This is a genomic window from Arthrobacter silviterrae, assembly GCF_011045165.1.
In the GTDB taxonomy this organism is placed as follows: domain Bacteria; phylum Actinomycetota; class Actinomycetes; order Actinomycetales; family Micrococcaceae; genus Specibacter; species Specibacter silviterrae.
This window is the reverse complement of the sequence record NZ_JAAKZI010000013.1, coordinates 57672-106621: the sequence shown is the minus strand read 5'-3', so window position 1 is coordinate 106621 and position 48950 is coordinate 57672. Positions and strand designations below refer to the sequence as shown.

Genomic DNA, 48950 nt, shown 5'->3' with positions numbered 1-48950 from the left:
CCGCCGTCGTACTTTTAGGTGGTTATCTCGAATCTCAACGGGGGAGGAGGCTGGTTACTGCGGCGGGCGGGTCATGGCCAGCACGTCGAGCCCGGAATCCAGCTGCTCCAGCGTGATTTCGCCGCGGTCCACGAAGCCCAGGGCCAGCACGGCCTCGCGGATGGTCAGGCCCTCCTTGATGGCGTGCTTGGCGATCTTGGAGCCGTTTTCGTAGCCGATGTACTTGTTCAGCGGCGTCACGATGGAGGGGGAGGCCTCGGCCAGGAAGCGGGCGCGCTCCACGTTGGCGATGATGCCGTCCACCATCTTCTCCGCCATCACGTGGGAGGTGTTGGTGAGCAGGCGGATGGACTGGAGCAGGTTTGCGGCCATGACGGGGATGCCCACGTTCAGCTCAAACGCACCGTTCGTTGAGGACAGCGCAATGGTGGTGTCGTTGCCGATGACCTGGGCGGCAACCATGATGGCGGCCTCGCAGATGACGGGGTTGACCTTGCCGGGCATGATCGAGGAGCCGGGCTGCAGGTCCGGGATGGAGATTTCGCCCAGGCCCGTGTTGGGGCCGGAGCCGAGCCAGCGCAGGTCGTTGGCGATCTTCATGATGGAGTACGCAATGTTGCGAAGCTGGCCGGACGCCTCGATCAGGCCGTCGCGGTTGGCCTGCGCCTCGAAGTGGTTGCGGGCCTCGGTCAGCGGCAGCCCGGTGTCCTGGGCCAGCAGGGCGATGACGCGCTGCGGGAAGCCGGCCGGCGTGTTGATGCCCGTGCCCACGGCCGTGCCGCCCAGCGGAACCTCGGCGACGCGGGGCAGTGACGCCTCAATGCGCTCAATGCCGTAGCGGACCTGCGCCGCGTAGCCGCCAAATTCCTGGCCCAGGGTGACGGGCGTGGCGTCCATGAGGTGCGTACGGCCGGACTTCACCACGGTGGCAAATTCCTCGGCCTTGCGCTCCAGCGACTCGGCCAGGTGCGCCAGCGCGGGGGTGAGGTCGTTGATCAGCGCGGACGTTGCGGCCACATGGACCGAGGTGGGGAACACGTCGTTGGAGGACTGCGAGGCGTTGACGTGGTCGTTCGGGTGGACCGTCTTCGCGGAGCCGGCGGCAGCCAGCGCCCGGTTCGCCAGCGAAGCCAGGACCTCGTTCATGTTCATGTTGGAGGACGTGCCGGAGCCGGTCTGGAACACGTCGATCGGGAAGTCGCCGTCGAAGTTGCCTGCTGCGACCAGGTCGGCGGCGGCTTCAATGGCGCGCGCCAGTTCCTCGTCCAGCACGCCCAGCTCGGCGTTGGTGGTGGCGGCGGCCTTCTTGATCCGGGCCAGTGCCTCGATGTGCGCCCGCTCCAGCGTCATGCCGGAAATCGGGAAATTCTCCACGGCGCGCTGTGTCTGGGCGCTGTACAGGGCGTTGGCCGGAACCCGGACCTCGCCCATCGTGTCATGTTCAATGCGGAACTCTTGTGCGGTGGCCGCGGCAGTGTCAGTCATGCTTCCACCATATCGCCGCCGCCCGCACGCCCCCAAAACCCTTCCCCCTCTTTAACGCAAGCACGACGCCGAAACCCGGGTTCCGCCGTCGTGCTTGGGTTTGGGGGTGGCTGGCTTAAAGGCCGATGGGGCCATTGCTGTAGACGAGGTCTGCCCGGCCCTCGTTGAGGCGGTAGGTCAGGCCGACGACGGCGGTTTTTTGGCGTGCGACGGCGCCGGCGATGATGGGGGAGTTTTCCACCAGGCGGGCGGCGGTCTGCTTGACGTGCTCCTCCACCATGGCGTTGACGTCGCTGTCCTTGTTCTTGCGCAGGGAGGTTAGCACGGACGGGGTGATGCGCTCCACCAGGTCGCGGATGAAGCCGGCCGGCATGGCGCCCGTTTCCACGGAGGCCTTCGTGGCGGTGACGGCGCCGCAGCTGTCGTGGCCCAGGACCACGATCAGGGGCACGCCCAGGTATTCCACGCCGTATTCGAGCGAGCCCAGCGCGGTGTTGTCGATGACGTGGCCGGCGGTGCGGACCACAAAGGCGTCGCCGAGCCCCAGGTCAAAGATGATTTCCGCGGCCAGCCGGGAGTCCGAGCAGCCGAAGATCATGACGAAGGGGTGCTGGGTGGACATCAGCGAGGTGCGCCGGGCCGAATCCTGGTTGGGGTGGGAGGCGCTGCTGGCGACGAATCGCTGGTTGCCCTCCATGAGGGTGGTCCAGGCCCCCGCGGGGGTGTGAGGGTGGGTGGTTACTGCGTTGATGTTGCCGTCTTCTCCGCCATTCATCATGGTGCGCCCTTCGTAGCTGTCGGTGCGGGGGCGGAATCCAGTGACGTGGCGGCTGCGGTAGCAAGCGCATCAAATTCCTTGAATTCGGCCTGCCCGGTGAGGATGATGGTGACCTTGCCGCTGACCAAGATCAGGCTGCGATCCCCCTTAGGTTTATCACGGAGCTCCCAGGTGCGGCCAGCTATGTTGCGCGTGCCCGTCACGGGAGCGTCCCCCGCCTGCGAGGCCAGCCACGTGGGGTTGGCGGACGTAGTCTGCCGCAGTGCGATGAAAGTGTTGGCCGAGGTGACAAAGCCCACATCCCAGAAGGCGACGCCGTCGGCCCCGGCACCGTTCCAGCGCGCATAGTTGGCATACCAGCCCGCCGGCAGCTTCGGGGCGGCCGGGGTGAAGCCCGCCGTCTGCGCGGCGTTCGCGGAAATTGCGGCAACGTCCACCGGCTGACGGTAAACCTCCGCTTTCTGGTGCGGGTTGAGCCACACAATGGTCAGCACAATGGCCACTGTGGCCAGCATGGCCAGGAGCATGCCGATCACGGACGCATTGGCGCGCTTGGCGGCCGCTGCGGCAATGACCGGCTTGACGGGGGCGTTCTGGGGGGATTCACTCACGCCCCCATTGTCCCAGAAATGGCGGGTGCCTGTGCCTCCGGCCGCACTCCGGGGGCCGTGGGGCGGCCGTGCGGGGGCCGTGCACCGGCCCCCGGCACAGGTCATGGAAGGTTAAACTCGCAGGCCCGCGGCAAGCGCCCACTATGATTGCAGGTGTAGGTGACCATACGGGAGGGGCGTGCACCGTCGCACGCAGTGACCCTATTCCTACTTCGAAAATGAGGGTTTTACGTGGCTGAAAAAACTACAAATCTGGATTTCTCACAGCTTTCCCGCTCGCTGGCAGTGGGCGACGACGAGCCCGACAGGAACCTTGCCCTTGAGCTGGTCCGCGTCACGGAGGCTGCCGCGATTGCCGGCGGCCACTGGGTGGGATTTGGCGAAAAGAACCTGGCCGACGGCGCAGCGGTTGACGCCATGCGCTCACTGCTTTCCACCGTCCACTTCAACGGCGTCGTGGTCATTGGGGAGGGCGAAAAGGACGAGGCCCCAATGCTGTTCAACGGCGAGGTGGTCGGCGACGGCTCCGGGCCCGAATGCGACGTGGCCGTGGACCCCATTGACGGCACCCGCCTGACAGCCATGGGCATCAACAACGCGCTGGCCGTGCTGGCCGTGGCAGAACGCGGCACCATGTTTGACCCCTCCGCCGTGTTTTACATGGAGAAGCTGGTCACCGGGCCGGAAGCCGCCGACATGGTGGACCTGCGCCTGCCCGTCAAGCAGAACCTGCACTTGATCGCCAAGGCCAAGGGCGTGAAGGTCAACCAGCTCACCGTCATGGTCCTTGACCGCGACCGCCACCAGGGCCTGATCCAGGAAATCCGCGACGCCGGCGCCCGCACCAAGATCATCCTCGACGGCGACGTGGCCGGCGCCATCGCTGCCGCCCGCACCGGCACCGGCGTGGATGCGCTCATGGGCATCGGCGGCACCCCCGAGGGCATTGTGGCCGCCTGCGCCATCAAGACCCTGGGCGGCGTCATCCAGGGCCGCCTCTGGCCCACCTCGGATGAAGAAAAGCAAAAGGCGCTCGACGCCGGACACGACCTGGACAGGGTCCTCTCCACGAATGACCTGGTCACCAGCGACAACTGCTACTTCGCCGCCACGGGCATCACCGACGGCGACCTGCTCAAGGGAGTCCGCTACGACAAGGGCCGCGTGCTGACCCAGTCCATCGTGATGCGTTCCAAGTCCGGCACCGTCCGTTTCGTGGAGGGCGAGCACCAGGCCCACAAGTGGGAGACGTACGCCCGCCGCCCGTAAGCGAGCTCGCCTCCGCTGATCGAGCCTGCCGAGATCCAAGTGGCGGCCCGGCACTTTTTGTAGGCGACGTACAAGGTGGCGGAGCCGGCATTTTTTGTAGGCGACGTAAAGGAGACACCTAAGGCCGCCCGCGGCCGTGGTGTCGGATAGTCGCCGGAAAAATGGCGGGCCGCCACCGGAGGCGACCGGCCACCGGAGGCGACCGGCCACCGGAGGCGACCGGCCACCGGAGGCGACCGGCCACCGGAGGCGACCCACCGCCGCACGAACCCGGTAACTGCAGCCGGTAGGGTTGGACCATGACTTTAAGTGTTGTGCCCTGCCCTGTCCGCGAGCAATGGGACGCCGCCGTCAACGGCCAGCAGGGGCACCCCATGCAGCTGTGGGGATGGGGCGAAACGAAGGCCGCGCACAATTGGAGCGTGGACAGGGTCCTCGTACAGGACACGGCCGGCGAGCTGGTTGGCTCGGCCCAGATCCTGGTGCGGAAGCTCCCGTTCCCCTTCCGTTCGCTGGCCTACCTGCCCAGGGGACCACAGGCGGCGGCGGGCCGCGAGCGGGAGGTGCAGGACGCCGTCGTGCTTTATGTGAAGGCGGCACACAAGTCCGTGGCGCTGAGCATGGAGCCGGACTGGGACGCGGACTCGACGCCCGCCGTGCAGCTCGCGGGTGCCGGCTGGAAGCGCAGCGAGAGCACCATCCTGATCCCGCGCACGCTGATCCTGGACCTCACGCAGACCGAGGATGAGTTGCTGGGCGCCATGGCGAAAAAGACGCGCCAGTACATCCGCAAGTCGGGCCGCGAGGCGCTGGAATACCGTGCCGTGACCGCCGCCGAGCTGCCGCAGTGCCTGGCCGTCTACAAGGAAACTGCCCGGCGCGCCAACTTCGGCATCCACGCGGACGGCTACTACCTGGACATTTTCAACAATCTGGGGGAGGGCTCGCCGGTTTATGCCGCGTTCGACGGCGACACAGTAGTCTCTTTCCTGTGGCTGGCGGCGAGCGATGCCACGGCGTTTGAGCTGTATGGCGGCATGACCGACGCCGGCAGCCAGCTGCGTGCGAATTTCTCGCTGAAGTGGCTGGCAATCCAGGAAATGAAGGCCCGGGGCATCACGCGCTACGACTTCAACGGCCTGCTCAACGACGGCGTCTCCAAGTTCAAGTTCGGTTTCGCCAGCCACGAAAACATGCTCGCCGGCACCTGGGACAAGGGGCTGTCGCCGCTGTACCCGGTGTTCGCGAAGGCGCTGCCGCTGGGCCGGAAGAGAATTCGGAAGGTTCGCGGCCTGCTCAAGCGGTAACCGCGCCGCCACTCTCGTTTTGCACTGTTTCCGGCGCCCGGGAATCGGTGGTGCAGCTCCTGTGGGGTGTCCGTTGTGTTGAGATTCGATGGTGCATCTCCTGTGGGCAAATCAAAGTTCAACCCGCAGGAGCTGCACCACGGATTCTAAGATCGAGTGCTGGCATTCGGGTTGTGGATAACTTTCTGCAGGATTGTGGTTTTTGCCGAAGAATTTAGGCATGGGAAACCGTCCGGACTTGCCGCCACAGCTGGCCAAGCAGTCATTCACTGTGCATGAGGGCGCGCGGCGTGGCCTGAGTGCCAGCCGGATGCGGGCCAAGGACTTGTCGATGCCCAGCCGGGAGATCAGGGTGCCCCGGGATGCCCAGCAAACCCTTCTTGACAGAGTCCGGCCATATACGGAGCTGGGAATTGAGAATTACGTCTCCCACACCACCGCGGCCATCCTGCATGGGATTCCGATGCCATATGTCCACGAGAGGCCTAGGCTGGTCCACCTGACACGGCCAGCGGGAACCTCCATTCCGCGGAGGAAGGGCATCCTTGGTCACAAGCGGGAACTGGCCACGGGTGAGTTCATGCTGATCGACGGCGTGCCGGTCACGACGCCGGCCAGGACATTCCTGGATCTGGCTGAAATCCTGGAACTGGACGACCTGGTGGCCGCTGCCGACTACCTCGTTTGTGAACATGACAGGGAATTTGAGGAGCCCAAGCTTGCCATTGTGAAGGACACCGAGCTCGTCGCGTACATCGAGTCCAAGCGGTTTCTCCGCGGACTGGCCAAGGCGCAGGAGGCCGTGAACCTCATGAGGGTCGGTGCTGACTCGCCCAGGGAGACGCGGCTGCGCCTCTTGCTGCAGCGGGCTGGTTTGCCGGAGTTCAAGACCAACCAGAAAATTCTCGGTGGACCGGGGGATCCGATTGTTTATCCGGATTTGGGCTGTGAAGAATTCAAAGTGTGCAGCGAATATGAAGGCGAGGTACACCTGACGCCGGAGAAACAGCTCTACGACCGCAATCGGGACACCCGGACTGCGGCCCGCGGTTGGCAACAGGTGAAAGTTTTCAACAAGGACATTCTCCGCGGTGACGCGTGGGTGGTAGAAATGGTCCGGCAGGCCCTCGCCCGGCATGGCTGGACTCCCTGACAATCCGGTTGACCCGCAACTAACATCGGTGGTGCAGCTCCTGGGGGCTGTGACCTGGCGGGGGAACTGGTGGTGCAGCTCCTGTGGGCTGATCGGCGCCGAGGTCGCAGGAGCTGCACCGCCGATTCCGGGACCCGCAGGAGCTGCACCGCGGATTCCGGAAACCCGCAGGAGCTGCACCGCGGATTCTGGGACCCGCAGGAGCTGCACCGCGGACTGATGGCCCCGCGGCTAAGTCGCCATCGCTGCGGACTCAACGGGTCAAGAGGGCTGGCCGGCCACCGTCACGGCGAAAACCACCGCCGGAGAACCTGAAGAATCCGCCGCCGGGTGCACCATCACCGGATTCTCCACGGCCGGCACAAACACCGAACCGCCGCGGGCCAGCACCATGTCGCCGCGCGGGGAGTCCAGCAGCACGGAACCGGAGACGGCCAGCACCAGCAGCGGCCCGTTCTGCACCAGAGGCACGGGATCACCGCCAGGCGCCAGTTCCACCCGCTGCAGGGCAAATTCGGCGAACGGCGGCTCGAACACCTCCTGGCCCAGCTCCGTGGTGCGGGTGGGCACAAACGGCACACTGGTCGGCGCGAAATCCACCGTGGCGAGCAGTTCCGGAACGTCCACGTGCTTGCCCGTCAGCCCGCCGCGCAGCACATTGTCCGAAGACGCCATGACCTCCAGCCCCAGCCCGGACAGGTACGCGTGGATGTTGCCGGCCGGCAGGTACACGGCCTGCCCCGGCACCAGCGACACCCGGTTCAGCAGCAGCGAAATCAGCACGCCCGGATCGCCGGGGTACTGTTCCTGAAGTTCGACGACGGTCCTCAGGGGTGCGCTCAGCCCGCCGCTCGCCGTGGCCGTGCCAGCAGAACCAGCAGACGAAAGCGCCGAAGCCGCCAGCTCCACCAGCGCGGAGGCGTCGGCACCGCCGCCGATGAGCAGCTCGAAGGCCTTGCGCACCACCATGGGCTCGACCATGCGCGAATTCAACGCCATCGACACCTCGGCCAGCAGGGGCGGAACGGCGGCCCCCGTTGCACTGATGGCCTCCGCCACCTCGCGGAAAAGCCCGGCCGCGGAAGCGCAGGGCCGGAAGCCGCACAGCGCCTCAAAGTTGCTCAAGGCGAAGAGCATTTCGGGCTTGTGGTTGTCGTCCTTGTAGTTCCGGGCCGCGTCGCGGCGCAAAATGCCGGAGGCTTCCTCGTCGGCAAAGCGCTCCCGGGCCCGTTCCAGGGTGGGATGCACCTGCAGCGACAAGGCCCGGTCGGCAGCCAAAAGCTTTGTCAAAAATGGCAGCCGGTCCCCGAATGCAGCGCGCACTTCCGCGCCCAGCATGGTGTCAGGGTGCGCGGCGATGAGCGCGTCCAGGGCCACACCGCCGTCGGGCGTTGAAGCGGTGGACGGCGAATCCGGGTGGGCGCCCATCCACAGTTCCGCCTCCGGACCGCCGCTGGGTTCGGTGCCCAGCAGTCCCGCAATGGCCGTGGCCGATCCCCACGGGTAGTCCCGCATGACATTGCTCAGCGCAAACATTGTTTTTCTCCTGGGTTCAACGGGTTCAACGGATTCTACGGACTCAACGGATTCAAGCTGGTTTCAAAACATCAGGGCGCCGTGCACGTGCCGTTGTTGGCCAGCAGCGCCACCAGGTCGGTGTCGTCGCCGTTCACGGCCAGCTGCTGCAGGTAGGCCTGCGTGACGGGCGGCGCGCTCGACGGCGTGGTGGCAGCGGGTGCCGAAGGCGTCACCGGCGACGCGGGCGCAGCGCTGCCGGAGGTGCCGGCGTCGGACGTCTTCGGCGCGGCAGGCGCGGCAGGCGCGGCAGGCGCGGCCGGCTTGGGAGAAGCCGGGGCAGCCGGAGCCGGGTGCAGCAGCGACTGCACGCGGCTGTTGATCTTGGCGAAATCGGGGTAGGTGGAGAACTCGACGGGGAAGTCGGGCGGGCCGATGGTCAGGCGGGTCAGCGGGTGGCCCTTGGCCTTCAATGCCAGCGAGACAAAGCTGCCCAGCTGCCCGGCGGGGATGTCGGATTCAATCACCTTGGTGCCGGCGTCGGCAATGGCATTGAACTTGGTCAGCACGGTGGCGGGGTCCATCTGCTTCAGGAGCGCCTGCTGGATGCACTGCTGGCGCTGGGAGCGGGAGTATTCCAGGACCCACTGGCGGGAGCGGGCGTACCAGAGGGCATGGTAGCCGTCGAGCTTGTGCACGCCGGGGGAGATCCAGCCGGTGGGAGGGAGGTGGTGGCCGTCGCCGTTGGGGTCGTCGCCGCTGATGGGGACCCACCCGCCGGCGTCAATGGTGACCCCGCCCAGCGCGTCGATCAGCTTGGAGAAGCCGGCCATGTCAACCAGCACGTAGCCCTGGATTTTCAGCCCCAGGATTCCGCCGGCCGCATCCATCATGGCGGAAGCGCCCGGGTCCGGTGCCTTGGGGTAGAGGTTCTTGTGGTTGTCGGTGACGTCCGTGTAGAGAAAGTTGATGATGCAGTTGTCGCCGCAGTTGTAGCCCTGAGGGTACACCTTCCACAGCGGGGAACCGGGTGAGAACTGCGCATTTTGCAGGTTGCGCGGAATGCTGATGGTGGAGGCCTGGCCCGACTTCGCGTCCACGCTGACCACAATGATGGAGTCGGGGCGCCGCCCGGACCGGCCCGCCCCGGCGTCGCCGCCCATCACCAGGAAGTTGTAGCGCCCGTCCACCGGCGCCATGTCGGGACCGCCGCCAAAAATGCTGGAAATGGCGTTTCGCCCCGTGTTGACCAGGTACGCCCCGTAGCCCAGGGAACCGCTGGTGGCCACCATGAGCACCACCAGCGCCCCGGTCACCACCCCGCGCATGCCCGGCGCCAGCAGGCCCGGGCGGATGATGGCAAAGGTGTTCACGAACACCGCCGCCCACCCCACCGCCGCGGCGGCCATGAGCACCACCAGCAGCAGCGACGTCCACGGGTTTGTGAACAGGTTCAGCAGGGTTTCCCGGCTTACCAGGGCAAGCACGACGGCGGCAATCACCAGGAGCCACGCCGCGAACGTGCAGCGCAGGGCCAGCCGTCCCAGCCGCCTGTTGCCGGCCACCAGCTGCGCACTGCCGGGCAGCACCAGGGTCAGCAGCAGCAGCATCCAGGCACGCTTGGAGCGCATGGGCGCGGAGGCCGATTCAGGGTAGCGGACCGGGTTGGTCAGCACGGGCGGCTTGCCGGAGGAACGGGCGGTCTTGGCGCTGCTGAAGCTCATGCGTTCCTTATCGACGTTCCGGCATGACGGCCAGCGGGTAGGTGGCCCCGGCCTTCTCACGCAGCGCTGCCCCCTTGGCGGTTGCCTGGTCGTTGAGTGTTTGGGCAAAGGCGGCAAGCTGCCCGGCCAGCGAGGCGGCCAGCGGATCGGTGCCGGAGGCCAGCATGCGCACGGCCAGTAGCCCGGCATTGCGGGCCCCGCCGATGGAGACGGTGGCCACGGGCACGCCCGCCGGCATCTGGACAATGGAGAGCAGGGAGTCCATGCCGTCCAGGGTTTTCAGCGGCACGGGCACGCCCACCACGGGAAGCGTGGTGACGGAGGCCAGCATGCCGGGCAGGTGGGCGGCGCCGCCCGCACCGGCAATGATCACACGGATTCCGCGCCCGGCGGCACCGCGGCCGTAGGCGATCATTTCCGCCGGCATGCGGTGGGCGGAGACCACGTCCGTTTCAAAGGGGATGCCGAACTCGGAGAGCGCGGCGGCGGCGGCCTCCATGACGGGCCAGTCGGAATCGGATCCCATCACAATGCCCACCAGGGGGGTGGAATGATCAATCACGGCGAAGTCCTTACTGTCCGTCTCGGATGATGTTTGCCACTGTTGTGGCGCGGGCGCGGACGGCTGCAACGTCGTCGTCCGGGGAACCGATCACATTGACGTGGCCGATCTTCCGCCCGGGGCGCACCGACTTGCCGTAGCTGTGCACTTTCACGGTGGGCTCGGCGGCCAGGGCGGCCCGGTAGCCGCTGAAGAGGTCCTGGTTGCTGCCGCCCAGGAAATTTTTCATGACCACGATGGAGCCGAGCGCGGCGGTGGAGCCGAGGGGGAGGTCCAGGACAGCGCGCAGGTGCTGCTCGAACTGGCCCGTGACGGCGCCGTCCATGGTCCAGTGGCCGGTGTTGTGGGGGCGCATGGCCAGCTCATTGATGAGGTAGCCGGCGCCGCGGCCGGGGGTTTCAAACAGTTCGGCCGCCATGACGCCGGTGACGCCCAGCTCGGAGGCGATCCGGAGCGCGGCGGACTGGGCCTGCTCCGCGACGGACGCGGGCAGCCCCGGGGCGGGGGCGATGACCTCGTCGCAGACCCCGGCCACCTGGATGGACTCGGCCACGGGCCACGCGCGGGCCTCGCCGGAGGGTGTGCGGGCCACCAGGGCGGAAAGCTCGCGGGAAAACGGCACCATTTCCTCCACCAGGAGCGGGCTCATGGCGTCAAACCAGTCTGCTGCCCCGGCCGCCTCCGCATCGGACCGGAGCACTTTCACGCCCTTGCCGTCGTAGCCGCCGCGGGGCATTTTCAGCACCACCGGCCAGCCGTTGGAGTCGCCGAAGGCCGTGATTTCCGCCACGGAAGCCACGGCGGCCCACAAGGGGTTGGGCAGTCCCAGCTTTTCGATTGCCGCCCGCATCACCAGCTTGTCCTGCGCATTGACCAGGGCGTCCGGCCGCGGCTGGACGTTGACGCCCTCGGCGATGAGCGTTTGAAGGTGTTCATTGGGGACGTGTTCGTGGTCGAAGGTGAGCACGTCAACCCCGCGGGCAAAGGCCCTCAGCGTGTCCAAGTCCTGATAGTCGCCCACGGGGGATTGCGCCACGGCGTCCACGGCGGAGACGTCTTCCGCCTCCGCCAGAACGTGCAAATGAAAACCAAGGGCCACGGCCGCGGGGGCCATCATGCGGGCCAACTGTCCGCCGCCCACTACGCCAATCACAGGAAAAGTCACAGTCCCCAGAGTACCGAAAGAGTGCCCGCAAACCTGCTTTTGGGCCGCGATGGGGCGATTTGGCAGGCTTCTCCCAGCTTTCACGGCGGGCCGTGGTGCACAGTTGGCTTAGAATTTAGCCAGTGGCCTGTGCAACGATTGCGCATGGCCGCGCCGTTGCGCTGCCCGAAGCCATTCCGAAGCCATTTGACGGCATGCAGAGCAATTCAACGGCAGCACCGCCCCACCACGGAGGAACATGTACCAGACGCTTTTAGCCCGCTTCAAGGGCCTCTTCGGCTTGTTTTGGCGCGAAGTGGCCAAATTTGGCGTGGTGGGCGGCATTGCGTTTGTCATCGACTCCGGCATTTACCTCTGGCTGCTCAACGGCTCCATGTCCGGCCACCCCACCAAGGCAAAAATCATCTCCGCCGTGGTGGCCACACTGTTTTCCTGGGTCGCGAACCGCTACTGGACGTTCCGCCACCGCCGCCAGGCCAACATGGTCCGTGAAGTGGTGCTGTTCATCATCATGAACGGCGTGGGCATCGCCATCGCCAGCGCCTGCGTGTACATCTCCCACTGGGTGCTGGGCTTCACCACCGCCTACGCCGACTTCATCTCCGGCTCCGTGATCGGCCTGGTCCTGGGCACCATCTTCCGCTTCTTCGCCTACCGCTTCTGGGTTTTCACCGAGGAACTCGACAAGGATCCGGCCTTCGCGGACGACCACAAGCTCATCGAAACAGAGCGCCAGCCCTAAACCCGCCAGCCCTGAAAGCTATGCGCTGACGTTTTCCGAGGCCCGCAGCTTTTCCGTGTCCTCCACGGAGGGGTCCAGGAGCACCACGGAGCCGCCGGCTGCCCAGGTCTGCAGCGCTGAAGGCACGACGCCGTCCCAACCGTCCCGCCCCAGCAGCAGCTTGCGCTGTGGTCCGGTAACGCCAGCGCCGCCGTCGCCCGCAATGTCAGTGCCGCCCGCCGCGCGCGCGCCGTCAGTCCCGCCGCCCAAGAGCGCGGCATACGAAACCGGCCCGGCCACGGACTCCCACGCAATCTGGTTCCCGGCGGGCGTGGTGTCGGCATAAAACACGTCGGCGTGGGCGCGCACCTGGCCTGAGTAGTCCAGGGCGCCGTCGGGAAGGGATTCCGTCCAGCGCATGGCCAGCGCGGGCAGGGCCACGGCCACCACGTAGGGCTGGTGTCCGGAGCTCTCGGCGCGCGTGGAGGCGGCCTCGGGATCGGTGGTGGCCACAATGTTCGCAACGTCGGCACCCCGGCAGCGATCGGCGTCGGGCAGGCCGGTGCCGGTGAACGCGGTGGCGCCCACGGCCCAGGTGGCCAGCAGCCACACCAGGGAGCGCCAGTGCACGGGGACGTCCACGTTGATTACTGTGCCGGACTCGGCGTCGAGCTCGTCCACCAGGAAGTTGGCGGTCTTGGCAACCCAGTTGTCCAGCACCTTGCCGGAGAGCTCCACCCGCTCGGAATTGGGCCCGTACCAGGTCAGCCGGGGGGCCGTGGCGTTGGTGCCGCGGAGTGCTTGCAGGAGGTCGGTGACTGTGGTGGGGTTTTGTGCCATGCTACTGATCTTTCCACGCGGTGGGCCAAAGGTATATCCGCCAAGTTGACAAAACTTTACAGCACTGTGACGTTCGTCATGCCAATGTTTACCCGCTGTGTCAAAAATGGCGCGATTCCGTGAAAATTGCCAGGAAATACCCAGCAAATGGAGTAAATCCGCGGATCTGCCACAGATAACGGTATGAAATTCCCGGGCGTGGCGCGGGGGTGGTACCCCCCGGTAGGTGGCTATGATTCCCCGCCCGCTTGACGTACCAGACTTACATGGGTGTAATTAGACGCACGAACCGCTGCAGGGGGCACATACAGCGGCAGGGGGCGCCGCATGTGGCAGAACCGCCGGCCCATGCAGCCAAGACGGCAACATTCAGGAGGACGACCATGGGGCAAGCGCAGCTGAGTGTAAAACAGGAAACCAGCAAGTCCATCGAGGCAGCCGCGGCCGCTGCCTACCGCCTGAGGGGGGTGCCCACGGACTGGTTCGTGGACCCGGCGGATCCCGACGCCGCACAGGCGCACCAGCGGGCCAGCCGCGAGTCGCTGGAGGATGCGGCCACCGCGTTCCTGGCGGCCCACGAGCTCGCTGAGGACCTAGACGACGATTTCGCCGACGGGCCGGGGGAGCTTGGCGGGGACACCGAATTTCCCGCCCGGAACCCGCACCTCGCAGTCCCGGTGTGGATCGGTTTGCGGCCCGGTCTTGACGACTTCAGCGACGAAGGTGAACTAGGCTGGCAGACGGACGCCTTGTGTGCGCAAACTGATCCGGAGGCGTTTTTCCCGGAAAAGGGCGGCTCCACAAGGGATGCCAAGAAAGTGTGCGGCGGCTGCAACGTGCGGTCGCAGTGCCTTGAATACGCTCTGGCAAATGATGAGCGTTTTGGAATCTGGGGCGGCCTGTCCGAGCGTGAGCGTCGGCGGCTGCGGAAGCGAGCGGTCTAATTCTTGATGCAGTAAATGTCACTGCCGTTTTGGTTGCCCACAACGGCAGTGCCTACCTCCCCACGGTCTTACGCGCCCTGGCGGCACAAACGCGTCCCGCCACCGCGATCCTTGCTGCCGACGCCGGCTCCACTGACGATTCCGGGGAACTGCTGCGCAAGGAACTGGGGGAGCGCAATGTGATCCCCTTTGACCCCCGCAAGGGCGGTTACGGCGCTGCCGTCAAGGCTGTCCTGGAGCACCAAAACCGCAACCTGGGCGGCCACCGCAACACCCCCGCTCGGGCCGCTTCCCACGCTTCCGCCACTTCCACCCCGCCTTCCAAGTACGACGCCGCTGCCCCCGACTCCGCCGTCGAGCCTCTGGAGCCGTCCCCGGCAGGGCAGGCCGGGCAGGCCGCCGCCGCCGGCAAGGCCACGGCCGGCAAGGCCACGGCCCAGCTTTCCCGCGAGCCCTTCCCGGACGAAGCGGGCGACTCCGCCTCCCGCCACGAATGGATCTGGCTGCTGCAGGATGACGCCGCGCCCGCCCCGGATGCCCTGCAGCTGCTGCTGGAAACTGTGGAGCGTTCCACCACGGCCGCCGTGGCCGGGTGCAAGCAGCTGGACTGGGACAACCGCCGACGCCTGGTGGATGTGGGCCTGAAGGCCAGCCGCTGGTTTGACCGCTATGCGCTGGTCAATCTCGACGAACTGGACCAGGGCCAGTATGACGACCGCGCCGACTTTTTCGCCGTCAACGCAGCCGGCATGCTGGTGCGCCGCGACCTGTGGGAAAAGCTGGGCGGCTTTGACCCGGCCATCCCCGGGCCCGGCGACGACCTGGACTTCTGTGCCCGTGTCCGGCTGGCCGGCTTCCGCGTGCTGGTGGTGCCCGCGGCCAGGGTGTTCCACGTGGTCAACCGGACCAACCCCATGGGGTCGCCCGTGGCCGCCCGCAAGGCCGCAGTCTTTACCCGACTCAAGCACGCCCCGGCCTGGCAGCTGCCGTTCCTGGTGGTCGGCGCCGTCGTCTCCGCAATTTACTGGCTCTTCGCCGGCTTCCTGCTGAAGGCCCCCGGGCATGCCGTGAGCATGTTTGGCGCCACCCTTGCCGGGCTGTGCCGCCCCGTGGCGCTGGTCCGCAGCCGCTCGGCCCTGGCCCGCACCCGCGTGCAGCCCCGCTCGGCACACAAGAACCTGGTGGTGGGCCGCGTTGAGGCCCGCAACCAGCTCAAGGGCCTGCGCGAGGCCGTTGGCCCGGACGACGACGGCGAACCCGGCGGGCCCGGTGCCCCCTCCATCCTGGAGCCCACGGGCGACACCCACCACGACGCAGTCACGCCCATGGTGGCCGGCAGGACGGCCCCGGCAGTCAGCGCCCTGCTGCTGGCCGCGGCCCTGGCGGTCCTTTCGCTGGTGGTCCTTTCTCGCTTGATGGGCACCACGGGCATTACGGGAGGCTCGCTGCTGCCGGTGTCGGCCCGGCTGGGCACCATCTGGCAGCATGCCACCGACTGGTGGGTGTCGCTGGGGACCGGGCTGCCCGGCCGCGGGAACCCGTTCAACTATGTGGTGTGGCTGCTGGGCGTCCTGGGCGGGGGCGACGCCAACGCCGCCACGCTGTGGACGGTGCTGCTGGCCATCCCGCTGTCCGCTTTGACTGCCTGGCTGGCCGCCGGCGCCTTCTCCCGCAGCCGCTGGCCGCGCGTGGTGGCTGCCCTGGTGTGGGCCGGCGCCCCGGTGCTGCTGGTGTCGCTGGGGCAGGGCCGCCTGGGCGCCCTGCTGGCACACCTTCTCATCCCGCTGGTGGTGCTGGGCATGGTTCGCGCCGTGGGCGGGGCAAGGTCGGCGGGTCCCGGCAGCGGGGCGGGTCCCGCCGGCGGGGCGATTGCTGGCGCCCAGGCTGCTTCCCGGGGTGCTTCCCGGGTTGCCTCTTCCGCCCGGACCCTCAAGTTGGGCCGCCCCGGCGTGGACGGCACGCCGTCGTGGACCGCGTCTGCCGCGGCAGGCCTGGCCCTGGCGGCCGTGACGGCCGGCGCCCCCACCGTGTTCCCCATTGCCGTGGTGGCCGTGCTGCTGGCGACCGTTTTCCTGGGCCGGCGCGGCCGCACCCTGTGGTGGTCGCTGCTGCCCACGCTGGCCGTGTTTCTGCCGTTTGTGTGGTCCGCGCAGGCCAACCCGCGCGCTCTCCTGGGCGACCCGGGCGTGCCGCTGGCCGGCAACCCCGGCCCTTTGTGGGAGCAGCTGCTCGGCTTCCCCAACGCCGTGACGCCCGTCCACGAACTCCTCGGCGCCGGGATCCCGGTGGGCGGCACCACCTGGACCTGGGTGGCCGCATTCGTGGTGGGCGGCCCCGTGGTCCTGGCGGCGTTCCTGGCCCTGCTGGCCCCCATCCGCCGCGCCGGCACCGTCCGGACCATGTGGCTGGTGGCGCTGCTGGCCTTGGCCGTCTCCTACGGCAGCAAGCTCATCGCGGTGGGCCAGGACGGCACCTCGCTGGTGACGCCCTTCAACGGGCCGGCTGTTTCGGTTGCGCTCTTCGCCCTCCTCGCCGCCGCGCTGCTGGGGTTCGACGCCGTTTACCGCCGCGCGTACCAGGCCGCGGACCGCGGGGCGAAGGCGCGCGGCGGGAGCCGGGCCACTGCCGCCGTCCTCTCCGTCCTGCTCGTGGCCGCCCCCGTGGCCAGCCTGGGCCTGTGGACTGTCAACAACTTCAACGGCAACGGCGCGGGCCTGGCCGGGGCGTCGGCGCTGGTGCCCGTGCAGGCCGGGACCATTCCGGCCACGGCGGCCGACAGGGGCACCGGGCCCGAAGCCAGCCGCACCATTGTGCTGCGCGCGGACCCGTCAGGCAATGTGCAGGCCACCCTCATGCAGGGTGCAGGCACCACTCTGGACTCGCTGTCCACCATCGCTGCGGCCCGAAATATTTCCGGGGAGCCCGGCCGTGAAAAGGTGGCGGGCCCGGATGCCGCCACGTCCGTGCTGCGCGAAACGGTGGCCGTCCTGATGGCCCGCTCCGGCGTGGACCCCCGCCCCGAGCTGATGTCGATGGGCGTGGGGTTTGTGGTGCTGCAAAACGGCGACACCGCGGCCCAGCTGGTGGCCAGTCAACTGGACGCCGTGCCGGGGCTGAACGCCGTGGGCCCCACCGATTCCGGCTGGCTGTGGCGGGTCAACCCCACCTACCAGAAGGCTGGGCCCACGGAAGTGGTGAACCGGGTGCGCCTGGTGGACGCCAAGGGTGCCGCCCTGTCGCCCGTGGAGTCCAAGGGCGTGGGCGTGGACACGGCCGTTGCGGCCGGACCGGCCGGGCGCCGCGTGGTGCTGGCTGAACGGTTCGACGCCGGTTGGCAGGCCACGCTGGACGGCACGGCCCTGGCTCCCGTGCAGGACGGCTGGGCGCAGGCCTTCGAGCTTCCGGCCGCCGGCGGGCATTTGGAAATTCATTTCGTACAGCCGTGGAACGCGCTGATGAGCCTGGCACAGCTGGTCCTTTTGGGTCTGACCGTGCTGCTGGCCATCCCGGTCCGGGCCCGGCGCGGCCGCACCGGGGCGTACCGGGACGAGGCATCATTGCACAAGGTAGGTAGAGGTGTCTGAGGACCGCAACCCCAATAACGCTCCCTCACCTTCCGGGGTGGTCCCAGGCGACGCTCCCTCACCTTCTGCGGTGGTTCCAAGCGACGCTCCCTCACCTTCCGCGGTGGTTCCAAGCGACGCTCCCTCACCTTCTGGCGTGGTTCCAGGCGACGCTCCCTCACCTTCCGGGGTGGATCCTGCCAAGCCGGTGGCCGCGGCCAAGAAGGCTGATGCGTCCCCGGCCACCAAGCTGAAGCGCAGCGCCCGGCCCAAGCGCGTGCCCAAGGCGGCTGCCGAGGCTCAGGCCGCCAAGCCGCGGCGTGCGGAACGCCGCAAGCACCGTGTAGTTCCGCGAAAGTGGCCGCTGGTGCTCGCCGGCTCCGCCACGGCCCTGCTGGCCGTGGGCATGGTGGCCGCAGGCACGCTGGTGCCCGGCAGCAACGCCACGGCCCTGCTGGCCCTGCAGAACCAGGTCCTCCCCGTGGGGGACTCCCTGTCCAACTGCGTGGGCCCCACCCAGCTGGTGGAAGGAGCAGCCGCCGGCACGGATCCTCAGTTCGCACCCGGTTCATCGTCCACCAAGAGCCAGCTGTCCGCCGTCGTGCTTAGCAATCCGGACGGCACGCTTCCGGGGGCCGGGGTGGAGTCGCTCGATGACAAGGCGACCCCGCTCTTCACCTTGTCCAAGGCGCCGGCCCAGGCTGCGGCCGCGGCCTCCACGGCGCCGGCCACGCTGGCTCCTATGACGGGGGCGGCGAAGGGCAAGGCCGCGCTGCTGCAAAACCAGGATGTGTCCGCCGCCTCGGTGCTGCGGGCCGTTCCTTTGGCCGGGCTGGGACCGCTGTCAGCCGGCGCCGTGGTGGTTGACTCGGCCGACGGCGACCTGAAGGGACTCTCCGCCGCAACGTGCCAGCCGGCGTCGAACGACTTTTGGCTGGCCGGCGCCAGCACCACGGTGGGCCGCACGGCGGTACTGAAGCTGGCAAACTCGTCCAAGAGCCCGGCCACGGTGTCGCTGGACCTGGTGGGGGCCGGCGGTCCAGTCCAGGCGCCCGGCGGCAAGGGCCTGGTGGTGGCGCCCGGCGCGTCCCGTTCGGTGATGCTGTCGGGATTGGCGCCGGACCAGGAATTGCTCAGCGTGCACGTGAAGAGTTCCGGCGGGCCGGTTTCCGCATTCATCCAGCAGTCCGTGCTGCGCGGCCTGACCCCCGGCGGCGTGGACTTCCTCCAGCCCGTTCAGGCGCCCGGCACCTCGCAGGCCATTCCCGGCGTGCGCGTCCAGGCACCGGCGGCCGCGGCCAAGATCGCCGCGCAGTCCGGCTATTCGGATGCGTCCACGGCGCTGATGGTCACGGTGCCCGGCGCGGCGGACGCCATTGTGGAGGTCAAGGCGTACGGCCCCACCGGGCAGGTTCCGCTGCCCGGCGGCGGCGTGTTTACGGCCACCGCCGGCAAGGTCAGCCAGCTGTCACTGGCGGGCCTGGCGGAGGGGACGTACACCCTGACAGTCAGTTCCAATGCCTCGGTGGTGGCGGGCGTGCGGCTGGTCAACTCCACCAAGCCCGGCGCCGCAACGGACATTGCTTTTGCGCCTACTGCCGCGCGGCTGGGCAACAACCAGCTGCTGTCCCTGCCGGCGGGGCTGAGCACCACCCTGGTGCTGGCAGCCCCGACGGGGACGGGATCGGTGGACCTGGTGCCTATTTCCGCCTCCGGTGCCTTGGGTGTCCAGAAGACGGTGACGCTGCAGTCCGGGCAGACCACCACGGTGGATCCCGCTGCGCTGCTGGGCTCCGGCACGGTTGCCGTGCTGGTGTCGGCGTCGGGCGAGGCGGTGTACGGCACGCAGTTGCTGGGGGCCAAGGGCTCCGCGAACATTGCCGTGCTGCCGATCGCTGCAACCTCCGCCGAGGCCCAGCAGCTGGGAATCACTACGCGATTCTAATCGGGTTGTAGGGCAGTGGGCTCCAGCGACCCGCACCCCGATGGCCGAGCAGCAAGCTCTGCGAGCCGTGTGAGACCAAGGGCCCGGCCCCAGTAGTCGAGGGCCGAGACCGCTGGGCGCGCCCCCAAGCAGTCTCGAGAACGGGTCAGGCCGCGAGAGCAGTGAAACCCTGCAGGCGATTTCGCGAAGCAGGCGCAACACGCGAACGCCCCGACAAGATACACCGCACGTGCGGGTTCGCCCCGCATTCGGAAAGGCGAACTGTTGTGGTAGCCGCCCCAAGGCGACAAACGCCCCACCCTTATGACATTATGTGCGTATGAATGCAGATAAGAGAGCTTGCTCCCTGGACGTCGACAGCCAATACGTGGAACTGGCGGTTGAGGTCTTCGCGATGCTGGCCGACGCCACCCGGGTCAGGATCATCCTGGCCCTGCGCGGGGGCGAAATGGCCGTGGGCGCGCTGGCCGAAGCCGTCGGCAAGTCGCCCGCCTCCGTTTCGCAGCACCTGGCCAAGATGCGCCTCGCCCGGATGGTCTCCACCCGCCAGGACGGCACCAGGGTCATGTACCGGCTGGAGAACGAGCACGCCCGGCAGCTGGTGGCCGACGCCATCTACCAGGCCGAACACGCCCTGGGCGGCACCCCGGCCCACCACCGCAGCGAGCAGGTTGCCCCGTGAATGCCACCAGCCACACTGACCAGCACGACGGCGGCCACCACGGCCATGCCCACACCCCCGGCCATGACGGCGAACCCGGCCACGACCACGACCACCACGACGACGGCGAACACGGCCACGGCCACCACGATGACCACGACCACGACCACGACCACGGCCACGATCACGATGACCACGACCACGCCCACCACACCGGCCTCAAGGGCTGGCTGTTCGAGCTGTTCGTCCCGCACACCCACGACTCCGCGGACTCCATCGACGACGCCCTCGAATCCAGCGTCCAGGGCGTCCGCGCACTGAAGATCAGCCTCTTCCTGCTCCTGGGCACCACCGTCCTGCAATTCCTCGTTGTCCTCGTCAGCGGCTCCGTGGCACTGCTGGCGGACACCATCCACAACTTCTCCGACGCCCTGACCGCCCTGCCGCTGTGGATCGCGTTCATCCTGGGCCGTCGGGCAGCGAACCGCCGCTTCACCTACGGCTACGGCCGCGCGGAGGACCTGGCCGGCCTGTTCATCGTCGCCGTCGTGGCGCTTTCCGCCGTCGTAGCTGCCTGGCAGTCCATCGACAGGCTGTTCCACCCGCAGCAGCTGCACAACCTGTGGTGGGTGCTGGCCGCGGGGCTGATCGGCTTCGCCGGCAACGAGGCCGTGGCCGTCTACCGCATCCGCGTGGGCCGGCAAATCGGCTCGGCCGCCCTGGTCGCGGACGGCGTGCACGCCCGCATTGACGGCTTCACCTCGCTGGCCGTGGTCCTCGGCGCGGGCGGCGTCATGCTCGGCTTCCCGCTCGCCGACCCCATCGTGGGCCTGCTCATCTCCGCCGCCATCATCGTCCTGCTCTGGGGAACCGTGAAAAGCATCGGCCGCCGGCTCATGGACGGCATCGAACCGGACCTCGTCGCCCGCGCTGAGAAGGCCATCGAAGGCACGCCGGGCGTCCTGGCCGTGGACCGCCTGCAATTGCGCTGGGTGGGCCACCGGCTCCAGGGCGCGGCCACCGTCGTCGTCCCCGACGCGCCCCTGTCCGCCGTCCAGGAAACCGTCCACGCCGCCCGGCACAGCCTCGCCCACGCCCTCCCCAAGCTGGACGACATGACCATCACGCCCATCCACCGCCCGGGGCATTGAACCCCCAGACGGACGACGCCGTCACTCGCCAACGCGCGCACCTCACCAACGCCGGGGTGCTTGGGGCGTTCCAGACTGAGGTGCCGGCTTTCCTGTGGGGCAAAACTCGGGCTGGGTTTTGCCCCCGGTGCACCGGGGGCAAAAGTGGGCGCGGGTTTTGCCCCCACGGAAAGCGGGGACGGCCCACGCGACTGCCTGCTACCCTCTGCGCTTGCGAAAATGCCCGCGAATTGGCTTTCCTCGGCGGAGGTGGCCAGGTATCCAGATTTCCTCCCGTGGAGCAGCTTCCAGAGTGTGGCGCCTCGTGTCGCGGAGGTCAATCACAGTCGGTGCCGGCGGCAACGACTTGACGCGTTGGATGTTGTGGCCCTCGAAGGCCCGCACCATGTGCTCCAGCAGCTCAGCCTCAAGGCCCAGGCTGAGAGCCTCATCCCGCCAGTGGGACACGGCCTCGGCGACAAGCTGCAGCCTGCCGATGGCCTGATCCCGTGTCAGCCTGAACACGTCCACATACTCAAGGAGGTCGCGAACATCCCTGTCGTACGGGCTCCCCCCAGGGACCAAGGGAGTATCCGATGCGCCGGTTGGCATAGGGTTTACATCGAACGACGGCGACAGCCTCCACCCGTTGTCGGTGCGGAGCAGTCCATGGTTCCGCATGTGGTCGTCGGTGTTGTTGACCATGGCGCCGAAGGCAGCGCGACTGAACATTTCGTTGGCGTCCTGCACCGGTGCGCCCGAAATTCGTGCGATTTCGCCAGCGATCCTTACATAATCAGGATGCGCATAGGTATCCACTTGCAGCGTTGACCTCATGCTCATATACGGGATTCGAAGATCCCCGGAGCGGTCGAATCGACGAGTCAGGAAAATGTGTGAGTGTTCGGTCAACGGCAGGAGCCTTGATGCCTGCACTTTGATACCCGCGCGTTTCTGAAGCCTGATGGCCACCATTTCCCATACCTGCGGATTGCCCGAGCCGGAGCCAAGTGGAAACTTGGCTAGCAGCATGGACCCGTCGGAGTCGCGCACCCATGCCTTTGGCTGGGCGCCGCCGGGAGAAGAACCGGCCCCCAAGAGCATGGAATTCTCCTCGTCAACATAACCTGTCTCGGCAAACACCCTTGCTTCAACAGCGAGCGCCTCGAGGTCGCGAACGCCGGCCCTTTTCCCCCATGACGACAAGAATTCCCCGTTTTCCCGGAATCGCAAGGCTCCTTGACGGGTTTCGTCATTGACCATCAGCAGGTAACCGGCCTCGCTCAGGTTCTGTAGGCCTGTGCCCTTGGTTCTTGCTTGCTGTCGCAATTCCTCGAAAAGCAGCTTCCGGCCCCAGGCATCGGGTGCGGCATCCTGAAATGACCCGAAAATCATCCTGCCGAGGGTGGGGTGTTGCCGGCCGCGCATGAGAGGCAATTCCGGCGAGAGCTCGAAGGAACCAGCACTGGAAATCCAGGTGTCAGCATAGGAAAACGACATGTGTTCAAGCGGGGACAGCTGGTCCGACTCAATCTCCAACGTTCCGGCCGGGGTCTCGTTGACCAGGACCTCAATCCTGCGGATTGACCTACGGGCCATCAAGTCCTCCTCGGGGCGCGTTGGCGATTGAGGAGATGGGCACGGGCGCGGCCCAGATCGCTGTTCAGGGGATCTGTGGCCTGGATGATGTCTTCAGCGATGCCCAGCACGGAGGCAACAGTCATAAGGTGTTCCACTTTGCCGCCCTCTCCCGCTTCAAGGCGCATCAAGGTGGCCCGGGAGATGTTGGCTCTTTCGGCGACAAGCTCCTGGGGCAGGCCCAAAATGATTCTGCGGGCCTTCAAGTTGGCCCCGAGTCGCACTGTTTCCAGCATGCAGCCTCCTATAATGTAGCTATTTTCGCACGTTAATGGAGGTACTTCAATGCTTTAGCTACTTTAGCCGGCGTAGACGCCTAGAGCGCCCCGCCAAGCCCGCCAAGCCCGCCAAGCCCACCAAGCCCGCCAGGCCAGCCAGCCCAGCCCGCCCAACGCCTACCCCCGCCTAAACCGCCCAAACATCGGGTCCACGGTGTCCGGGTCAATGTTCAGCAGCCCGGCCACCTGCTCAATGAGCACCTCGTGCACCAGCTCGCGGACCTGCGCGGGGGTGTCGCACAGGGCCTCCACGGGGTGTCGGTAAATGACGATCACCGCATGCCCCACCAATGGAGAGGCAGGCGTGTACTTGCCCAGCGGCGCCTGCGAACGGGAGGCAACCAATTCCTCCAGCTTGTCCGGCACCTCCTCCACCAGGTACTCCACATCCGCCAGCTGCGCGCTCCACAGCTCCCGGAGCCGCTCGGCGGAATCCACCACCAGGTCCTCAAACTTTTCAGCGCGCGTCCGCGATCCGGGCAGCCCGGGCAGCATGATGGAGCCCCGCAATCCGCGCCCGTGGCGGTTGCGCCGGCGCTGAGCAAACGGCCGCACGGGCAGCGCGTCGCCGTCGTGGAACGTAACGCTAAAACCGGGCTCCGGCGTGTTGTGCTGCATCATTTCACTCTAGTTCACTCCGGCCGAGTGAGCCGTTGGGGGCAAACGGGCCAAAAGGCGGGTAATCTTGGGAATCGTGGGAACCCTTCGTCAATGCACCCGATCAGCCTGCCGCGAGTCGGCCGTGGCCACCCTGACGTACGTGTATGCCGATTCCACCGCAGTCCTGGGCCCCCTGGCCACCTTCGCCGAGCCCCACTGCTACGACCTCTGCTCCAAGCACTCCGCCCGCCTCACCGTCCCGCTGGGCTGGGAAGTGATCCGCCTGGCGCGCTCGGACACCCCTCCGGGCCCCGGCCCTGACGACCTCCTGGCCCTGGCCGACGCCGTCCGTGAGGCCGCCGCAGAACCGGACGACGACGGTCCCCAGGCCCAGCGCGAACCCCGCGGTTTGCTGGAGCGCCCCACCGCAGACCCCGGCGGCTCCCGCCAATCCAGCGGGCGCCGCGGACACCTCCACATCCTGCGGGACTAGCCCCGCAATAGCTCCGGCAACGCCCGGCAGGCGGACAAGCTCCCGGAACCACCCCCTCGACGAGAAGAGATGACGATGGCGAAAATCAGCGACGAACTCCTGTCCGTGCTGCGCTGCCCCGTGACCGGCTCCACCCTGGTCCAGGAGGGCGCGGAGCTGGTCAGCACGCAGCCCGGCCCCGACGGGAAGCCGCTGCGCTACAGCGTCGAGGAGGGCATCCCCCTGCTGCTGCGCCCCGAGCAGCTCGCCTAGCCGGCAGCCCGCCCCGGCAGCTCGCCTGACGAGCAGCCCCCCGGCAGCCACCGGCCTAAAACCACCAAGCCAGCCAGCACAGTCCAGCACAGTAAGGACCCGCCATGAGCACCGCCTCCACCCTCAGCCCGGCAGACTACAAGGTCGCTGACATCACCCTGGCCGCGGCCGGCCGGCACCAGATCCGCCTGGCCGAGTTTGAGATGCCGGGCCTGATGAGCCTGCGCGAGGAATACAAGGACAGCCAGCCGCTCAAGGGCGCCCGCATTGCCGGCTCCCTGCACATGACCGTGCAAACGGCGGTCCTGATCGAGACGCTCACGGCGTTGGGCGCCGAGGTCCGCTGGGCGTCCTGCAACATCTTCTCCACGCAGGATGAGGCGGCCGCTGCCATCGTGGTCGGCAACGGCACGCCGGAGAACCCCCAGGGCGTGCCTGTTTTCGCCTGGAAAGGCGAGTCCCTGGAGGAATATTGGTGGACGGCCCAGCAGATCCTCACCTGGCCCGGCGCCGCGAAGAACCCCAAAAAGGGCGCCAACATGATCCTGGACGACGGCGGCGACGCCACCATGCTGGTCCACAAGGGCGCCGAGTTTGAAGCCGCCGGGGCAGTCCCGGACGCCACGGACGCGGACTCCGAAGAGGGCAAGATCTTCCTCGAGGCTCTCCGCAAGTCACTCAAGGCGGACAAGCAGAAGTGGACGCGCATTGCCGCGCAGATCCACGGCGTCACGGAGGAAACCACCACGGGCGTGCACCGCCTGTACCAGCTGGCCGCCGAGGGCAAGCTGCTGTTCCCGGCCATCAACGTCAACGACTCCGTCACCAAGTCCAAGTTCGACAACAAGTACGGCATCCGCCACTCCCTGCCGGACGGCCTCATGCGCGCCACGGATGTTCTCCTGGGCGGAAAGGTCGCCGTCGTCTGTGGCTATGGCGACGTCGGCAAAGGCGCGGCCGAGGCGCTGCGGGGGCAGGGATCGCGCGTGATTGTCACCGAGATCGACCCCATCTGCGCGCTGCAGGCCGCCATGGACGGCTACCAGGTGGCCCGGCTGGAATCGGTCATCGGCCAGGGCGACATCTTCGTCACCACCACCGGCGGCCTGGGCATCATCTCCGCGGCGGACATGCTGAAGATGAAGAACAAGGCCATTGTGGGCAACGTGGGCCACTTCGACAACGAGATCGACATGGCCGGCCTGGCCAAGATCGACGGCGTCGAAAAGGTGGAGATCAAGCCGCAGGTGCACGAGTGGGTCTTCGACAAGGGCACAGCGCAGGAGCGCTCCATCATTGTGCTCTCCGAGGGGCGCCTGCTGAACCTGGGCAACGCCACGGGCCACCCGTCGTTCGTCATGAGCAACTCCTTCACCAACCAGGTCATTGCGCAGATCGAGATTTTCTCCAAGCTGGGCACGGATGAATACCAAAAGCAGGTGTACGTGCTGCCGAAGATCCTGGATGAGAAGGTGGCGCGCCTGCACCTGGCCGCCCTCGGCGTGGAGCTGACCGAGCTCACGGCAGAGCAGGCCGCGTACCTGGACCTGGACCCGGCCGGCCCGTACAAGCCCGGCCACTACCGGTACTAGGCCATGGCGGACTGGCAGGAAATCGGCCCGCTCAGCCGCACCCTGCGCGCGGACAATCCCGGCCCTATGACCCTGGACGGCACCAACAGCTACGTGCTCGGTGCCCCGGGGGCCGGCGTCGTGGTGGTTGATCCGGGCCCGCAGCTGGAGGGACACCTGTCGGCGCTGGCCGCGGCGGGGCGGGTGGAGCTGGTCCTCATCACGCACCACCACGCCGACCACACGGAGGGCAGCGCGCGGCTCCACGAGCTCACGGGCGCGCCGGTCCGCGCCGTCCGCCCCGAGCACTGCCACTCGGGGGAGCCCCTGCGCGGCGGCGAGCTGATCCGGGCGGCGGGCCTGGACATTGAGGTGCTGGCCACCCCCGGCCACACCTCGGACTCGGTGTGCTTTTTCCTGAAGAACGACGGCGCCCACGGCTCGGTCTTGACAGGAGACTCGGTCTTGGGCCGGGGGACCACGGTGCTTGACTACCCGGACGGCCGGCTGGGGGACTACCTCGGGTCGCTGGAGCAGCTGCGGGTGCTGGGCTCCGCGGGCGGTCCGGTCACGGTGCTGCCCGGCCACGGCCCGGTGCTTCCGGATCTGGCCGCCGCGGCGTCGGCCTACCAAGCCCACCGGATGGAGCGGCTGGAGCAGGTGCGCGGTGCGCTGGCTTCCTTGCGTTCGGAAAGCGGCGCGGAGCCATCTGCGGCGGACATTGTGGCCGTGGTCTACGGCGACGTCCCGGCGAACGTGCTCGGCGCGGCGGAACTATCCGTTCAGGCGCAGCTGGAGTATTTGCGGGGCTGAATCGCAAGCCTTCACTGGATTTCCGATCCGGATGGCCACGTTGTGTAGCCGAGGCGCCGCTCAGCCTTGTAGGGGCGGTAGGCGACAGCACAGACCGCCACCGCATATGCACATAGGGCCAAGAAGACAGACATCGGAATCCATAGCAATAGCCAGGGCGTTGGATGGATTCCGCGCCCGATGATGGCGAAAATCAGGCTTACGACGAATGCGATGATTATCGCTTTCAACGCGCGATTGATTTTTCCCCTATAGGATCCCGCGCTGGGCTGCACAGGTTGCCTGGCCCATTCCGTCGGCGGGACCACCCGGACAGTGTTCATTTTCAGCATCCTACTCCGCCGGCTGGTCAGGCGGTCTCGATATTGGATTTGCCCTTCGGCATTGTGACGGCCGCCGACTTCCGGGTGAAGATCCTTGGAGAAAAATTCTCGCTATTGTCCGCACTGGCCGCGAGGATCCAACGATGGCGGTTGTTCCATGTGCCGGGCTGGTGTCGCGGTGCTCATTCGTCGTCCCGGAATCAGGGGAGATCTCCCGGCTGCGGAGTATTTTTCTGATTCTCTGTCCGGAAAAGGCTCATTTACGCTGATCGCACCGCGACAACCGCAGCGCCCTGTAGCTGGCGATCAGGGAGGAATTCCCTTCAGTGGTGAAGTAGCCTACGTTGACGCCGGCAACATGATCGATGTTGTCTGGGTCAGTGACGAGGCTTGCCACCCTTGTTGAGACCGGATAGACGTTTCTCGAAGGCGTCCACTATCGCCTGTTTTCACGGTCCTTGGGTGTTGAAGTTTCGGACCTTGATGGCCATGTCGTGTAACCCAAACGGCGCTCAGCTCTATAGGGGCCCAAGGCGAAGCTGCCCACGATCATGAGGGAGATGCATGATGCAATGAAGGCAGAAAGCGGAACCCAGAGCATCCAGGCTGAGCGTGGATGAGTATTCCGGCCAACAATGGCAAACACCACCACAACCGCCAACAAGATGAGGATGACCTTGATGGTCTGATTGCATTTGAGCCAATAGGATCCCGCGGTGGGCTGGATTGGTTGACTGCCCCACTCGGCACGGGGTATTTTACGAATCGATTCCACCTTCCCCACCTTAATTCATCGCGTAATCGCCAGTTGTGGCAAGCCGTATGAGAACTACGGTCTGAATGATCAAACGATCCGCTATCCGCAATCTACGACGGTTGAGGCCAGCCACGGATATGGGCTCACGGCAAGGCGACGGGGCTTGCCAGGGGACCTGTTCGACTCCGCCTTGCGATACCCTACGAATCACTAGGCTGCTTCAAAGCCTGAATTTGCCTGACGTGACTCATGAAATGACTTCTTCCTGATCAGTCGGCGGCTGGACCAGCAATTTATACCAGGGCCAGTGGTCGATGATTCGGAACGTACCGTAACCGGTGCAAGGCCACCAGCACCGCTATAGATGGCCAAGAATCGTTGCGATGTAGGCCGCAAGTAGGACGTAGCCGATCATATAAACAAGCGTGTAGGGCCACCTCGTCATTTCCCTCTGACTGACTGGAAGTCCGCGGCGTCCGCGGCCGCTAGCCCGTACCATCCGCAAATCTGCCGCTCGAGTCCGGTAGAGGAAAAGCGACGCTAGAAATAGTGCTGCCGCGGCGAATCCCAACACGGGAATTCCCACGAATCCCGTGGCTAGGGGAAGCGTAGCCGCGATAAGGCAAAGCAAGGCAATGCAGACGACGTTGATGATTCCGAGCAGGTTGTCCATTCTTGAGTTTCGTTTCAGCGGAGCCCTGTACCTCCCCCAGTAGGCAATGGACCATCCGGCTAGGACAACGAAGACACCGATCAGCAGCCTGCTCATTGGCAAAAATTCCTCGAATAGCTGTATGCGGTCATGCATCCTCCAGTCGCTTCATCAGCCCTGCGTCGTGGGTCATCACAAAGTCGAACGAGTCATGGATGTCCTGCCTTCGCCCGGCCCTTCGCAATACCAGTTCAGCGCCCTGCAACAGCAAGGCCGACTTGGAGATGTGCTGCTCGGCTGCCAGGGCGTTGAGCTGCCGGTCGATCTCGTCCGGGATCCTCAGGTTCATGTCCATACTTGACCATACCGAGGCGGTACCGAATTATGAAGCAAGTTTTGCGGAGTCAATCCTGAACCGTCCATGGCCCCGCCCATAGCCCGGGGGATACCCTGAGAACCAGACATGTCGCCGGTTGGCGGGACGATTGGGGAAAAGCATTGGGAACGAACGCGCCGCCGCAAAGAAATGTGGCGATATTTTTGGACATGGAGAACCTGCGGGGCGGTGTTCCCGGCAATGTGGCCGGTGTCCACATCGGCGAGTTCGTCCGCGGAATTGAGCAGGCCGTCCGCGTTGGTGGCCTCGGGTCAAAAACGGCACTTGTTCGGGCCTACGCGAACTGGGGCAGGCCTGAAATGCAGGCCTACAGCCATGAATTGCTGGAGCACGGCATCGAGCCCGTCCAGATATTCTCCTTTGACAAGAACATCAAAAATGCCGCGGACATCGAACTCTGCGTCGACGTCCTGGCCGTGGCTCATGACTCGCCGTGGATCGAGGTGTTCGTCATCGCCAGCGGAGACGGCGGCTTTGTTCCGCTCATCAGGCGCCTCCACCACCTCAACAAATATGTCATCGTGGCGTCGACCAACCTCCCTGGCGCCGGAATCGTCAACGCCCTCCTCAAGTCGGTAGCCGACGAGTACCACCAGATCCCCATCACCGGGCCCGCCGCTGCGGTTTCGCCGGTGGCCACGGCACCTACTACAAGCACGACGGCGAAAAGCCTCGTGGCCGCCAAGAAACCCCAGCAGGGGAAGAAGAAAAAGAAGCCAGTGGTCGCGCCAATCCCCAAGACGGTGCACACAGTGGCACCGCCACTGCTTGTCCGTGTTTCATCCCGCGATGAATACCTGGCGGCAGTTCGTGGGCTCTTCGCTGACGGCGACCTGGGGCGGGCGGTCATTGCGGGTCGATCCGAAGGCAAGAAACTCAGCTTCGTCGGCACCGCCCTCAAGGATTCCATTGAGGGCTTTTCGAAGGAGGAAGCGGGATTTCCCTACCTTCAGTTGGTTCTTCTGCATGCGTTGGGAACAACCGACTATCGACTCGTGAACCTTGGTGAAAAAGTTCTCGCTGTTGTCCACGCCGACCATGTGGATGCGACGATGACGGTTGTCCCAAGTACCGGGCGTGAACCACCCGTTACAAATGGCGCGGGTGCATAGAGGGGCATCGTGAAGAAGTTAGTGGGCCTCATTCTGGTTGCGGTCATCGTAGTCTTCGGGGCCGGTGTCGCGTCGATAATGGCCGTTTGGTCTGCCGAGAACAAGGTGACCGACGACTTTGTCGCGCGAGTCAACCGGTTTGCCATTCCCCCTAGCTGGACGCAACTATCGGAAATCGTTCGCGGGGAGCAATTTTTGTGCATGTCCACCAATCCCTGTCCCAGCATGAGCCGCCGATGGAGCACGGACATTGAGTTCACCCCGTCTGACTTGCTCGCCATTGCGTTCCCGGCCGGCATCACGCTGAAAGTTGACAGCACTTGCCAGCGACAGATCAATGTTGGCGGAGTCACGCCCGTCTGTACAGGCACAGGGAACGATGGCAAATACGTCTACTATTTGACCGCGGTCAGCCCCGGCGTGGGTGAAAAGCAGGAGCTTGTCTTGAACGTCGAGCCGTTGCAGTAGCTTCTCCGGTAGGCCTGCCGCGCGTCGATGTCTGGCGCGTCGACTCAAATGTGGACTCAAATGTCGTGAGGAGTTAATATCTTAGGAAACGAAAAAACGAAAAAAACGAACGCGTTTACGAAGGTGATTTTCGATGGGCAACGCCACATCAACGAGAGAGACATTCTTCGCTCCGGAGCCTGCGGACGCGAGGGATTTCTACAACTTCATCGAGGCCCATGCCGAGGCAAACACATCCCGCCGTGGTCCGCTGTTCGTTCTCTCGGGGGCCGAGGCGGCTGATCGGGTTGAGATTCCATCCGAAATCTTTGAGGTCTTGGTCAAGGCTGCGGATGCCATGTGTCACGGCATGGCTGTGACGGTCACGCCGCGTTCAAATACCCTGACAACGCAGCAAGCGGCAGAACTCCTGGGGGTGACTCGACCAACGCTGGTCCGTTTTCTTGACGCAGGTCGAATTCCGTTCGAGAAGCCCGGGACGCATCGACGGGTCAAGCTTGAAGACATTCTTGCATTTAAGGAGATCCGCAAGGTGGAGCAATATGCGGCGCTTGCCTCCCTTGGTGCACCGGATGATGAGGATCCACACAGTGCACTCCAAAGAATGAAGAAGGCGCACTCAGTGGCGGGCCGCCGTCGGCGATAAGCCGGCCGCCAGCGGGGCGTCGGCGGTCGAGGTGCTGGCCAAGCCTGATCGCAGATCCGTGTGATGTTTCTGCACCAAATTGATAAGCGGCTTGGCGCTGCCCTCTTTGTAAAACCCTTCCTGGCGCCGGTAATCGCAGCTTCAGCGCACAGGGCTCGAATTGAACGATATTGTATCGTTTTTGCGGGCAATCAGCCCTTCAATCTCGTTAGAAAGCGCAACGCGGCCTCCAGGGGCAAAGGAGAATGCTGCGGTCTGGCCGTTAAAATTGTCGCTAGTTAGACGGCGGTTCTCAGCCGCATTCCAATCGCTCAGATCTTGGTACACATCCAAGGCGACGCGATGCGTGACCAATGCACCTACGGCGTGGGCATACCTGCGGATAGTCGACAATTTGGGGTCATTGCCTGGATGTTCGAAGGCAGCCACCGTCGCCTGAGATATGCCCAGTCGATCGGCGACGTCTTGTTGGGTGATGTTTTGCGCTTTTCTTAGCATGATCAAACTTGCCACGAATTCCAAGTCGTTCGACGCCAGCAGCTCGGCCCGCTGCATGGAGCGAGACTCGGGGTCAATCCCGTGTCGAGCCTTCAGCCTTTCAGTCATATCGCTCATAGATTCAAGTCTATAATCACGGCTATCAGGGGTCAACACATTTTGCGTGACAGCTGTGGCCTACCAGTCTGGGATCGCCCAGCCATTCGCGGGTTCTTCCAGCGTGGTAACGATTTGCTGCCTTCGACATTTGCTGGTTTTGGCGCATCCTGATCTGGGCTTCTGAGCCGGTGACATCTTTGAAGTGTGCCTTGAGCCCCAACAGGAGTTTCGGAAAATCTTGAGGCTCGGCGTAGTAGATCCTGAACGGTTGGCTGCCGAACGTGAAACGAATTTCCCAAATCTCTGGGTCCACATTCACAGGTTTATGCTCTTTGAGCGGTGAGAGCTCACCGTGCTCGGCCCTATCAACCAAAGCGCCCACTTCGGCCAGTCGAAGTTCAACCTCATACATCGTCAGGGTTGGGTCTGCGACGATTTCATCGATTTCGTCATCAATCTGATTGACGCCGTGCTCACATCTATAGTCATCCCATTCATACGGACCGGGAGGCGTGGTGGCGCGGGCGGCTTCTTCGCGCGAAACCCGTCTCATTGCGATGCCGGTGAACTCTGAATTGGTAGCAACAAGTCGTTCATGATGCTGATCCTAGTCAAGGGAGCGACAGGTCGATAGGCCACGCAGCATACAAGGCAATCCAACCCCTTTACCCAACCGTGACGGTGTCGTTGCGGCATCCTGACACGGACCGCGCAGGGCATGCCGTAAAATTGTGGACTAAGCCGTGCCTGACACGTGCCGTCACCGTGGAATTACTCCACCGAATTGGGAGCATGCATGCCTAGTCTGGACCAGCCCAAGAAGCCTCGCAGGGCCTTGAAGGTCACTTTGGTCGCCGTCATTGCCCTGGCAATTGCTGGCGGCGGCGTCGGTGCTGCCACCGCAAAGGACTGGATGCCCACGGCGGCAGCCAAGAACCAGCCCACGCAGCAGCAGGCCACGGCAACGGCAAGCGCCACCCCCACACCCACGGCACTCCCAGTCAGCTTGGCTGTCTCTCCCAAGACCGGCGCCACGTTCTACAACCCGGCGGAGCCAGTCTCGGCAACGGCGCAGAACGGCACCGTCTACAGTGCCATCCTGAAGGAAACGGACACCGGCGCCACCACGGACGGCGAGCTTTCCGCCGGTGACACCAAGTGGACCAGCACCGCGCCCCTGAACTTCAACACGAATTACACCTTCGACGTCACCACCAAGGACGCCGACGGCAAAATGAACACCACGGTGAGCACCTTCACCACGGTGCCGCCGTCGAACGAGGCAGACCTGGTCATGTTCCCGCAGGGCGGGTCCCAGGTGGGCGTCGCCCAGCCCATCCAGTTCACCTTCAGCGAGCCGGTCACCAACAAGGAAGCCGTGGAGAAGGCCATCTCCATCACTGCATCCTCCGGCCAGAAGGGCGCCTTCCGCTGGTACTCGGACACCCTGCTGCGTTACCGCGCCGCGGACTTCTGGGCCGCCAACAGCACCATCAAGGTGGACATGAAGCTCTTCGGCGTTGACTTCGGCAACGGCCAGATCGGCAACTTCAACAAGACCAACGTGGTCCAGATCGGCAACAAGGTGGAAATGGTGGCGGACGCCGTCAACCACCAGGCCAGCATCTACATCAACGGTGCGCTGGTCAAGCAGTACCCGGTGACCATGGGTGACGAGCGCTTCCCCTCCGCCTCCGGCTACCTCGTCATCCTGGCGGACAAGCAGCGCTACGCAACCTTCGTGGCCTCCACCATCGGCCTCAAGCCCGGCGACCCGGCGGACTATGGCAAGGTGGACGTCCAGTACGCCACCCGCCTCACGCCCAGCGGCGAATTCATCCACCAGGCCACGGACAACGCCCTCTCCTACCTGGGCACCGGCAACATCTCCCACGGCTGCATCGGCATGTCGCACGAAGGTGCCGGCTGGGTGTTCAACAACATGACCACCGGCGACCTCGTCAAGGTGGTGGGCAGCCCCAATGAAACCATTGCCCCCACCGACGGCTTCGGCGACTGGAACATCCCCTTCGCCCAGTACGCACACCGGTAACGTTCCCCCGGACGGCGGAGTCCATGACGTAGGCTCAGCCCTATGATCACTGAACTTTCGCGGTTGTGGGGCCACTCCCCGGTGGCGTTCTGGCTGGTGCTCCTGGCCGGGCTGTACTACCTGGTCATGGCCGCCAGGCTCACCGTGATCGACATCCAGCACCAGCTGCTGCCCAACCGGATCGTGTTTCCTTCCGCCGGCATTGCGGGCGTGCTGCTGCTTTCGGCCAGCCTGTTCATGCTCGACGGCGGCGCGGCCGTGCGTACCGTCCTCGGGGGAGTGGTCCTCTGGGCCGTGTACGTGGTGCTGCGGCTCGTGTACCCGGCCGGCATGGGCTACGGCGACGTGAAGCTGGCGTTCGTGCTAGGGCTGTACCTGGGGTTCGTCAGCTGGTCCGCCGTGCTGTGGGGGACGTTCCTGGCGTTCGTGCTGGCCGCCATTTGGGGGCTAGTGCTCATGGCCCTGCGACGCGGGAACGGCAAGACCCAGATCCCGTTTGGGCCCTTTATGCTGGTGGGGGCGCTGGGGATGCTGGTGTTTGGTTAGCCGTGAGTATCCCGGAAATTCCTCTGTTCGCAGTTCTTCCTGATTCGGCCGACTCCAGGCTGCTGGTCGACCTAACCAGTCACGCCACTGATCTGTCTGAAGCCTTACACACTCTCCAATCGGCATTTGACTCGGGGGAGGACAGCGTTCTCTGGTTCCCACTGACCATGCATGCGGTCACCGCCTACGTCCGCCCGTTCATTCATTCAAATGTCCGGGATCGGCTGGACCAGATGACTGAGTTCCCGGGCATCCCAGCAGAGTTGCAGTCGATTCACGACACAATCCGCAAGTACCGAAACACAACTGTCGCCCACTCCCAGTCCGATCTCGCGATGCCGGTTGCGGTCGCGCTGCTTGACAAGGACGGCAAAGTCCGAAGTGTCCAGGGATGGACTCTCTTGCAACCCATGCCCGGCGCCGTGGCCAAAAGCTTTGACCGTCTCATTTGCGCCATGGAGACAATCGTCGATGACGCCACGAAGCTCGTTGCCGAGAGGCTACGGGAGCGCCTGCGCAATGCTTCTCCGGAGGTGATTGCGGCATGGCCGAAGCCCGAGATATTGGCGGCGAGAGACCAAGAATTCAATGGTGCCCGGCGCCGCGTCCGCGAACCGCGGTTCACCAATTACTGGCGGATAGATAGTGAAATAATGCAGGAGGACACGCGTAGTGGTTCCGACGATTCCATCCCGGAACAATGAGCTTTGGGCGTCCGGGACGGGACTCCGAACAATATCGACTTCCCAATGGTTCCGGTCTGGTCTGAATACCTGGTGATGGCCACCCGGCTCACCGTGATCGATATTAGGCACCGGCTGCAGCCCAACCGGATCGTATTCCCTTCTGCTGGCATTTCCGGCGTGCTGCTGCTTTCGGCCAGCCTGTTCATGCTCGACGGCAGCGCTGTCGTGCGCACCGTTTTCGGGGGAGTGTTCCAGTGTTCTTCTGGGCGGTGTACGTGGTGCTTCGGCTCGTGTGCCGGCCGGCATGGGCTACGGCCATGTGAAGTCGGCCTTTGTGCTTGGCCTGTACCTGGGCATCGTCAGCTGGTCCGCAGTACTGTGGGGGACGTTCCTGGCGTTCGTTCTTGCAGCCGTGTGGGGTCTGGTGCTCATGGCCCTGCGATGCGGCAACAGGAAGACCCGGATCCCGTTCGGCCAGTTCACGCTGGTGGGCGCGCTGGGGATGCTGGTTTTCGGGTAGATCTTGCCCTGACATCTGAAACTAGATAAGTGGTTTGCAGTACTATACAAAGTTCGTTGGAATATCCCAACAGACGACTCTCGGTTTCCAATCAGCCGCCCAGGGCTCCGCCGCGGGTGAATATGCCAATTACGTTTATGACCGCCGGGCCCATTATGATAATGAACAAAGTTGGAAAGATGAACAATAGCAGGGGGAAAAGGACCAGGACGGGGAGCTTCATAGCTTTTTGTTCGGCACGCTGGCGGCGTTTGACACGCATCTGCTGTGCCTGGGTCCGGAGCACTTTGGCGATGCCAATGCCATAGATGTCAGCCTGGACAACGGCTCGGACAAAACTCTTCAATTCAGGTACTGTTGTTCGATCTGCCAACGCCTTATATGAGTCTCGCCTTGGTCGTCCCATTTGCATGTCCTGTAGGGTGCGCACCAGCTCTTCTGCCATTGGACCCTTGCCGTTGGCACCGGCGCGGGCCATGGAGCTTTCGAAGCCCAATCCTGCCTCAACGGAAATCAACATCTGATCCAACGTGTCCGGCAGTTCTAGCTGGATGGCCGTTTGACGTTCCTGGGCTTTGCTCCATATCAAGAGGTCGGGAATGAAATAGCCGAGAACAACGAGGAACAAACCTAACAAGACCATGGGCGGCCCGGGGCGAAGCATCACGAAAAGCAGCCCGACAGTCGCTCCGCCTAGACCCAAAAGTGGCTTGGCAACGAGCAGTCGTGGAAGCGGCATCGACGCGGGACGGCCTGCACGGGCCAGCAGCATGTCGAGCTTGGTCGTGTATCCCACGGGCGTGAATTTACGGGCAATTTCCAACATTCCGCGATCGCCAAAGGCCGGCGCAGATTGGCCCTGTCGTAAGACGCCGCGGCTGAGGTTGTTTCGGATGATCAGAGCAGACTTGGTATCTATACTCACAACGGCCCAAACGAGGTACGCCAGGGGCAACACGACAATTGCTATGAAGATCCAGGGAAGTGCAGTCATCTCAATTTCGCCTCTCAAAACTTGATCTGGACAATTTTGCGCATCCATAGGCCCCCGATGACCATCATGACGGCGCCGACGCCGAGCATTATCCAGCCCAGTACATGTGTTGTCAGGACGCCAATATACTTTGGGTTCACCAACATGAGCATGAGAGCCATACCAAAGGGAAGTGCCATGAGGATGATAGCGGAGAGCTTTCCCTCCGCGCTGAGGGCCTTGACCTGGGCTTTGATTTCGCTACGTTCGCGGATGGTTTCGCCAACGTGGTCCAGCACCTCGGCCAAATCGCCGCCGACCTCACGATTGATCTGGATGGCCTGGCCAATCCAGGCAAAATCCTCGCTCTTCATGCGACCTGCGGTGTCTGCAAGGGATGCCTGCAGGTCTCGGCCTATCCTGACTTCATTGACCACGCGCGCAAATTCTTCCGAAGACGGGGCGGGTGCTTCCTTGGCCGCTGCATCGATGGCCGCGGCCACGCTGTGCCCGGCCCGCAGCCCACCTGCGATAAGAAGGATGTTGTCGCCCAGTTGCTGGTCGAATTTGCTCCTTCGCCTGTCCGCGAGCAGAGCGAGCAATGCCCAGGCCCCTACCGGAGCAGCCAGGGCAAATAGAACCGCGAGTCCTGCGCTGCCAAGCAATTGTCCGATGAGCCCTAGAACAGCGGCGGCGGCAATGACCATAATGAGGTAGTTCGAAGGCGGCATGCGTAGCCCCGCGTCCTCGAGCTTCGAACGGCTGTAGGGACCGCCGCCAACTGTACGGTCAAGTACTGCGACCGTGGAATCGGTGAAGGCACCCAATGCGGACCTGCTGGTATTGCCAAACGGGCGTCGTCTGGCTGTCGGCACTGCGGACGTTCGTGGTTTTAGGATCACGAGCAGGACTACCAATATGGCGCCAATGCAAAACGTAAAACCGGCAATCGGAATGATGGGAGTCACGACTACCGCCTCCCCGTGCCAAGAGGCTGTACGCCGAATACACTTGCCGGGACACTGATCCCGACCTCGACAAAATGGTCGACAAAACGAGGACGGATCCCCGTCGGTATTGGTCTGCCCAGAAATCGTCCGGTATTGTCGATTCCGGCCGCATAGTCGAATACAAAAGCATCCTGAAGAGTGACAACGTCCCCTTCCATGCCCTGGACTTCGGTGATGTGAGTGACCCGCCTTGTTCCGTCACGAAGTCGAGTCAGATGGACAATTAGATTGATCGCAGAGGCGATCTGCTCTCGGACAGCACGAAGAGGGAGATCCATTCCCGCCATGAGCACCAATGTTTCAAGTCGGGCTATGGCGTCCCTGGGGGAATTGGCATGGACCGTGGAAATAGACCCGTCGTGCCCAGTGTTCATTGCCTGGAGCATGTCCAAGGCTTCTCCGCCGCGAACCTCGCCGACCACAATTCGGTCTGGCCGCATCCTGAGCGAATTCTTGAGTAGGTCTCGGATAGATACCTCGCCTCGTCCCTCGATGTTGGCGGGGCGACTTTCAAGTCGGACTACGTGTTGTTGTTGAAGTTGCAGTTCCACCGCGTCTTCTATGGTGACAATCCTGTCCTCTGCCGGCAGGAAGCCGGAGAGGACGTTCAAGAGGGTGGTCTTTCCTGTGCCAGTACCACCGGTTACCAGAATGTTGAGCCGTGCCCTTACGCAGGCACTCAGAAGCTCCGCCATGTCAGGAGTCAGGGTGCCATAGTCGGCCAAGTCCTGCACCGTCAGGGGAACCCTGCTGAACTTGCGGATAGTCAGCGATGGTCCGTTGACAGCCAATGGCGGGATGATGGCATTTACACGGGAGCCATCTTCCAAACGGGCATCCACCATTGGGGACGACTCATCGATGCGGCGGCCTACTTTGGAGACAATTCGTTCGATGACACGGCGAAGGTGAGTCTCCGTGGCAAACTTTGAATCCGTAAGGGTGAGCTGCCCGCCGCGTTCAACGTATATTTGGTCTGCCCTGTTAACCATGATTTCCGTAACGGTGTCATCATCGAGAAAACGTTGCAGCGGTCCGTAGCCCAGGACGTCGTCCCCGATTTCCCTGATCAAACGGCGCCTTTCCTCGGGAGACAGTGGCACCTGTTCCTCATCTATAACTTGGCTGAGTTCTTCGCGGGCAGACTTGCGAAGATCCTCTTCAGAGAGATTAGGGTCAGTGAGCCTTCCGCCCATGCGCTCGAAAAGTGCCTCACCTGCGCGTTGCTTTAGTCCGGCGAGAGCTGTTCCAGCGCCCCCAGAAGTCGGGACTTCGGCTTCTTTGGCAAGGGAGGTCGTGGATGGGGGTTCAGGCGACGCTTCGTTCCAGGTCGGACCTATACCCCTTGCTGCATTCAATCTGTCCGAGAGATTCACGACACTACCGCCCGTCGATGGAGCTTCCTATGGACTTGGCTGCCCCAATCTGGTTCAAAGCGTTCAACCAGCTTGCGCAGACTCTTTGTTGCGGCATTCCGCCCGCCATCCTGAAGGATCGGGACTCCCTTATTGGTGGCGAATGGCATTGCCGTGGAGTGGGGAATTACTACGTCTACTGGCACCCTTATCGTGGCCTCGACGTCTTGGATGTTCAGGCCAGTGTGCCTGTTGGCGAAGTTGAGAACCACGTGGCGTCCCTGTGGAACTAGGCCAAGTTCAAGAAGGATACCCAGTCCGGTGCGCAGGCCCTTGACGCTGGGAATATCCATTCCCACCACCCAGACGGCGTCCGTGGCATGTTCAAGGGTGGCAAGGGCGTGCTCACCCAGGCCGGGAGCCGTATCAACCACGACGTATCGGAATTCCGAGGCCAGCTGCGCGATCAGCCGGCGGACATGATCGGCTGTGACAAGGTCTGCCTCGCTTGGAACCTTGGGTGCACAAAGTGCATATACTCCGCCGGAATGGACGGTCAGGAATGCCTTTAGCACCATGGCGTCGTGTGCCGCGGCCCCTGTCACTGCATCAACGATTGTGTGCTCTGGGTCAAGTGACAGCCCTGACGCGACGTCGCCGAATTGGAGGTCAAGGTCAACAATCACGACACTCATGGGCGCAACCGTTCCCAAGCCTATTGCCAGATTGGTCGCAATTGTGGTCTTTCCCACGCCGCCCTTGGGGGACATGACAGCAATAACTCTCCCCGTTTCCTGTTCCGAGTTTCCCTGTGAGGACAGCCCGCGACGGCGGCTGGCAGCGGACAGGCAAGCTCTTTCTAGCAGCACCCGGATGGTGGCAGTGTCGGAGCCGGGGCTGACTATGTCCCGTATGCCGGAACGCATGGCGGTAAGGACTAGATCAGCAGAAGCATCGGCTGCCAGTATCACACTAATCTCGGGGAATTGGAGATCCATAACTGTGGCCAACTTAAGAGCTTCGTCGACGGATACGCCAGGGCCCAAAATAATGACTTCAGGTGGTTCTGAGGGGTCCTGGTGGACAATATCCTGAGGCGCACTGTTGATTGCGGATTCGGCCAGGAATTGTACTTTTCCATGAAGGCCGCCAGCCACGGCCGAACGAACCCTCTGCTGGAAACTTGTGTCAGTCGTGATGAGAATGAAACGGCTCACTTTAGGACACCGTCCTTGTGCATTGTGGGAACGTCCGCAGTGTTCGTGTTGGCATTTTCCTTGGACAGGTAAATTTTGCCAAATTCTGCCGCGTGAACGGTGGCCGTTGCGTCCGCGCCCGTCTGTGCAATCGTGATGAATATTGATGTCCCTGAGTTCGGTGACTGAGCTTGCGCGGTTGCTCCGCTTGATTGCTGCGTAGAACTTGTCGCCATTCCCACTTTGGTCACCAATACCTTGTGGAATTGCAGTTTAGTGGCAGGACTATCGCTAGTTCCTGGCGCGACGCCGGTGTTGTAGGAAATAAACACTCCTACGGTATCTCCCGCTTTGATTTCACCGCCTAAAACTCGCTCAGGATCAAGCTTAAGTGTCAGTTCCTCAAGTCCCTTGGGGACGTCGACGTGATCGGGCGAATTGAGACTGCTGGGAGCTACGAGGCGGGCCGCCAGTAATTGTTCTCCTGGAACTAACGCTACGGCTGTAACCTTTCCCGTTTGGTCCGAAAGGGAAGTGACGGCACCCTGGGCCACCGCGGCCTTAGGGAGCGATTGAGACTTAACCATGGTCTTGAGTTCGTCAATTGTGGTGCCGGCGGCCACTGGCTGCTGGACCACCAGTACTTGCATAGGATTCATTCCGGCCTGTGCGCGGCGGTCGGCCGCTTGGACATATGTGGCGAGGAGGACAACACCTGCGATGGCTAGCACCAGCGCCAAGACGCCCCCCAGAAGGCGTGTTTTCACTTGAAACTCCTAATAATCTATTTAGACAGCTTGACGATGCTTCCGCCGAGGTTTGGGCCGGACCCCAGGGCCATGCCTTCCTGGAGTGAAACGAATTTGGTGAAGTATCCGAAAATACCGCGGCAGTCGCCTGTGCATGCTGGTGCGAGAGAATCGGGATGGACGTCGGGATTGAATTTCCAACCTGTCACCTGGAACGCCGCGAATCCGTAAATGGTGTATATCGCGTTATTACCGTTTCCTGTTGATGTTGAGAAAATCGGAATGAGCACAGGGTTGCCCAAGAGTGTTGGCATGACGGGTCCGCACACCCCGGGGAAATTGTTGCCGGGAGAACTACCCGCCTCTCCTGTCCCTACTTGAATATTGGCCTGGCACTGGCTGCCTGCCAAGTTCAACCAGCCGAATCCTCCGGTCGGAAATCCAAGTGCGGCAGTGCATCCCGGATAGTCAGCATTCTGATCTGACCGAAGGAGGATGTGTGCGCTGCTGGGAAGACCGGTGAAATTGCCGGTCGCTGCCAGCTCGGCTTTTTGATCGGGAGTGAGACTCTGGTCGAATACACATTTTCCGAATGTCCATGGTAACGCAGTGCCCGATTTAGGTGGTCCCCAAGATGCCGTGGCAGTGGCCACAACGTCGGCCTTATTGATGCCAAAAACGCTAGCAAATGCCAAACGTATGAAATCGTTGCCCGCAGCATCCCGGCTGGAAACGTTCACCTGAACGCTATTCGCAGTCGGAAATGTGACGGAATTGATTTTGGATTTGGTGTCGTTCGCATTTGAATTGGCCAAGGTCCCCGCCGTTCCCGTTGGGCTGCCGCATCCGCGAGTACTAGAGCAATTATAGGCAACGCCCAAAGCGGCAGAATCTGCACCGTTTTGTAGCTGGCTCCGTTCGGCATACATCATGCCTACATCGATGGAGATGGCTGCGAAGCCAAGCAGCACCACCATGAGAATCGCAACTAGGACAGCGGTCGCTCCGCGTTGATTGTCCAATCTCTTCGTGCTACGAATCCAATTCATCCCCCACATTGCATGACTCCTACTCCGGTAATCTGTGGCGCCGGCATAGGCAAGTACCCGGTCATCCAGGTTGCGGGCGGGCGGACAGTCACCTTCACGGTGGAGCCAGCCGAGCAGGCGCCGGCAGAATACGTGATGATGACTTGCGTGCTGGCCGGCAGCGTTGGGGCCGAGTTTCGCGCCGCCGATATGGCGGCGTCGTTCACGTACCCGCTGTCTGTGTAATGTACGGCAGCGTACCTGGCTCCTTCGCGCGCGGCATTGCTCGCCGAGATTTGTATATTGTAGAGGCGGCCAAACTCCATGATTCCCAGGACTAACAGCAGAAGTACAGGGAGGAGGAGAGCGAATTCCACTGCGGCGGCACCTCGCTCTGGGTTACTTCGCTTCATTACCTTCTCCTCCCAGATGAAAATCATTCGATTTGCGGTAAATGGTCGAGGCGGCTCCAGAAGAGCCTGGAGCCGCCTCGACAGCAACGACCTTGTTTGTCGTCTAGCCGCCGATGGCGGTCAGAACATTCTGGAAGACGACTTGGAGCCGGCCGCCAAGGAATCCAACGACTCCGACGATCACGGCGGCGATCAGTGCGACCATGATGCCGTACTCAACGGCGGTTGCTCCGCGCTCGCCCTCTCGGACTTCCCGGACGCGGTCCACGCCGGCAACGAACATGGTCTGCAGGGTTACGTACATCTTCAACATTTGTTTTTCCTACTTTCATAAAAGGTGTATCAGGATCCGAAATGCGCAGACTTGGCCTGTGATCGAAACGTGAGCCAGCTTGTGAACCTCGGTGTGGCGCCCGGTAAAACTTCCCCCGGCTGACAACAACTAAACGCCAGCCAGGCGGCACTCTCTAGAGTGGTCAGCACTCTACTTTTTGGACACGGTTTTCCCGCGTACGGACCCTTATAAAATAAGGTGGAGATCGCTTTCCCACTCGCATAGCGAGTGTAGGCGTCAGAAAACAACCACTCAGCACCTGGACTACTTGCCTGCGGTTGTAACCATTCCGTTACCATTTCGGGCCGCTTTTGGGCGCACAGGAGAGACCCTTCCAAAAATGCGTGTTTTGCAGGGAAGCGGCGTCAAAGCCGGCATGAGAATGGTGGGGGAGGGCCGCGAAAAATGGGCACCCTGGCGCTTAGTTGGAGGCAGCGTCCTTTCGTCGGCACGTCCCCCGCGCGGTGGTATGGTCAGCCCTCAGATGACCCGGTATATCAACTAAACGCCCCCACCCCAAGTTCGTAACAGAGTGGTGACCACTCTATTTTTTCTCAGCCGCCCATTCGAGTGTCCCCGGGTGTACTGAACGGATCTGCAGAAAACGCCGCAGAATGCCCGCCAACCCCATGCGCGGCCAGCCGCACCCGCACCTTTTCCGCCTGCACCGATGCCAAAGAAAGCCGCGCGAATTCCCTGTCCCGCCGCTCCGAAATCAGCGCGGACAGGAACACTTCCGGGGGAGTGCCGGCCGGGGGCAGCGGCGCCACGTGCGGGCTGGCCTCCTCCGCGAGGGACGCGGCCATGGCAAGCCGCGACTCCGGCGACATCTGCGCACCCTGGCGCAGGAAGATCGAAATCCGCCGGGCCAGCGAATCAGGCAGCCGGCCAATGTCCGCCAGCTTGGCCCACGGCTGCAGGGCCGGCACCACAAACACCTGCAGCGGCTTGGGCTGCGGCGCCCGGTCCCGGATGGCATACGTGCCGGCCACCATGTCGCCCAGCCTCTTCGACTTCTCATTGAAAAGGGAAACCAAAAAAGCCACCGATCCCAGGGTCATGTAAATCTCAAAGACGCCCAAAAGGCCGCGGATCAGGGCGTGGCGGAACCGGATGGAGCCGCCGTCGTCCCTCACTACCCTCAAGCCCAGGGCGAGCTTGCCCAGGGACCTGCCCCGGGTCATGGTCTCCACCGCCACCGGCACCCCAACCAGAATCCCCACCAGCAGCACCAGGAAGATGGCCTTGGCCGCGGCGGCGTCGATCATGAACGGGATGGTGGCGAAGGCCCAGACGGCACCGATCACCAGCACAATGGTAACCAGAACGTCGATCGCGGCGCCTAGCGACCTCGCGGCAAAGGAGGCCGGCCGCAGTTCCAGGACTACGGCCTCGCCGGTGATAATCGCGGACATGCCACCAGTCTAGTGAGCCCGGTGAGTCCTGCGGGGGCACCGGCGCGCACCACGTAGGCTTGCCCTGTGGACCTGGACGCCTTTACCGCAGTGCATCGCCCGCAGTGGGAGCGGCTGAAGGTGCTTGCCCGCAAGCGCCGGCTCACGGGCGCCGAGGCGGACGAGCTCCTGGAGCTGTACCAAAGCGTCTCCGCCCAGCTCTCCCTGATCCGCTCGGTGGCCGCCGAAAGCGCCCTCTCCGCCTCTCTTTCCGCCATCCTGGCCACCGCCCGGACCCGCTTCACCGGCGCCAAGAGCAACTTCTTCGTGGACGTGGCCCGCTTCTTTGTGATTTCCCTGCCCGTGGCGTTCTACCGCCTGCGCTGGCTCACCCTGGCTGTGGGCGCCGCGTTTGTGGTGGTGGGCGTGCTCTTCGGCGTGTGGACCGCCGGCAACCCGGGTGTCATGGCCGCGCTGGGTTCCGACTCCCGCCTCCAGCAGCTGGTCAACCACGACTTCGTCGACTACTACTCCGAGAACCCCGCCGCCTCCTTCGCCGGCTCCGTGTGGACCAACAACGCCTGGATCGCCGCCCAATGCGTGGCCCTGGGCATCACGGGCGTGTTTGTGCCGTACTCCCTGTTCATGAACGCCCAGGGCGTGGGCATGACCGCCGGCGTGATGTTCGCCTACGGCCGCGGCGACACCTTCTTCAGCTACATCCTTCCCCACGGACTCATGGAACTGACCAGCATCTTCATCGCCGGCGCCGCGGGCCTGCGCATCTTTTGGTCCTGGGTGAGCCCCGGCCCCCGCAGCCGGCTCGACTCCTTGGCCCGCGAAGGCCGCGCCCTCATGACCACCGCCATCGGACTGGTCTTCGTCCTCTTCGTCTCCGGCCTGGTCGAAGCCTTCGTCACCCCCAGCCCCCTGCCCGTGTGGGCCAAGATCACCATTGGCGCGCTGGTGCTGGCCGGGTACTGGAGCTACACCCTGGTCCTGGGCCGCCGCGCCTGGCTGGCTGGCGAGACAGGTGACCTTTCCGCGGACGACGCCGGGGCTGCCGCCATCTCCGCCTGACCCTTTGCCTACCGCCCGGCTCGGGTTGGGAGGGCTTCGCCGTGGTTTTCCCTTTGCCGTGGAGTTTGCTGTGAAAGTGGTGTCAGTTTGGCCAAGCGCCGGGGTGGCAGCGGCCCTGGGAAGCTGCTCCCGGGTAGTCTTCACGGTGTGACACAGAACCCAACCCCGGAAAAGCCCACCTCGCAAATGCCTGTCGTGGCGAAGGCTGGCGCGCCCGCTGCTGGTGGTGCTGCTGCCGGTGCTGCCGCTCCTGCCCCTGCTGGAGCTGGCGTGCCCGCGGCGCCTGCCGTTGCTCCCGCTCCTGCCCCTGCCTCTGCTGGTGCTGGCGTGCCCGCGGCGCCCGACGTTGCCCCTGCTGCCTCTCCTGCGGGAGCGGCGCCCGGCGCCCCTGCTTCCCCCGCACCTGCTGGAGGTGCGGCACCTGCCGGTGGAACGGCGTCGTCCTCGGTGCCGGTAAAGCCCGAGGCCAGGATCAAGCTGGACGCACCCGCGGACGGCAGCGAACCCGAGCCCATGCGCCCGGCCCGCCGGCTGCCCAAGCTGCCCGAGGTTTCCGCAGCCGGGTCCCCGTCGACCCCCACGGCCGCGCTGCAGGTGCAGCATTCGGACAAGCGGCTCGAGAAGACACGGGTGGCCCTGGAGCAGGCGGCCCGGACCAAGCCCGTGCTGCCGCGCGTTTTCCAGGTGCTGCTGGCCGTGTTCTACCCCGTGGTGCTGCTGGTGCTGGCCATCCGCCTGGTCACCACGCCGTACTTCCTGTGGGTGGAGTACCACCGCCCCGGCTTCCCGGCCGATTCCTTTGGCTTCAGCACGGACGACCGGATGACGTATGGCTCGTACACCGTGGACTACCTGCTGAACCTCTCCGGCGCCCGCTACCTGGGCGATCTGGTCAACTCCCAGCACAACCAGCTGTTCCTGGCCCGCGAAGTGGCGCACATGGCGGATGTGAAGACTGTCATCACCACGGCGTTCGTGATCGGCCTGGTGCTGGCGGTCGGCATGGTCATTGCGATGGTGTACCTGGCGCGGCGCAGCGTGGGCGGCATCAGGCGGGGGCTGTTTGCCGGGTCGATCGTGACGCTGGTGATCATTATTGTGCTGGGCGTGCTGGCCGGCATGGGCTGGGAGACGTTCTTCACCGACTTCCACCACATCTTCTTCGCCAACGGCACCTGGACGTTCTACACGGACGACACCCTGATCCGCCTCTTCCCGAGCGAATTCTGGCTGGATTCCGGGATCTTCATCGGTGCGTTTGTGCTGGTGGTGGCGTCGCTGACCATGGCGTTCACGTGGCCCACTGCCGGCCGCCGCCAGGCAGTGACCCGCTCCCGCCGCCCGGGCCGCAGGACGGCCGTGGTCGGGTAGGTTTCGGTGGTTCGGGGGTCGAGCAGCGACCTCAGGGAGCGCGCCGAGACCTGGATTGCCGCCCGCCGGTGGTCGAGCAGCGAGCCCCTCGAGCGCGTCGAGACCTGGCGAGCGGACGCCCCGGTGGTCGAGCAGCGAGCTCTGCGAGCGCGTCGAGACCCAGGGGCAGCGTCGAGACCCGGATTTCGACAGGCTCCATCATCGGCGGTGCAGCTCCTGCGACCTTTTCGGCGCGTAGCCCGCAGGAGCTGCACTTTGGAATCCTGGAAGGGCGGTCAACCCGCAGGAGCTGCACTTTCGAATCGACACTGGTGCGTTTGAGGACCAGGCGGGCTCCGAGTGTGCAGATATGGCGGCCACGGCGGTCAGCGGGGGCCGGATTGGCATGCCTGAAGCACTGACCACCCGGTCAGTCAGCAGCGATGGCGACTTAGACCGGTTCTAAGTCGCCATTGCTGCATACTCGGGGCCCGGGGGAGGGTGAAAAGGCCCGGGGCCGGGTGAAAGGGCCGGATCGCAGCACGGAAAGCCGCAAATCGAACCCCGGAAAACCCCAAAGTACGCATATGGCGGGCCACCGGATTCCCGGCCACCGCGAAACAGCACAGGCCCGCCCAAGGCAGGGGCCGGCGTCGTGCTGGAAATGGTGGAACGCACTGGCTTTTAAGGCCATGGGAAGAGCGCCCCCTGTGCAGTGACCCACATGCAGCGCTGGTACGTCAAGGGCTACAAAAGAATGGTGCTTGTTATGGACACCACGCTACCCCGGTGAATTGTGGGATTCTGCTAGACTCACCCTGATACCAGTTACCGCATTTACCGCAAAGTTTGGATAATTTTGGAAGACGAGCAATTAGGTAGCGCGGAAAAGTCCCTCGATGTGATGGACTATGTCCGCGTTTTTCGGCAACACTGGATGGGGGTCGTTGCACTAACGCTTATCGGCATTCTTTGCAGTGCTGGGTGGATTTTTACGCAGACGCCAACGTACTCATCCAATTCTGTTGGCTACGTTTCAATCCCCGGTGGGGACAATATGGGCTCAGCACTGGCGGGGGACAACCTGGCCAAGTCGAAGGCCACCAGCTACGCCAGCTTCGCCAGTTCGCGTCCGGTGGCGGATGCCGTCATCAGCTCGCTGAAGCTGGACGTCAAGCCGGATGCGCTGCTCAAGCAGATCACGGTTACGTCCGCGAAGGACACCCCGCAGATCAAGATCACGGCCACCGCCGACTCCGCCCAAGAGGCACAGAGCCTGGCCAACGCGTGGGTTGTGGCGCTCGCCGACCAGGTGAAGGTGCTTGAATCGACCACGCCTGTCAAGGGCCAGCCCGCCGCGGCGGATTCCATCATCAAGGTGGTGGCGCTGGGCGACGCCCCGCTGCCCACCTTCCCCACCTCGCCGAACAAGAAGCTGTCCCTGATCCTGGGCGCACTGGCCGGCCTAATCATCGGCGTGGCCTACGCCCTGGTCCGCAACCACCTGGACCGCCGCATCCGCTCCATTGAAATGGTGGAGCGCGTCATCGGCACCTCCGTGGTGGGCACCATCCCCGTGGACGATCGCCTCCGCAACGGCCAGCACGTGGTGGAGAACGGCCAGATCAACCACGCGAACTCCGAGGGCTATGCGCTTTCCGAGGCCCTGCGTGAACTGCGCACCAACCTGCACTACATGAACGTGGACAACCCGCCGCGTGTCATCGTCATCACCAGCTCCATCCCCAGCGAAGGCAAGTCGACCATTGCCGCGAACCTGGCCGTGACCATTGCGGCAACGGGCGAGAAGGTCATCCTCATCGACGGCGACCTCCGCCGCCCCGTGGTTTCCGAGTTCTTCGGCCTCGCCGGCGGTGGCGGACTGACGGACATCCTCAGCGGACAGGCAACGCTCGACGACGTCCTGCAGGTTTACGGGCCCGTGCCGGCTCTTGCTGTGCTTGGCGCCGGCCGGATCCCGCCGAACCCCAGCGAGCTGCTCGGTTCGCAGTCCATGAAGCGTCTGCTGGATGCGCTGGCCAAGGAGGCCGTGGTCCTCATTGACGCCCCGCCGCTGCTGCCCGTTACGGACGCCGCCATCCTGGCCCGCGCCACGGACGGCGCCCTTGTGGTGGCCGGTGCCGGCAAGACGACCATTGACGAGCTGGAGAAGGCTGTCAGCACCCTGTCCAAGGTCAACGCCCCGCTGCTCGGCGCCGTGCTGAACCGCGTGCCCACCTCGGGCGGACAAGCTGCCGGCTACGGGTACTACGGAAAGTCGTACTACTACCGC

48 protein-coding genes and 1 pseudogene (1 of these 49 only partly in view) are annotated in these 48950 nt (G+C 64.1%); 24 read left to right on the top strand and 25 right to left on the bottom strand.

Annotation, left to right across the window (positions count from 1 at the left end):
* Positions 1–54 precede the first annotated feature (54 nt).
* The 3 genes from G6N77_RS09470 to G6N77_RS09460 all read right to left on the bottom strand — a co-directional run bounded on the left by G6N77_RS09470 (position 55) and on the right by G6N77_RS09460 (position 2874).
* Positions 55–1485: a class II fumarate hydratase gene (locus tag G6N77_RS09470; protein ID WP_165181847.1), complete on the bottom strand. Its 1431-nt coding sequence runs from the start codon at positions 1483–1485 to the stop codon at positions 55–57.
* 115 nt (positions 1486–1600) lie between these two features.
* A complete protein-coding gene (locus G6N77_RS09465; RefSeq protein WP_276609784.1) occupies positions 1601–2263 on the bottom strand; it encodes a carbonic anhydrase in 663 nt (220 codons plus the stop codon).
* The gene (locus tag G6N77_RS09460; protein ID WP_165181845.1) at positions 2260–2874 is read right to left on the bottom strand and encodes a DUF4245 domain-containing protein; all 615 of its coding nucleotides are present in this window, start codon (positions 2872–2874) and stop codon (positions 2260–2262) included. The genes G6N77_RS09465 and G6N77_RS09460 overlap by 4 nt, the downstream gene beginning before the upstream one ends.
* Before the next feature lie 231 nt (positions 2875–3105).
* On the opposite strand from G6N77_RS09460, the gene glpX reads away from it, so the two are divergent.
* The 3 genes from glpX to G6N77_RS09445 all read left to right on the top strand — a co-directional run bounded on the left by glpX (position 3106) and on the right by G6N77_RS09445 (position 6603).
* Positions 3106–4143 carry a class II fructose-bisphosphatase gene (gene glpX, locus G6N77_RS09455; RefSeq protein ID WP_165181844.1) on the top strand — a complete coding sequence of 346 codons (1038 nt, stop codon included), beginning with the start codon at positions 3106–3108 and terminating at the stop codon, positions 4141–4143.
* A 299-nt stretch (positions 4144–4442) separates the two neighbouring features.
* A complete protein-coding gene (locus G6N77_RS09450) occupies positions 4443–5450 on the top strand; it encodes a lipid II:glycine glycyltransferase FemX (protein WP_165181843.1) in 1008 nt (335 codons plus the stop codon).
* A gap of 580 nt (positions 5451–6030) precedes the next feature.
* The gene (locus tag G6N77_RS09445) at positions 6031–6603 is read left to right on the top strand and encodes an endonuclease domain-containing protein (protein WP_240901812.1); all 573 of its coding nucleotides are present in this window, start codon (positions 6031–6033) and stop codon (positions 6601–6603) included.
* A 261-nt stretch (positions 6604–6864) separates the two neighbouring features.
* Here the strand turns inward: G6N77_RS09445 and manA are convergent, their stop codons facing one another.
* From manA to G6N77_RS09425, 4 genes are all read right to left on the bottom strand, one after another.
* Entirely contained in the window at positions 6865–8139 is a 1275-nt protein-coding gene (gene manA / locus G6N77_RS09440; RefSeq protein ID WP_165181842.1) for a mannose-6-phosphate isomerase, class I, read from the bottom strand.
* Positions 8140–8210: 71 nt separating this feature from the next.
* A complete protein-coding gene (locus tag G6N77_RS09435; protein ID WP_165181841.1) occupies positions 8211–9842 on the bottom strand; it encodes an LCP family protein in 1632 nt (543 codons plus the stop codon).
* A 7-nt stretch (positions 9843–9849) separates the two neighbouring features.
* Positions 9850–10368 (bottom strand): 5-(carboxyamino)imidazole ribonucleotide mutase, encoded by a 519-nt coding sequence (gene purE, locus G6N77_RS09430; protein WP_165181864.1) that lies wholly within the window; start codon positions 10366–10368, stop codon positions 9850–9852.
* 46 nt (positions 10369–10414) lie between these two features.
* Positions 10415–11569, bottom strand: coding sequence for a 5-(carboxyamino)imidazole ribonucleotide synthase (locus tag G6N77_RS09425; protein ID WP_165181840.1), 1155 nt, complete (start codon positions 11567–11569; stop codon positions 10415–10417).
* A 238-nt stretch (positions 11570–11807) separates the two neighbouring features.
* Between G6N77_RS09425 and G6N77_RS09420 the strand changes: the two genes are divergently transcribed.
* A complete protein-coding gene (locus tag G6N77_RS09420; RefSeq protein ID WP_165181838.1) occupies positions 11808–12311 on the top strand; it encodes a GtrA family protein in 504 nt (167 codons plus the stop codon).
* Between the two features lie 18 nt (positions 12312–12329).
* Here the strand turns inward: G6N77_RS09420 and G6N77_RS09415 are convergent, their stop codons facing one another.
* On the bottom strand, positions 12330–13130 hold the full coding sequence (locus G6N77_RS09415) for a TIGR03089 family protein (protein ID WP_165181837.1): 801 nt from the start codon (positions 13128–13130) through the stop codon (positions 12330–12332).
* A 383-nt stretch (positions 13131–13513) separates the two neighbouring features.
* Here G6N77_RS09415 and G6N77_RS19870 point away from each other — a divergent pair, with 383 nt between their 5' ends.
* The 5 genes from G6N77_RS19870 (at position 13514) to G6N77_RS09390 (ending at position 21394) form a co-directional block, all read left to right on the top strand.
* Positions 13514–14074, top strand: coding sequence for a WhiB family transcriptional regulator (locus G6N77_RS19870; RefSeq protein WP_165181836.1), 561 nt, complete (start codon positions 13514–13516; stop codon positions 14072–14074).
* A gap of 29 nt (positions 14075–14103) precedes the next feature.
* Positions 14104–17658, top strand: coding sequence for a glycosyltransferase family 2 protein (locus tag G6N77_RS09405; protein ID WP_165181835.1), 3555 nt, complete (start codon positions 14104–14106; stop codon positions 17656–17658).
* A gap of 169 nt (positions 17659–17827) precedes the next feature.
* Positions 17828–19582: a DUF5719 family protein gene (locus G6N77_RS09400; protein ID WP_165181833.1), complete on the top strand. Its 1755-nt coding sequence runs from the start codon at positions 17828–17830 to the stop codon at positions 19580–19582.
* Between the two features lie 319 nt (positions 19583–19901).
* Positions 19902–20264, top strand: a complete 363-nt coding sequence (locus tag G6N77_RS09395) for an ArsR/SmtB family transcription factor (RefSeq protein WP_165181831.1) — start codon at positions 19902–19904, stop codon at positions 20262–20264.
* Complete coding sequence (locus tag G6N77_RS09390) at positions 20261–21394, top strand: cation diffusion facilitator family transporter (RefSeq protein WP_165181830.1); 1134 nt, start codon at positions 20261–20263, stop codon at positions 21392–21394. The genes G6N77_RS09395 and G6N77_RS09390 overlap by 4 nt, the downstream gene beginning before the upstream one ends.
* A gap of 198 nt (positions 21395–21592) precedes the next feature.
* On the opposite strand, the gene G6N77_RS09385 is transcribed toward G6N77_RS09390, so the two are convergent.
* The 3 genes from G6N77_RS09385 to G6N77_RS09375 form a co-directional block, all read right to left on the bottom strand.
* Positions 21593–22972: a type II toxin-antitoxin system HipA family toxin gene (locus G6N77_RS09385; protein WP_165181828.1), complete on the bottom strand. Its 1380-nt coding sequence runs from the start codon at positions 22970–22972 to the stop codon at positions 21593–21595.
* Positions 22972–23247 carry a helix-turn-helix domain-containing protein gene (locus G6N77_RS09380; RefSeq protein ID WP_165181826.1) on the bottom strand — a complete coding sequence of 92 codons (276 nt, stop codon included), beginning with the start codon at positions 23245–23247 and terminating at the stop codon, positions 22972–22974. Before G6N77_RS09380 ends, G6N77_RS09385 begins: the two co-directional genes overlap by 1 nt.
* Positions 23248–23406: 159 nt before the next feature.
* Entirely contained in the window at positions 23407–23907 is a 501-nt protein-coding gene (locus G6N77_RS09375; protein WP_165181825.1) for a metallopeptidase family protein, read from the bottom strand.
* A gap of 76 nt (positions 23908–23983) precedes the next feature.
* On the opposite strand from G6N77_RS09375, the gene G6N77_RS09370 reads away from it, so the two are divergent.
* The 4 genes from G6N77_RS09370 (at position 23984) to G6N77_RS09355 (ending at position 27018) form a co-directional block, all read left to right on the top strand.
* Positions 23984–24382: a DUF3499 domain-containing protein gene (locus G6N77_RS09370; RefSeq protein WP_165181824.1), complete on the top strand. Its 399-nt coding sequence runs from the start codon at positions 23984–23986 to the stop codon at positions 24380–24382.
* A 75-nt stretch (positions 24383–24457) separates the two neighbouring features.
* Positions 24458–24634, top strand: coding sequence for a hypothetical protein (locus G6N77_RS09365; RefSeq protein ID WP_165181822.1), 177 nt, complete (start codon positions 24458–24460; stop codon positions 24632–24634).
* 104 nt (positions 24635–24738) lie between these two features.
* Positions 24739–26226, top strand: a complete 1488-nt coding sequence (ahcY, locus tag G6N77_RS09360; protein WP_165181820.1) for an adenosylhomocysteinase — start codon at positions 24739–24741, stop codon at positions 26224–26226.
* 3 nt (positions 26227–26229) lie between these two features.
* Positions 26230–27018 carry an MBL fold metallo-hydrolase gene (locus G6N77_RS09355; protein WP_165181818.1) on the top strand — a complete coding sequence of 263 codons (789 nt, stop codon included), beginning with the start codon at positions 26230–26232 and terminating at the stop codon, positions 27016–27018.
* Positions 27019–27029: 11 nt separating this feature from the next.
* Here G6N77_RS09355 and G6N77_RS09350 read toward each other — a convergent pair whose 3' ends face one another.
* From G6N77_RS09350 to G6N77_RS09340, 3 genes are all read right to left on the bottom strand, one after another.
* Positions 27030–27341, bottom strand: a complete 312-nt coding sequence (locus tag G6N77_RS09350; RefSeq protein WP_165181816.1) for a hypothetical protein — start codon at positions 27339–27341, stop codon at positions 27030–27032.
* 1115 nt (positions 27342–28456) lie between these two features.
* The gene (locus tag G6N77_RS09345; protein WP_165181814.1) at positions 28457–28867 is read right to left on the bottom strand and encodes a hypothetical protein; all 411 of its coding nucleotides are present in this window, start codon (positions 28865–28867) and stop codon (positions 28457–28459) included.
* A 31-nt stretch (positions 28868–28898) separates the two neighbouring features.
* On the bottom strand, positions 28899–29099 hold the full coding sequence (locus G6N77_RS09340; RefSeq protein ID WP_165181813.1) for a hypothetical protein: 201 nt from the start codon (positions 29097–29099) through the stop codon (positions 28899–28901).
* Between the two features lie 179 nt (positions 29100–29278).
* On the opposite strand from G6N77_RS09340, the gene G6N77_RS09335 reads away from it, so the two are divergent.
* The 3 genes from G6N77_RS09335 (at position 29279) to G6N77_RS09325 (ending at position 31373) form a co-directional block, all read left to right on the top strand.
* Positions 29279–30259, top strand: coding sequence for an NYN domain-containing protein (locus G6N77_RS09335; protein WP_262454772.1), 981 nt, complete (start codon positions 29279–29281; stop codon positions 30257–30259).
* Positions 30260–30268: 9 nt separating this feature from the next.
* Positions 30269–30727, top strand: coding sequence for a hypothetical protein (locus G6N77_RS09330; RefSeq protein ID WP_165181809.1), 459 nt, complete (start codon positions 30269–30271; stop codon positions 30725–30727).
* Positions 30728–30860: 133 nt separating this feature from the next.
* Positions 30861–31373, top strand: a complete 513-nt coding sequence (locus G6N77_RS09325) for a helix-turn-helix domain-containing protein (protein ID WP_165181807.1) — start codon at positions 30861–30863, stop codon at positions 31371–31373.
* Positions 31374–31514: 141 nt separating this feature from the next.
* On the opposite strand, the gene G6N77_RS09320 is transcribed toward G6N77_RS09325, so the two are convergent.
* Positions 31515–31988, bottom strand: a complete 474-nt coding sequence (locus G6N77_RS09320; protein WP_165181805.1) for a helix-turn-helix domain-containing protein — start codon at positions 31986–31988, stop codon at positions 31515–31517.
* A gap of 25 nt (positions 31989–32013) precedes the next feature.
* A complete protein-coding gene (locus G6N77_RS09315) occupies positions 32014–32523 on the bottom strand; it encodes a type II toxin-antitoxin system RelE/ParE family toxin (protein WP_165181803.1) in 510 nt (169 codons plus the stop codon).
* A gap of 243 nt (positions 32524–32766) precedes the next feature.
* Here G6N77_RS09315 and G6N77_RS09310 point away from each other — a divergent pair, with 243 nt between their 5' ends.
* From G6N77_RS09310 to G6N77_RS09295, 4 genes are all read left to right on the top strand, one after another.
* Positions 32767–34023 (top strand): L,D-transpeptidase, encoded by a 1257-nt coding sequence (locus tag G6N77_RS09310; RefSeq protein ID WP_165181801.1) that lies wholly within the window; start codon positions 32767–32769, stop codon positions 34021–34023.
* A 42-nt stretch (positions 34024–34065) separates the two neighbouring features.
* A complete protein-coding gene (locus G6N77_RS09305; protein ID WP_165181799.1) occupies positions 34066–34569 on the top strand; it encodes a prepilin peptidase in 504 nt (167 codons plus the stop codon).
* Positions 34570–34571: 2 nt separating this feature from the next.
* Positions 34572–35273: a hypothetical protein gene (locus tag G6N77_RS09300; RefSeq protein WP_165181797.1), complete on the top strand. Its 702-nt coding sequence runs from the start codon at positions 34572–34574 to the stop codon at positions 35271–35273.
* A gap of 274 nt (positions 35274–35547) precedes the next feature.
* On the top strand, positions 35548–35775 hold the full coding sequence (locus tag G6N77_RS09295; protein WP_165181795.1) for an A24 family peptidase: 228 nt from the start codon (positions 35548–35550) through the stop codon (positions 35773–35775).
* Positions 35776–35866: 91 nt separating this feature from the next.
* On the opposite strand, the gene G6N77_RS09290 is transcribed toward G6N77_RS09295, so the two are convergent.
* From G6N77_RS09290 to G6N77_RS09265, 6 genes are read right to left on the bottom strand one after another with little or no spacing between them, the layout of a single operon-like run.
* A complete protein-coding gene (locus tag G6N77_RS09290; protein WP_165181793.1) occupies positions 35867–36769 on the bottom strand; it encodes a type II secretion system F family protein in 903 nt (300 codons plus the stop codon).
* A gap of 14 nt (positions 36770–36783) precedes the next feature.
* On the bottom strand, positions 36784–37716 hold the full coding sequence (locus tag G6N77_RS09285) for a type II secretion system F family protein (protein ID WP_306987376.1): 933 nt from the start codon (positions 37714–37716) through the stop codon (positions 36784–36786).
* 2 nt (positions 37717–37718) lie between these two features.
* Complete coding sequence (locus G6N77_RS09280) at positions 37719–39134, bottom strand: TadA family conjugal transfer-associated ATPase (RefSeq protein WP_165181791.1); 1416 nt, start codon at positions 39132–39134, stop codon at positions 37719–37721.
* Entirely contained in the window at positions 39131–40330 is a 1200-nt protein-coding gene (locus G6N77_RS09275; protein ID WP_165181789.1) for a CpaE/TadZ family protein, read from the bottom strand. The genes G6N77_RS09280 and G6N77_RS09275 overlap by 4 nt, the downstream gene beginning before the upstream one ends.
* Positions 40327–41076: a Flp pilus assembly protein CpaB gene (gene cpaB / locus G6N77_RS09270; protein ID WP_165181787.1), complete on the bottom strand. Its 750-nt coding sequence runs from the start codon at positions 41074–41076 to the stop codon at positions 40327–40329. The genes G6N77_RS09275 and cpaB overlap by 4 nt, the downstream gene beginning before the upstream one ends.
* Before the next feature lie 17 nt (positions 41077–41093).
* Positions 41094–42116 carry a pilus assembly protein TadG-related protein gene (locus tag G6N77_RS09265; protein WP_240901811.1) on the bottom strand — a complete coding sequence of 341 codons (1023 nt, stop codon included), beginning with the start codon at positions 42114–42116 and terminating at the stop codon, positions 41094–41096.
* A gap of 3 nt (positions 42117–42119) precedes the next feature.
* Between G6N77_RS09265 and G6N77_RS19865 the strand changes: the two genes are divergently transcribed.
* Entirely contained in the window at positions 42120–42332 is a 213-nt protein-coding gene (locus tag G6N77_RS19865; RefSeq protein WP_240901833.1) for a hypothetical protein, read from the top strand.
* Positions 42333–42358: 26 nt separating this feature from the next.
* On the opposite strand, the pseudogene G6N77_RS19860 reads toward G6N77_RS19865, so the two are convergent.
* From G6N77_RS19860 to G6N77_RS09250, 3 genes and pseudogenes are all read right to left on the bottom strand, one after another.
* Positions 42359–42499 (bottom strand): annotated as a pseudogene (locus tag G6N77_RS19860) (TadE/TadG family type IV pilus assembly protein); the annotation flags it as partial.
* Between the two features lie 103 nt (positions 42500–42602).
* A complete protein-coding gene (locus tag G6N77_RS09255) occupies positions 42603–42812 on the bottom strand; it encodes a Flp family type IVb pilin (protein ID WP_205678151.1) in 210 nt (69 codons plus the stop codon).
* Positions 42813–43387: 575 nt separating this feature from the next.
* A complete protein-coding gene (locus G6N77_RS09250; protein ID WP_165181785.1) occupies positions 43388–44248 on the bottom strand; it encodes an RDD family protein in 861 nt (286 codons plus the stop codon).
* 66 nt (positions 44249–44314) lie between these two features.
* Here G6N77_RS09250 and G6N77_RS09245 point away from each other — a divergent pair, with 66 nt between their 5' ends.
* The 3 genes from G6N77_RS09245 to G6N77_RS09235 form a co-directional block, all read left to right on the top strand.
* On the top strand, positions 44315–45307 hold the full coding sequence (locus tag G6N77_RS09245) for a stage II sporulation protein M (RefSeq protein WP_306987379.1): 993 nt from the start codon (positions 44315–44317) through the stop codon (positions 45305–45307).
* Positions 45308–45454: 147 nt separating this feature from the next.
* Complete coding sequence (locus G6N77_RS09240) at positions 45455–46678, top strand: TIGR01906 family membrane protein (protein WP_306987380.1); 1224 nt, start codon at positions 45455–45457, stop codon at positions 46676–46678.
* A gap of 883 nt (positions 46679–47561) precedes the next feature.
* Positions 47562–48950, top strand: the 5' portion of a protein-coding gene (locus tag G6N77_RS09235; RefSeq protein WP_276609786.1) for a polysaccharide biosynthesis tyrosine autokinase. The gene runs 228 nt beyond the window's last position; only the first 1389 of its 1617 coding nucleotides appear in the window; its start codon is at positions 47562–47564; its stop codon lies beyond the right edge, outside the window.

Coding starts and splice junctions, on each gene's coding strand:
- G6N77_RS09385 (WP_165181828.1), bottom strand. CDS start 22,972: ATGGCCCGTAGGTCAATCCGCAGGATTGAGGTCCTGGTCAACGAGACC.
- G6N77_RS09340 (WP_165181813.1), bottom strand. CDS start 29,099: ATGAACCTGAGGATCCCGGACGAGATCGACCGGCAGCTCAACGCCCTG.
- G6N77_RS09365 (WP_165181822.1), top strand. CDS start 24,458: ATGGCGAAAATCAGCGACGAACTCCTGTCCGTGCTGCGCTGCCCCGTG.
- G6N77_RS09290 (WP_165181793.1), bottom strand. CDS start 36,769: ATGACTGCACTTCCCTGGATCTTCATAGCAATTGTCGTGTTGCCCCTG.
- G6N77_RS09420 (WP_165181838.1), top strand. CDS start 11,808: ATGTACCAGACGCTTTTAGCCCGCTTCAAGGGCCTCTTCGGCTTGTTT.
- G6N77_RS09465 (WP_276609784.1), bottom strand. CDS start 2,263: ATGATGAATGGCGGAGAAGACGGCAACATCAACGCAGTAACCACCCAC.
- G6N77_RS09350 (WP_165181816.1), bottom strand. CDS start 27,341: ATGAACACTGTCCGGGTGGTCCCGCCGACGGAATGGGCCAGGCAACCT.
- G6N77_RS09255 (WP_205678151.1), bottom strand. CDS start 42,812: ATGTTGAAGATGTACGTAACCCTGCAGACCATGTTCGTTGCCGGCGTG.
- G6N77_RS09320 (WP_165181805.1), bottom strand. CDS start 31,988: ATGAGCGATATGACTGAAAGGCTGAAGGCTCGACACGGGATTGACCCC.
- G6N77_RS09450 (WP_165181843.1), top strand. CDS start 4,443: ATGACTTTAAGTGTTGTGCCCTGCCCTGTCCGCGAGCAATGGGACGCC.
- ahcY (WP_165181820.1), top strand. CDS start 24,739: ATGAGCACCGCCTCCACCCTCAGCCCGGCAGACTACAAGGTCGCTGAC.
- G6N77_RS09305 (WP_165181799.1), top strand. CDS start 34,066: ATGATCACTGAACTTTCGCGGTTGTGGGGCCACTCCCCGGTGGCGTTC.
- G6N77_RS09375 (WP_165181825.1), bottom strand. CDS start 23,907: ATGCAGCACAACACGCCGGAGCCCGGTTTTAGCGTTACGTTCCACGAC.
- G6N77_RS09415 (WP_165181837.1), bottom strand. CDS start 13,130: ATGGCACAAAACCCCACCACAGTCACCGACCTCCTGCAAGCACTCCGC.
- G6N77_RS09470 (WP_165181847.1), bottom strand. CDS start 1,485: ATGACTGACACTGCCGCGGCCACCGCACAAGAGTTCCGCATTGAACAT.
- purE (WP_165181864.1), bottom strand. CDS start 10,368: ATGGGATCCGATTCCGACTGGCCCGTCATGGAGGCCGCCGCCGCCGCG.
- G6N77_RS19865 (WP_240901833.1), top strand. CDS start 42,120: ATGACTCCTACTCCGGTAATCTGTGGCGCCGGCATAGGCAAGTACCCG.
- G6N77_RS09315 (WP_165181803.1), bottom strand. CDS start 32,523: ATGAGACGGGTTTCGCGCGAAGAAGCCGCCCGCGCCACCACGCCTCCC.
- manA (WP_165181842.1), bottom strand. CDS start 8,139: ATGTTTGCGCTGAGCAATGTCATGCGGGACTACCCGTGGGGATCGGCC.
- G6N77_RS09265 (WP_240901811.1), bottom strand. CDS start 42,116: ATGTGGGGGATGAATTGGATTCGTAGCACGAAGAGATTGGACAATCAA.
- G6N77_RS09250 (WP_165181785.1), bottom strand. CDS start 44,248: ATGTCCGCGATTATCACCGGCGAGGCCGTAGTCCTGGAACTGCGGCCG.
- G6N77_RS09325 (WP_165181807.1), top strand. CDS start 30,861: ATGGGCAACGCCACATCAACGAGAGAGACATTCTTCGCTCCGGAGCCT.
- G6N77_RS09345 (WP_165181814.1), bottom strand. CDS start 28,867: ATGAGCAGGCTGCTGATCGGTGTCTTCGTTGTCCTAGCCGGATGGTCC.
- G6N77_RS09380 (WP_165181826.1), bottom strand. CDS start 23,247: ATGCTGGAAACAGTGCGACTCGGGGCCAACTTGAAGGCCCGCAGAATC.
- G6N77_RS09355 (WP_165181818.1), top strand. CDS start 26,230: ATGGCGGACTGGCAGGAAATCGGCCCGCTCAGCCGCACCCTGCGCGCG.
- G6N77_RS19870 (WP_165181836.1), top strand. CDS start 13,514: ATGGGGCAAGCGCAGCTGAGTGTAAAACAGGAAACCAGCAAGTCCATC.
- G6N77_RS09310 (WP_165181801.1), top strand. CDS start 32,767: ATGCCTAGTCTGGACCAGCCCAAGAAGCCTCGCAGGGCCTTGAAGGTC.
- G6N77_RS09445 (WP_240901812.1), top strand. CDS start 6,031: ATGCTGATCGACGGCGTGCCGGTCACGACGCCGGCCAGGACATTCCTG.
- G6N77_RS09435 (WP_165181841.1), bottom strand. CDS start 9,842: ATGAGCTTCAGCAGCGCCAAGACCGCCCGTTCCTCCGGCAAGCCGCCC.
- G6N77_RS09395 (WP_165181831.1), top strand. CDS start 19,902: ATGAATGCAGATAAGAGAGCTTGCTCCCTGGACGTCGACAGCCAATAC.